Annotated in this window: 53 protein-coding genes (1 of these 53 only partly in view); 21 read left to right on the forward strand and 32 right to left on the reverse strand. The window is 64.9% G+C overall.

Going from position 1 to position 56161, the window contains the following annotated elements:
• Positions 1-57: 57 nt before the first annotated feature.
• From D4Q52_RS18665 to D4Q52_RS18675, 3 genes are read right to left on the reverse strand one after another with little or no spacing between them, the layout of a single operon-like run.
• Positions 58-1098: a DNA polymerase III subunit delta' gene (locus D4Q52_RS18665; RefSeq protein WP_119858081.1), complete on the reverse strand. Its 1041-nt coding sequence runs from the start codon at positions 1096-1098 to the stop codon at positions 58-60.
• Positions 1095-1862 (reverse strand): dTMP kinase, encoded by a 768-nt coding sequence (gene tmk / locus D4Q52_RS18670; RefSeq protein ID WP_119858082.1) that lies wholly within the window; start codon positions 1860-1862, stop codon positions 1095-1097. The genes D4Q52_RS18665 and tmk overlap by 4 nt, the downstream gene beginning before the upstream one ends.
• A 2-nt stretch (positions 1863-1864) precedes the next feature.
• On the reverse strand, positions 1865-3121 hold the full coding sequence (locus tag D4Q52_RS18675) for a D-alanyl-D-alanine carboxypeptidase family protein (protein WP_119858083.1): 1257 nt from the start codon (positions 3119-3121) through the stop codon (positions 1865-1867).
• Positions 3122-3288: 167 nt separating this feature from the next.
• On the opposite strand from D4Q52_RS18675, the gene D4Q52_RS18680 reads away from it, so the two are divergent.
• Complete coding sequence (locus D4Q52_RS18680; RefSeq protein WP_119858084.1) at positions 3289-4236, forward strand: alpha/beta fold hydrolase; 948 nt, start codon at positions 3289-3291, stop codon at positions 4234-4236.
• 199 nt (positions 4237-4435) lie between these two features.
• Here D4Q52_RS18680 and D4Q52_RS18690 read toward each other — a convergent pair whose 3' ends face one another.
• The gene (locus D4Q52_RS18690) at positions 4436-5380 is read right to left on the reverse strand and encodes a septal ring lytic transglycosylase RlpA family protein (RefSeq protein ID WP_119858086.1); all 945 of its coding nucleotides are present in this window, start codon (positions 5378-5380) and stop codon (positions 4436-4438) included.
• Positions 5381-5624: 244 nt separating this feature from the next.
• Here D4Q52_RS18690 and D4Q52_RS18695 point away from each other — a divergent pair, with 244 nt between their 5' ends.
• Positions 5625-6803 (forward strand): AI-2E family transporter, encoded by a 1179-nt coding sequence (locus tag D4Q52_RS18695; protein WP_119858087.1) that lies wholly within the window; start codon positions 5625-5627, stop codon positions 6801-6803.
• Here the strand turns inward: D4Q52_RS18695 and D4Q52_RS18700 are convergent.
• The 5 genes from D4Q52_RS18700 to D4Q52_RS18720 form a co-directional block, all read right to left on the reverse strand.
• Positions 6787-7089, reverse strand: coding sequence for an antibiotic biosynthesis monooxygenase family protein (locus tag D4Q52_RS18700; protein WP_119858088.1), 303 nt, complete (start codon positions 7087-7089; stop codon positions 6787-6789). The two genes, D4Q52_RS18695 and D4Q52_RS18700, sit on opposite strands and share 17 nt — an antisense overlap.
• 167 nt (positions 7090-7256) lie before the next feature.
• On the reverse strand, positions 7257-8492 hold the full coding sequence (locus D4Q52_RS18705; protein ID WP_119858089.1) for a GGDEF domain-containing protein: 1236 nt from the start codon (positions 8490-8492) through the stop codon (positions 7257-7259).
• Between the two features lie 243 nt (positions 8493-8735).
• A complete protein-coding gene (gene rpsI / locus D4Q52_RS18710; protein ID WP_119858090.1) occupies positions 8736-9212 on the reverse strand; it encodes a 30S ribosomal protein S9 in 477 nt (158 codons plus the stop codon).
• Between the two features lies 1 nt (position 9213).
• Positions 9214-9678, reverse strand: coding sequence for a 50S ribosomal protein L13 (gene rplM, locus D4Q52_RS18715; protein WP_054162655.1), 465 nt, complete (start codon positions 9676-9678; stop codon positions 9214-9216).
• Between the two features lie 153 nt (positions 9679-9831).
• On the reverse strand, positions 9832-10260 hold the full coding sequence (locus D4Q52_RS18720) for a PaaI family thioesterase (protein ID WP_119858091.1): 429 nt from the start codon (positions 10258-10260) through the stop codon (positions 9832-9834).
• Positions 10261-10349: 89 nt separating this feature from the next.
• Here D4Q52_RS18720 and D4Q52_RS18725 point away from each other — a divergent pair, with 89 nt between their 5' ends.
• From D4Q52_RS18725 to D4Q52_RS18740, 4 genes are all read left to right on the forward strand, one after another.
• Positions 10350-11177 (forward strand): enoyl-CoA hydratase, encoded by an 828-nt coding sequence (locus tag D4Q52_RS18725; protein WP_119858092.1) that lies wholly within the window; start codon positions 10350-10352, stop codon positions 11175-11177.
• A 113-nt stretch (positions 11178-11290) separates the two neighbouring features.
• Positions 11291-11875 (forward strand): CoA-binding protein, encoded by a 585-nt coding sequence (locus D4Q52_RS18730; RefSeq protein ID WP_119858093.1) that lies wholly within the window; start codon positions 11291-11293, stop codon positions 11873-11875.
• 98 nt (positions 11876-11973) lie between these two features.
• Positions 11974-13254, forward strand: a complete 1281-nt coding sequence (locus D4Q52_RS18735) for an O-acetylhomoserine aminocarboxypropyltransferase (RefSeq protein WP_119858094.1) — start codon at positions 11974-11976, stop codon at positions 13252-13254.
• Between the two features lie 38 nt (positions 13255-13292).
• The gene (locus D4Q52_RS18740; RefSeq protein WP_119858095.1) at positions 13293-13874 is read left to right on the forward strand and encodes a TMEM175 family protein; all 582 of its coding nucleotides are present in this window, start codon (positions 13293-13295) and stop codon (positions 13872-13874) included.
• Here the strand turns inward: D4Q52_RS18740 and D4Q52_RS18745 are convergent.
• The gene (locus tag D4Q52_RS18745) at positions 13871-14959 is read right to left on the reverse strand and encodes a COX15/CtaA family protein (protein ID WP_119858096.1); all 1089 of its coding nucleotides are present in this window, start codon (positions 14957-14959) and stop codon (positions 13871-13873) included. The genes D4Q52_RS18740 and D4Q52_RS18745 overlap by 4 nt on opposite strands.
• 124 nt (positions 14960-15083) lie before the next feature.
• On the opposite strand from D4Q52_RS18745, the gene D4Q52_RS18750 reads away from it, so the two are divergent.
• Positions 15084-15293: a DUF2842 domain-containing protein gene (locus tag D4Q52_RS18750; RefSeq protein ID WP_119858143.1), complete on the forward strand. Its 210-nt coding sequence runs from the start codon at positions 15084-15086 to the stop codon at positions 15291-15293.
• On the opposite strand, the gene D4Q52_RS18755 is transcribed toward D4Q52_RS18750, so the two are convergent.
• The gene (locus D4Q52_RS18755) at positions 15287-16327 is read right to left on the reverse strand and encodes a polysaccharide deacetylase family protein (protein WP_119858097.1); all 1041 of its coding nucleotides are present in this window, start codon (positions 16325-16327) and stop codon (positions 15287-15289) included. The genes D4Q52_RS18750 and D4Q52_RS18755 overlap by 7 nt on opposite strands.
• A gap of 127 nt (positions 16328-16454) precedes the next feature.
• Here D4Q52_RS18755 and D4Q52_RS18760 point away from each other — a divergent pair, with 127 nt between their 5' ends.
• Positions 16455-17699, forward strand: a complete 1245-nt coding sequence (locus tag D4Q52_RS18760; RefSeq protein ID WP_119858098.1) for a GNAT family N-acetyltransferase — start codon at positions 16455-16457, stop codon at positions 17697-17699.
• A 140-nt stretch (positions 17700-17839) separates the two neighbouring features.
• On the opposite strand, the gene D4Q52_RS18770 is transcribed toward D4Q52_RS18760, so the two are convergent.
• Entirely contained in the window at positions 17840-20146 is a 2307-nt protein-coding gene (locus D4Q52_RS18770; protein WP_119858100.1) for a GumC family protein, read from the reverse strand.
• Between the two features lie 297 nt (positions 20147-20443).
• On the opposite strand from D4Q52_RS18770, the gene D4Q52_RS18775 reads away from it, so the two are divergent.
• Both D4Q52_RS18775 and D4Q52_RS18780 read left to right on the forward strand, forming a co-directional pair.
• The gene (locus D4Q52_RS18775) at positions 20444-21580 is read left to right on the forward strand and encodes a glycosyltransferase family 4 protein (RefSeq protein ID WP_119858101.1); all 1137 of its coding nucleotides are present in this window, start codon (positions 20444-20446) and stop codon (positions 21578-21580) included.
• 102 nt (positions 21581-21682) lie between these two features.
• Positions 21683-23236, forward strand: coding sequence for an undecaprenyl-phosphate glucose phosphotransferase (locus D4Q52_RS18780; RefSeq protein WP_182915354.1), 1554 nt, complete (start codon positions 21683-21685; stop codon positions 23234-23236).
• 185 nt (positions 23237-23421) lie between these two features.
• Here the strand turns inward: D4Q52_RS18780 and D4Q52_RS18785 are convergent, their stop codons facing one another.
• From D4Q52_RS18785 to D4Q52_RS18795, 3 genes are all read right to left on the reverse strand, one after another.
• Positions 23422-24216, reverse strand: coding sequence for a DUF169 domain-containing protein (locus tag D4Q52_RS18785; protein ID WP_425328498.1), 795 nt, complete (start codon positions 24214-24216; stop codon positions 23422-23424).
• Positions 24209-26110: a potassium transporter Kup gene (locus D4Q52_RS18790; protein ID WP_119858104.1), complete on the reverse strand. Its 1902-nt coding sequence runs from the start codon at positions 26108-26110 to the stop codon at positions 24209-24211. The genes D4Q52_RS18785 and D4Q52_RS18790 overlap by 8 nt, the downstream gene beginning before the upstream one ends.
• A gap of 151 nt (positions 26111-26261) precedes the next feature.
• Entirely contained in the window at positions 26262-27230 is a 969-nt protein-coding gene (locus tag D4Q52_RS18795) for an SDR family oxidoreductase (protein ID WP_119858105.1), read from the reverse strand.
• Between the two features lie 220 nt (positions 27231-27450).
• Between D4Q52_RS18795 and D4Q52_RS18800 the strand changes: the two genes are divergently transcribed.
• Positions 27451-27768, forward strand: a complete 318-nt coding sequence (locus D4Q52_RS18800) for a hypothetical protein (protein ID WP_119858106.1) — start codon at positions 27451-27453, stop codon at positions 27766-27768.
• 233 nt (positions 27769-28001) lie between these two features.
• On the opposite strand, the gene D4Q52_RS18805 is transcribed toward D4Q52_RS18800, so the two are convergent.
• The 5 genes from D4Q52_RS18805 to D4Q52_RS18825 form a co-directional block, all read right to left on the reverse strand.
• Complete coding sequence (locus tag D4Q52_RS18805; protein ID WP_119858107.1) at positions 28002-28433, reverse strand: hypothetical protein; 432 nt, start codon at positions 28431-28433, stop codon at positions 28002-28004.
• Between the two features lie 230 nt (positions 28434-28663).
• Complete coding sequence (locus tag D4Q52_RS18810; RefSeq protein WP_119858108.1) at positions 28664-30937, reverse strand: TonB-dependent receptor; 2274 nt, start codon at positions 30935-30937, stop codon at positions 28664-28666.
• 512 nt (positions 30938-31449) lie between these two features.
• On the reverse strand, positions 31450-33717 hold the full coding sequence (locus D4Q52_RS18815; RefSeq protein WP_119858109.1) for a TonB-dependent siderophore receptor: 2268 nt from the start codon (positions 33715-33717) through the stop codon (positions 31450-31452).
• A gap of 231 nt (positions 33718-33948) precedes the next feature.
• Positions 33949-37191 (reverse strand): efflux RND transporter permease subunit, encoded by a 3243-nt coding sequence (locus D4Q52_RS18820; RefSeq protein ID WP_234831247.1) that lies wholly within the window; start codon positions 37189-37191, stop codon positions 33949-33951.
• Positions 37192-37316: 125 nt separating this feature from the next.
• Positions 37317-38519 carry an efflux RND transporter periplasmic adaptor subunit gene (locus tag D4Q52_RS18825; protein ID WP_119858110.1) on the reverse strand — a complete coding sequence of 401 codons (1203 nt, stop codon included), beginning with the start codon at positions 38517-38519 and terminating at the stop codon, positions 37317-37319.
• A gap of 201 nt (positions 38520-38720) precedes the next feature.
• Between D4Q52_RS18825 and D4Q52_RS18830 the strand changes: the two genes are divergently transcribed.
• From D4Q52_RS18830 to yghU, 3 genes are all read left to right on the forward strand, one after another.
• Positions 38721-39308 carry a TetR/AcrR family transcriptional regulator gene (locus D4Q52_RS18830; protein WP_119858111.1) on the forward strand — a complete coding sequence of 196 codons (588 nt, stop codon included), beginning with the start codon at positions 38721-38723 and terminating at the stop codon, positions 39306-39308.
• Positions 39309-39798: 490 nt separating this feature from the next.
• Positions 39799-40971, forward strand: coding sequence for a GGDEF domain-containing protein (locus D4Q52_RS18835; RefSeq protein ID WP_119858112.1), 1173 nt, complete (start codon positions 39799-39801; stop codon positions 40969-40971).
• Between the two features lie 116 nt (positions 40972-41087).
• Positions 41088-41960: a glutathione-dependent disulfide-bond oxidoreductase gene (gene yghU / locus D4Q52_RS18840; RefSeq protein ID WP_119858113.1), complete on the forward strand. Its 873-nt coding sequence runs from the start codon at positions 41088-41090 to the stop codon at positions 41958-41960.
• Between the two features lie 244 nt (positions 41961-42204).
• On the opposite strand, the gene D4Q52_RS18845 is transcribed toward yghU, so the two are convergent.
• From D4Q52_RS18845 to D4Q52_RS18860, 4 genes are all read right to left on the reverse strand, one after another.
• On the reverse strand, positions 42205-42591 hold the full coding sequence (locus D4Q52_RS18845; RefSeq protein ID WP_119858114.1) for a group III truncated hemoglobin: 387 nt from the start codon (positions 42589-42591) through the stop codon (positions 42205-42207).
• A gap of 31 nt (positions 42592-42622) precedes the next feature.
• Positions 42623-43213, reverse strand: coding sequence for an NADPH-dependent FMN reductase (locus D4Q52_RS18850; RefSeq protein WP_119858115.1), 591 nt, complete (start codon positions 43211-43213; stop codon positions 42623-42625).
• 44 nt (positions 43214-43257) lie between these two features.
• Positions 43258-43755 carry an MOSC domain-containing protein gene (locus D4Q52_RS18855; protein WP_119858116.1) on the reverse strand — a complete coding sequence of 166 codons (498 nt, stop codon included), beginning with the start codon at positions 43753-43755 and terminating at the stop codon, positions 43258-43260.
• Positions 43756-43981: 226 nt separating this feature from the next.
• On the reverse strand, positions 43982-44377 hold the full coding sequence (locus D4Q52_RS18860) for a hypothetical protein (RefSeq protein WP_119858117.1): 396 nt from the start codon (positions 44375-44377) through the stop codon (positions 43982-43984).
• A 240-nt stretch (positions 44378-44617) separates the two neighbouring features.
• Here D4Q52_RS18860 and D4Q52_RS18865 point away from each other — a divergent pair, with 240 nt between their 5' ends.
• Both D4Q52_RS18865 and D4Q52_RS18870 read left to right on the forward strand, forming a co-directional pair.
• Positions 44618-44827: a hypothetical protein gene (locus tag D4Q52_RS18865; RefSeq protein ID WP_147407822.1), complete on the forward strand. Its 210-nt coding sequence runs from the start codon at positions 44618-44620 to the stop codon at positions 44825-44827.
• Between the two features lie 85 nt (positions 44828-44912).
• Positions 44913-45554: a CPBP family intramembrane glutamic endopeptidase gene (locus tag D4Q52_RS18870; RefSeq protein WP_119858119.1), complete on the forward strand. Its 642-nt coding sequence runs from the start codon at positions 44913-44915 to the stop codon at positions 45552-45554.
• 12 nt (positions 45555-45566) lie between these two features.
• Here D4Q52_RS18870 and D4Q52_RS18875 read toward each other — a convergent pair whose 3' ends face one another.
• Complete coding sequence (locus D4Q52_RS18875) at positions 45567-47429, reverse strand: potassium transporter Kup (protein WP_119858120.1); 1863 nt, start codon at positions 47427-47429, stop codon at positions 45567-45569.
• A gap of 282 nt (positions 47430-47711) precedes the next feature.
• Positions 47712-48506: a tetratricopeptide repeat protein gene (locus D4Q52_RS18880; protein ID WP_119858121.1), complete on the reverse strand. Its 795-nt coding sequence runs from the start codon at positions 48504-48506 to the stop codon at positions 47712-47714.
• Positions 48507-48733: 227 nt separating this feature from the next.
• Here D4Q52_RS18880 and D4Q52_RS18885 point away from each other — a divergent pair, with 227 nt between their 5' ends.
• Together D4Q52_RS18885 and D4Q52_RS18890 are read left to right on the forward strand one after the other, a co-directional pair.
• The gene (locus tag D4Q52_RS18885) at positions 48734-48907 is read left to right on the forward strand and encodes a DUF1328 domain-containing protein (protein ID WP_119858122.1); all 174 of its coding nucleotides are present in this window, start codon (positions 48734-48736) and stop codon (positions 48905-48907) included.
• Positions 48908-49133: 226 nt separating this feature from the next.
• A complete protein-coding gene (locus D4Q52_RS18890) occupies positions 49134-49433 on the forward strand; it encodes a hypothetical protein (protein WP_119858123.1) in 300 nt (99 codons plus the stop codon).
• 127 nt (positions 49434-49560) lie between these two features.
• On the opposite strand, the gene D4Q52_RS18895 is transcribed toward D4Q52_RS18890, so the two are convergent.
• The 3 genes from D4Q52_RS18895 to D4Q52_RS18905 form a co-directional block, all read right to left on the reverse strand.
• On the reverse strand, positions 49561-50181 hold the full coding sequence (locus tag D4Q52_RS18895; RefSeq protein WP_119858124.1) for a GNAT family N-acetyltransferase: 621 nt from the start codon (positions 50179-50181) through the stop codon (positions 49561-49563).
• 263 nt (positions 50182-50444) lie between these two features.
• On the reverse strand, positions 50445-50843 hold the full coding sequence (locus D4Q52_RS18900) for a PaaI family thioesterase (RefSeq protein WP_119858144.1): 399 nt from the start codon (positions 50841-50843) through the stop codon (positions 50445-50447).
• 99 nt (positions 50844-50942) lie between these two features.
• Positions 50943-52226, reverse strand: a complete 1284-nt coding sequence (locus tag D4Q52_RS18905) for an ArgE/DapE family deacylase (RefSeq protein WP_119858125.1) — start codon at positions 52224-52226, stop codon at positions 50943-50945.
• A gap of 128 nt (positions 52227-52354) precedes the next feature.
• Here D4Q52_RS18905 and D4Q52_RS18910 point away from each other — a divergent pair, with 128 nt between their 5' ends.
• A complete protein-coding gene (locus D4Q52_RS18910; protein ID WP_119858126.1) occupies positions 52355-52606 on the forward strand; it encodes a DUF6719 family protein in 252 nt (83 codons plus the stop codon).
• A gap of 34 nt (positions 52607-52640) precedes the next feature.
• Here D4Q52_RS18910 and D4Q52_RS18915 read toward each other — a convergent pair whose 3' ends face one another.
• Positions 52641-53024 (reverse strand): hypothetical protein, encoded by a 384-nt coding sequence (locus D4Q52_RS18915; RefSeq protein ID WP_425328499.1) that lies wholly within the window; start codon positions 53022-53024, stop codon positions 52641-52643.
• Between the two features lie 55 nt (positions 53025-53079).
• Positions 53080-53253, reverse strand: a complete 174-nt coding sequence (locus D4Q52_RS26545) for a hypothetical protein (protein ID WP_182915357.1) — start codon at positions 53251-53253, stop codon at positions 53080-53082.
• Positions 53254-53800: 547 nt separating this feature from the next.
• Here D4Q52_RS26545 and D4Q52_RS18925 point away from each other — a divergent pair.
• On the forward strand, positions 53801-54022 hold the full coding sequence (locus D4Q52_RS18925) for a hypothetical protein (protein ID WP_119858129.1): 222 nt from the start codon (positions 53801-53803) through the stop codon (positions 54020-54022).
• 69 nt (positions 54023-54091) lie between these two features.
• Here D4Q52_RS18925 and D4Q52_RS18930 read toward each other — a convergent pair whose 3' ends face one another.
• On the reverse strand, positions 54092-54640 hold the full coding sequence (locus D4Q52_RS18930) for a CreA family protein (protein WP_182915356.1): 549 nt from the start codon (positions 54638-54640) through the stop codon (positions 54092-54094).
• A gap of 208 nt (positions 54641-54848) precedes the next feature.
• Here D4Q52_RS18930 and D4Q52_RS18935 point away from each other — a divergent pair, with 208 nt between their 5' ends.
• Positions 54849-56161: the 5' portion of a L,D-transpeptidase gene (locus D4Q52_RS18935; protein WP_349627416.1), read on the forward strand. Its footprint extends 328 nt past the window's final position; only the first 1313 of its 1641 coding nucleotides appear in the window; it begins with the start codon at positions 54849-54851; the stop codon falls past the right edge of the window.

Consider the following 56161-nt stretch of genomic DNA (forward strand, 5'->3'; position numbering starts at 1 on the left):
GATCGTTTGAAAGCGGCGGCGAAGACCATCAGCCGGCAAATCGCGGCCGAAACGGCGTCAGCGCACCGCCTCCGCGAGCTGCCCGAACACCGAGAAAACCAGCGGCTTGCGCTCGAGATTATAGGCTTCGGTGTCGCGCGCGGCGCGGCCGATCTTTTCCCACACCTCCGCCAGCCGTGCAAGGCGCGGCAGTTCCGCGTTGGCGTCGGGTGTGCGCAGCCGGCCGGCGACCCAGCGGTCGACGCTGTCGACGAAGGCCTGCAGCGTGGCGCGGTCGGTGCCGCCGATCGCCTCGCCGAGCGCATGCAGCGCGCGCGGATCGACGTTCGGCAGGCTGTCGAGCAGCGCTGTGGTTTTCTGGTGCAGCGTCAGCGCGTCGCCGCCAAGCAGCGCCAGCGCGCGTGACACGCTGCCTTCGGATGCGGCTGCGGCGTCGGCGAGTTTGGGATCGTCCGCCTCGAGGTCGGTCGCAGCGACCGCGGCGCTGATCACGTCGTCGGTCGCCAGCGGCCGCAGCATCAGTTTGCGACAGCGCGACAGGATGGTCGGCAGCACCCGCGCCGGCGAATTGCTGATCAACAGAAACAGCGAGCGCTGCGGCGGCTCCTCGATCACCTTCAAGAGCGCGTTGGCCGAGGAGGCGTTGAGGTCGTCGACGGTATCGACGATGCAGACGCGCCAGCCTTCCACTGCCGCGGTCGAGCCGAAGAAGCCAATGGTCTCGCGCGACTCGTCGACCGTGATGACGTTGCGCAGCACGCCCTTGTCGTTGAGCGAGCGCTCCAGCGTCAGCAGTCCGCCATGCGCCTCGGCTGCAACGAGACGGACGATCGGATGCTCGGGGTCAAGACCAAGCGTGGCCGCGCCCTGCACCGCGTCGTCCTGTGGATCGCGATGCGCGAGCACGAAGCGCGCCATCCGATAGGCCAGCGTTGCCTTGCCGATGCCCTGAGCGCCGCCGAGCAGCCAGGCATGGGCGATGCGGCCACTGCGATAGGCGTCGAGCAGCGCCTGCTCGGCGGCGGTATGGCCGAACAACGCCGTGGTCTCGCGCGGCGGGCGGGCGACGATGTCAGTGGCGACCTTGCGAGCACTCATACCGGCCGCACCTTGGTTTTAACTTTGGCTTTGGCTTTGGTCTTGGCCCTATTCGGAGTGGACTTCGCCTTCGCAGCGTCATTCGGTGTTGCCTGCGGCCAGCCAAGCAGCCGCTCTTGCACGGCCAGCCAGATCCGATCGGCGACCACCTTCGGTTCGCCTTGCGCATCGACCAGCACGCATCGCTCCGGCTCGGCGGTCGCGATCTGCCGATAGGCGTCGCGTAGCCGGCGATGGAAATCGGCATTCTCGCCCTCGAACCGGTCCGGCGCCGCGGTGCCGCGGCGGACAGCGGCACGCTGCAGCCCGATCTCGACCGGAATATCGAGGATCACAGTAAGGTCTGGCTTCATCGCGCCGATGGTGACGTCCTGCAGCGCGTTGAGCAGCGACGGGCTGACGTCGCCGAGTTTGCCTTGGTACACGCGCGTGGAGTCGTAGAAGCGGTCGCACAGCACCCAGACGCCGCTCGCCAGCGCCGGCTCGATCAGCGTGCGGACGTGATCGTCGCGCGCCGCGGCGAACAGCAGTGCTTCGGCCTCCGACCCGCCGATCAGCCTGCCGATGCCGGCCAGCAGCAAGTGCCGGATGATCTCCGCGCCGGGCGAGCCGCCCGGCTCACGCGTCACCAGCGTTTCGAGCCCGGCCTTCTGCAGCCGTTCCGCCAGCAGCCTGATCTGGGTCGATTTGCCGGCGCCCTCGCCGCCTTCGAATGTAATAAAGCGGCCGCGAGTCGAGGCGGTTCTAAAGGTTTGTTCCACCATTCTCAGAGCTTCGCTATGCCGGCGCGAAACACTCCGATGACCAGCTCGCTGGCGCCATCCATCGCGCGCCGCATCGTCGAGCCGACCGGGTTGGCCTCGGCGGCCTGCAGCGGAATCTCCACCGCCAGCGCCTGACCGCGCCACACCCGCACCACGCCGATCCGGCGGCCCGCTTCGACCGGCGCGGCCACCGGGCCGGTATAAACGACCCGGGCGATCAGCTTGTCGCTGCCGTTCTTGCGCACCATCACCCGCACCGGCTCGGCCGGCGTCAGCGGCACGTAGCGCTTCTCGCCGCCGAAGACGCGCGCATAGCCGACAGTCGCGTCGGAGGCGAACAGCGGGCGCGATTCGAAGTTGCGAAAACCCCATTCCAGCAGCTTCTTGGCTTCAGTGGCGCGATCGTCGATGTCGTCGACACCGTTGACCACCACGATCAGCCGCATACCGCTCTGCACCGCGGAGCCGACCAGGCCATAGCCGCCGTCCTTGGTATAGCCGGTCTTCAGGCCGTCAGCGCCGGGCATCAGATTGAGCAGAGGATTGCGGTTGGTCTGGCGGATCTTGTTCCAGGTGAATTCCTTTTCGCCGAACAGCTTGTAGTAGTCCGGGTAGGTCAGAATAATGTGGCGCGCGAGCCGGCCGAGCTCGCGCACGGTCATCCTGTTGGCCGGGTCCGGCAGGCCGTTGGAGTTGGCGAAAGTCGACTGCGTCAGGCCGATCTCGCGCGCCCGCTTGTTCATCCGTTCGACGAAAGCCTGCTCGGTGCCGGCGATGCCTTCGGCAAGCGCGATACAGCTGTCATTGCCGCTCTGGATGATGGCGCCCTTCAGGAGATCCTCGACCGCGACCCTGCTGTGGATCTCGGCGAACATCGTCGAGTTGCCGGCAGGGGCGCCGCCGCGCCGCCAGGCATATTCGCTGATCTTGTATTCGTCGCTGAGTTTGATCTCGCCCTTGGTCAACAGGTTGAACACCAGCTCGACCGTCATCAGCTTCATCATGCTGGACGGCGGCCTCAGCTCGTCGGCGTTCTTTTCGAACAGCACGCTGCCGCTCTCGGCGTCGAGCAGGATCGCGCTCGGCACGTCGGTGTCGTAGCCGCCGACAACCTCTTCCTTCTTGGCGCCCTGCACGCTTTGATTGGCTGCCAGCACCGGGCCGGTGCCGATCGCCATCGCCAGCACGCCGGCCAGCAGCGCGCGCCACGGCGCGGCGGGGCGCGAGCGAAAACGAATCGGCGACGTCAGCAAAGCCATCGAGCAACTTCCGGAAGTGGCGCTTCGGACCAGGGTGCGGGCGTTGCCACGGCAGGTTCGGACAGCATGTCGCGGGCCGTTTTCGTTTGTGGTGACGCAGCATCGATCCTATCGTGAGCGCCGCTGCGCTTCCAGATAAACTCCAATCAATTCAGGGCGGGAACGACATGGAATTGACCAAGACCGTCGCGGTCAACGGCATCGAACTGTTCGTGCGCGAGCGCGGCGAAGGTCCGCTGGTGCTGCTGTGCCATGGCTGGCCGGAGCTGTCGTATTCGTGGCGCCACCAGATCGGTGCGATCGCGGAAGCAGGCTTCCGCGTCGTCGCCCCCGACATGCGCGGCTTCGGCCGTTCCAGCGCGCCGCAGCCGATCGAGGCCTACAGCATCTTCGATCTGGTCGGCGACATGGTCGCGCTGGTCGCCGCCATGAACGAAACCAAGGCCATCATTATCGGGCACGATTGGGGCGCGCCGGTCGCCTGGCACGCGGCGCAGTTCCGGCCCGATCTGTTCACCGCGGTCGCCGGCCTCAGCGTACCGCCGCCATGGCGCGGAAAGGGCCGGCCGCTCGATCTGCTGCAGGCCGCCGGCATCTCGAACTTCTATTGGCAGTATTTTCAGAAGCCGGGCGTCGCCGAGGCGGAGTTCGAGCGCGATGTGGCGGCGACGATTCGCGGTATGCTGTGCGGTGGGTTTGCCGATCCGGCGCGGTCGCTGTTCGTCCCGGAAGGCCGCGGCTTCATCGGCCGCTCCGCGGCGACGCTGCCCCTGCCCCCTTGGCTGAACGAGACCGAGCTGGCCTACTTCATTGAACAATATAAGAAGAGCGGCTTCCGCGGCGGGCTGAACTGGTATCGCAATATCGATCGAAACTGGGATCTCACCGCGCCCTGGCAAGGCGCGCAGATTCTTCAGCCAGCGCTGTTCATCGCCGGCGCCACCGACCCGGTGATCTCCGACAAGATGAACGGCAAGCACGTCGCCGCGATGGAGAAGGTACTGCCCAATCTCAAGAACAAGCTGATCATCCCCGGAGCCGGCCATTGGATCCAGCAGGAGAAGCCCGCCGAGGTGAACGCGGCGCTGATCGAATTCTTGGAGCAGGTGAGCTGAGCGCTCTCCGACACGCGGCTGACGCGACGAAGCACAATCCTCTCCCCGTCATGCCCGGGCTCGTCCCGGGCATCCACGCCTTGCGGCCTACGCAAGAAAAGGCGTGGATGGCCGGGACGAGCCCGGCCATGACGAAAACTGCAATGATCTACAATGTCTAAGGAGTTGCCTCGGACGCGACCGGAGTCGTCGACGAGGCTTAGTACAAGCCGCGGGCCGACAGCAGGCTGCCGATCTCGTCCTTGGCGCGTGGGGCGCTTTCGACGGGGGCTGGCTCGGCCGACGCGTAGTTGCCGTCCTGGTCGTAGGACACGGCGCGCATGTTGCGGGCGAGCGGTCGACCGCTGCTGCGCGCGCGCGAGGCAGAAATTTCCGAGGTGGCGCTGACCGAGGCGACGTCGACCGCGGTGTTGCCGAGGGAATACGGGCGCCCCTCCGGCATCGGCACGTCGCCGCGGATCGCACGGCTGGCGATGCCGCCGCCCTGCATGTCAGGTACAAAGGCGCGGGCCGAAGCGATCCGCACCGACGATGGCGCAGGCGCCGGCTCGTTCATCCGGAGCGTCGCCAGCAATTGACGGTCGTCGGAGCCTTCGAGTGGTGCGCGGCCGACATATTCGACCCGCACGCGCGCCGTGCCTTTATGTTTGAATTCAAGTAGTTCGGCGGCCTTGTTCGAAACGTCGATGAGCCGATTGCCATGGTACGGACCGCGGTCGTTGATACGGACGACCAACGACCGGCCATTGCTCAGATTGGTGACGCGCGCGTAAGACGGGATCGGCAAGGTTGGATGCGCGGCCGATAGCGAGGCCATATCGAACACTTCGCCATTGGCCGTCAGCCGGCCATGGAAGTCGTTGCCATACCAGGACGCCAAACCTTCGGCGCGGTAGCTGGGGTCTTCCTGGGGGACATAGACACGGCCAGCGACCGTATAGGGCTTTCCGACTCGATAGGTGCCGCCACCTTTTGGCACCGGCTCGCCGGGGCCGACAACGCGAGGGCTGGAGGAAACCCCGTATTTCGGATCGACGCGGCTGAACGTGCCGTTCTGGGCGCAATTGGCAAGAGCCAGGCACGCCCCCGCCGCAGCCACCACACGTGCGGCGCGGCCCAACGATTCTCGCTCGCGAATCCCCATAGATCCCCAAATATCATGATCATGGTCAGCCGCCCGTTTCGGACCTGCGCGAGCCATGATATCGCCACCACCCCACAACGGCAGCGAAGCGTGACCATATCGCAGAGCGATCAAGGCGAAAATGGGGAGACGCGCTTCATGGTTAACGGATGCTCTGGTCGGCAGCGCGGCGGAGTTCACCGCTCCGCTTGCGTCGCACGTCATTTGACGGAATGCTCGGCTGACCGTGTCAGAGGAATCGTCCGTGACCATCCCCGTTTTCGATCGCGTGCAGAACCGCAATGACCTCGCATGGGCGATCGCCGTCGGCGGCATCAGTACGGTGGCGTTCGGCGCCCTGCTCTACGCGTCGTGGCATTTTGCCGGCACGCTGTTTCTGATCTTTGCCGGCATTCTGTTCGGCGTCTTTCTGAACGCGCTGACCGATCTGCTCGGAAAGGTCGTCGGAGGCCCGCACGGTGCACGGCTGACGCTGGTGTGTATCCTGCTGGCGGCGGTGTTCGTCGGCATTGCGGCGCTCGGTGGCAGCACCATCGCTCAGCAGGCGACGGCGCTGTCCGGCACGATCAAGACTCAGATCGTCAACGTCAAAAACTTCCTCGAGCGCCAAGGCGTCGATACCAGCTTCATGGAGCTTAGTGCGGTCACCAACGCCGCCAACACCGCCAGTGCCGGCAGCACCGCCGCCGAGCCGCAGCCAGCGCCGCAGCCGCGTAATTTGCCGAGCGCCGGAGAGATCGCGTCCGGCGGCGGCGCGATCGTCAGCCAGACGCTGAAACTGATCCTCGGCACCATCGGGGCGGTCGGCAACTTCTTCATCGTGCTGTTTCTCGGTCTCGCCTTCGCGGCGCAGCCGGACGTCTATCGCCGCGGCCTCGAACGGGTCGCGCCGCTGCGCTACCGCTCGCAGGCCAGCGCCATCGTTACCGATACCGGCGACATGCTGAAGCGCTGGCTGCTGGCGCAGCTGATCACCATGACGGCGGTGTTTGCGGTGACGGCGACCGGGCTCACATTGATCGGAATTCCCGGTGCCTTCATCCTCGGCATCCAGGCCGGGCTGCTCGCCTTCATCCCGACGGTCGGCGCCATCCTCGGTGGGCTGATCATCGTACTGGCGGCGATTGCCTCTGGCTGGTTTGCCGTGGTCAGCGCCATCGTGCTGTTTCTCGGCGTGCACGCGCTGGAGAGCTACATCCTGACGCCGCTGATCCAGCGCCAGGCAATCGACATCCCGCCCGCGACACTGTTCGCGATGCAGATCCTGCTCGGCATCATCTTCGGCCTGTGGGGGCTGGCGATGGCGCTGCCGCTGATGGCCATCGGCAAGGTGGTGATCAATCACCTCCGTGCCGAAGGTCCCGGTCAGGACGTGGTCACCGCCACGCCGCCGATCGTGCTGGCACCTAGCCCGGAATCGTGACCACCGTGTTGGTGTGCTCGACCTCGGGCGGCGCCGCGAAGTAATCGCTGACCAGCCCGCGCCATTCGGTGAAGTTCTCCGAGCCGCGGAAGTCCACGGTGTGGTTCTCCAACGTCTCCCACTTCACCATCAGCCGGTAGCGCTGCGGCTTCTCGATCGAGCGGTGCAGTTCGAAGCCGTGAAACCCCTTGGAGCGGCCGAACGCGGCGCCGGCCTTGGCCACGGCGGCTTCGAAGTCGGATTCGCTGCCCGGCTTGATGTCGATCTGGGCGATTTCGGTGATCATGAGCGCTCCCTCGCGGTGTGTGAGGCCACGAGCCTTATCGCAGAGCGTGCCGCAAATGAAGCGGGTCCGTCATTGCGAGCGAAGCGAAGCAATCCAGCTTTGTGCAAGGAGCTGGATTGCTTCGTCGCTGCGCTCCTCGCAATGACGGAAAGGCTTGCTGCCTGCCCTCACGCCCCGACGCTGATCGCGTTGCGGACGATGATCTGCTGGCGCGGTTCGGGGCGCTGTGCGGCTTGGCGGCGGCCCTGCTCCAGCGACAGTGGCTCCTCGACCGCCGCCACCACGCGGTTACGTCCGCCGCGCTTGGCCTGATATAGCGCGGTGTCGGCGGCTGCGAGCAGGACCTCGAGTTCGACATGGGGCGGTCCGCCGGCCAGCCCGATGCTGACCGTGGTGGCGATCGGCGTGCCGTCGATCTCCATGCCGCAATTCTGGAAGGCTTCGCGCACCCGCTCCGCCGCCGTCATCGCTTCATCGATGGAGCACGGCAGCAGCGCGGCGAATTCCTCGCCGCCGATCCGGCCGCACAGATCCGAGATTCGCAGCGAGCCCGACACGATACTAGCGAACAGCTTGATGACTTCGTCGCCGGCCGGATGCCCGAACCGGTCGTTGATCGATTTGAAGTGGTCGAGATCGAAAATCATCACCGTGACCGGCCGCCCTGCAGCGCCCTCGCGCTCGATCATCCGCGCGGTGGCTTCCGAGAAGCCGCGGCGATTGAACAGCCCGGTCAGCGGATCCTGCGATGCAGCGGTCTTGTGCGCCCGCACCGCGCGTTCCGACACCAGCATGAAGATCACGAACACCGTGCCGACGGCATACAGCACGAGTTCGATGGCGAAGATCAGCACCCAAATGTTGTTGCTGCTGTCGCTGTTCGGCGCCGGTAGCAGCTCGTCCAGCACGATCGGCAGCATCAGCACCGCGCCGTGCAGCAGCGGCACCAGCATGGCAGCCCATTGCCGCTTCATCGTGCTGCGACGCTCGGCAAACAGCTGCGCGGCGGTCAGCGCCGCATACAGCGCGACAATGCTGGCACCGATAGCGACGCGCAGCGATTCCGATCCTGGCGGAAGGCTGAACACGGTGGTCAGCCAAGCCACCGCGCCGATCACCAGACCCGGCCAGGTCGGCTTCAGCCCGTGGAACACCCGGGCGGCATTCCACATCATGCCGCAGGCAATGAAGCCGATGCTGGCGAGCGACAGCACCACGACGTCCGGCAGCAGCAGCCTGAGAAACTGCCATTGCGCGACCGCTGCGGCCCCCAGCAGATACGCGACCCCCCACCAATTCAGCGCGGCGATTTTCTCCTGACGTCCAAAGTAGAGAAGCATTCCTCCGAGGAGCGTGCAGATCAGCGTCGCAACCAGGAACAACGTCGAGAAATCAAGCAACATGATGCGGTATTTCCAGGCCAGTCCAGTCGAGAACTCATCAACGCGACAGCAGCGTCAAGGTGCCCCGTATCGCCCGCAATCTCACCGCTGCGCATTGAAATCGCGTGTCCGCAACGCGTTGCTTTTGATGCCGTTGTTTCCGCAAATCTGATGCAAATTGCAGCGGCCGCGCGACTCGCCGAGCGCACAAATAAAAAGGGCGCCCCGAAGGACGCCCTTTTCGCATAATCGGATAAAGCCAGATCAGCGCTTCGAGAACTGGAAGGAGCGGCGGGCCTTGGCCTTGCCGTACTTCTTACGCTCGACGACGCGGCTGTCGCGGGTCAGGAAGCCGCCCTTCTTCAGCACGCCGCGCAGCTCCGGCTCGAAATTGGTGAGCGCCTTGGAGATGCCGTGGCGAACCGCACCGGCCTGGCCGGACAGACCGCCGCCGGCGACGGTGCAGATCACGTCGTACTGGCCGGCACGGGCCGCGGCGACCAGCGGCTGCTGGATCATCATGCGCAGCACCGGGCGGGCGAAGTACACTTCGACCTCACGCGAGTTGACCGTGACCTTGCCGGCGCCCGGCTTGATCCAGACGCGGGCGACCGCGTCCTTGCGCTTGCCAGTGGCGTAGGCGCGGCCCTGCTTGTCGACCTTCTTGGTGTAGGTCGGGGCGTCGGGGGCCGACACCTTCAGCGACGAGAGCTGATCGAGAGACTGCATGGTTTCGGACATCTTATGCGGCCCTCATGTTCTTGCGATTCATCGCGGCGATGTCGACCTTCTCCGGCTGCTGAGCTTCGTGCGGGTGCTCGGCGCCCGGGTAGACGCGCAGATTGCCCATCTGGACACGGCCGAGCGGGCCGCGCGGGATCATGCGCTCGATCGCCTTCTCGACGACGCGCTCCGGGAAACGACCTTCGAGGATCGCCTTCGCGGTGCGCTCCTTGATGCCACCGATGAAGCCGGTGTGGTGGTAGTAGACCTTGTTGTCGCGCTTGCGACCGGTCAGCACCACCTTGGCGGCGTTGATGATGATGACATTGTCGCCGCAATCGACATGCGGCGTATAGGTCGGGAGGTGCTTGCCGCGCAGCCGCATCGCGACCAGCGTGGCGAGCCGGCCAACCACGAGGCCAGTGGCATCAATAATGACCCACTTCTTCGTGACTTCGGCGGGCTTGGCCGAAAACGTCTTCATGAGACTAAATCCATGACAGGGGGAAATTCGGCGCGGACGCCGGACTTGCGCGCTTGTAAATAAGCGTCGCGGTGGCGTCAATCCCTCGGCGCCACAATTAGGTGAGCGATGTCAGTCGCTTACAAATATGGTGCTATATTACCGCTGAAAAGATCAAGCCATTGGAATGGAATAGGTCGACGTGACATGGGCGATCGGATCGGGGGACGTGCCGGACAGCAGCGACACCTCACCGACCGCAAGCCGCTTGCCGAGCTTGAGCAGCCGCGCCACCGCGACCACGTCTTGGCCGGGCTGGCCCTTGCGCAGGAAATTGATGTTGAGATTGGTGGTGACGGCGAGCGCCACCGGGCCGATCGCCGACAGCAGCACCACGTACATGGCGAAATCCGCCAGCGCCATCAGGGTCGGTCCCGATACGGTTCCGCCTGGCCGCAGCATCCGGTCGTTATAGCGCTGCCGTAACAGAGACGTGCGACCGTCCGCTGATTCGATCGAGATGTCGCCGTGACTGAACGCCTGCGGGAACTCGCGCTGCAGAAATTCTTCGAGTTCGGCTACGCTCATTCTCGCATGTGTCATGTCGTTCCGCCCCCTGCTCTCGCTTCGACGGGTTTGTTACAATAAGGTGACGCTCGTTCCCAGCGCTGGATTTCCCTTCGGATAATTTCATGACAGCCCTGCCGGTTATCGCGACAACCAACTCGTCGCCCATTCTGCTGCGCGAAACGATCGACGGCGGTGTCGCGGTGCTGACCCTGAATCGTCCCGCTGCGCGCAACAGCCTGTCGCTCGAACTGATCGCCGATCTGCAGGCCGCGCTCGATCTGATCGCGCGTGACGACGGCGTCCGCGCCGTGGTGATCGCCGCCAACGGCCCGGCGTTCTGCGCCGGCCACGACCTGAAAGAACTGACCGCGCACCGCAACGATGCCGACCGCGGCCGCGCCAGCTTCAGCCGCATCATGACGGCGTGCAGCGCGATGATGCAGGCCATCGTGTTGTTGCCGAAGCCGGTCGTCGCCGCCGTGCACGGCATTGCCACGGCCGCCGGCTGCCAGCTGGTTGCGAGTTGCGATCTCGCGGTCGCCTCCGAGCAGGCCAGCTTCGCCACGCCGGGTGTCGATATCGGGCTGTTCTGTTCGACGCCGATGGTCGCGCTCTCGCGCAACGTGCCGCGCAAGCAGGCGATGCACATGTTGCTGACCGGCGAGCCCGTCCGAGCCGACGAGGCGCGCGCAATCGGCCTGGTCAACAACGTGGTACCGCACGGCACCGAGCGCGACGCCGCGATCGCGCTGGCGCAGCGCATCGCCCGCAAATCGTCGCACACCATCAAGATCGGCAAGGAAGCGTTCTACAAGCAGGCTGAGCTCAGCCTCGCCGACGCCTATCAATACGCCGCGCAGGTGATGACCGAGAATATGATGGCGCAAGACGCCGAAGAAGGCATCGGTGCGTTTCTGGAGAAGCGCGAGCCGGAGTGGAAAGACCGCTGATCAGCGTCATTGATCTTGCCCCGTCATTGCGAGCGAAGCGAAGCAATCCAGGGCCACGCACCGGAAGCTGGATTGCTTCGTCGCTTCGCTCCTCGCAATGACGGCAGACTGAAATGAACCACGACAGCTACCCGGACAACTACATCCGCGAGATCCTGAGCGGCGTGAAGACGATCGCGATGGTCGGGGCGTCGCCGCAGAATGTGCGACCGAGTTACTTCGCATTCAAGTATTTGGCCGAGCGTGGCTATGACATGATCCCGATCAACCCGGGCCAGGTCGGCAAATCGCTGCTCGGTAAGCCGTTCGTGGCCAGCCTGCGCGACATCGATCGGCCGATCGACATGGTCGACATCTTCCGCGGCTCGGCGCATGTGCTGCCGATCGTCGAGGAGGCGCTGGCGCTCACGCCGAAGCCGAAAGTGATCTGGATGCAGCTCGGCGTTCGCAACGACGAAGCCGCGGCGCTGGCGGAAGCTGCGGGTTTGCAGGTGGTGATGAACCGCTGCCCGAAGATCGAATACGGCCGGCTGACCTCCGAGATCTCGTGGATGGGCGTCAACTCGCGCACGCTGAGCTCGAAGCGCGCGCCCGCCCCCGTCAAGGGCATGCGGCTGTCGCTCGATCGTGCCAGCGTCGCCGGTGCGGATACTGCCGCGTCCGATCGAGCCGTCCGCGAGCGCGGCGAAGGCAGTTGATCGCGGGCCGCCCTGCCGGCCGCCCAGTTTGCTTGACCTTGCGCCGGGTTGCGCTCAGATAGCGGCAAGCCAGCAGTCCACCGATGGAGGGATCGACCATGACCGAACGCAGCCCGGGATTTGCCACGCTCGCGATTCACGCGGGCGCGCAGCCTGATCCCACCACCGGGGCGCGGGCGACGCCGATCTATCAGACCACCTCCTTCGTCTTCAACGACGCCGACCACGCCGCCTCGCTGTTCGGGCTGCAGGCCTTCGGCAACATCTACACCCGCATCACCAACCCGACGACCTCGGTGCTCGAAGAGCGTGTCGCCGCGCTCGAAGGCGGCACCGCGGCGCTCGCGACCGCATCCGGCCACGCCGCCCAGTTGGTCGCCTTGCAGCAACTGCTGCAGCCCGGCGACGAATTCATCGCCGCGCGAAAACTGTATGGCGGGTCGATCAATCAGTTCACCCACGCCTTCAAGAGCTTTGGCTGGAACGTGGTGTGGGCCGATCCGGACGATCTGCCGAGCTTCCAGCGCGCGGTCAGCCCGAAGACCAAGGCGATCTTTATCGAGTCGATCGCCAACCCGGCCGGCAGCATTACCGACATCGAGGCGATCGCCGAGGTGGCGCGCAATGCCCACGTGCCGTTGATCGTCGACAATACGCTGGCGACGCCCTACCTGATCCGCCCGATCGACCACGGCGCCGATATCGTGGTGCATTCGCTGACCAAGTTTCTCGGCGGTCACGGCAATTCGCTCGGCGGCATCATCGTCGACGCCGGCACCTTCGACTGGTCGAAGGACGGCAAATATCCGATGCTGAGCGAGCCGCGCCCCGAATATCATGGCCTGAAGATCCAGGAGACGTTCGGCAACTTCGCCTTCGCGATCGCCTGCCGCGTGCTTGGCCTGCGCGACCTCGGCCCGGCGCTGTCGCCGTTCAACGCCTTCCTGCTGATGACCGGCATCGAAACGCTGCCGCTGCGGATGCAGAAGCATTGCGAGAACGCCAAGGCGATTGCCGAATTCCTGTCGACCCACAAGGCGGTGTCGGCGGTGAACTACTCGGGGTTGGCCTCGAGCAAGTACAACGCGCTTGCCCGCAAATATGCGCCGAAAGGCGCCGGCGCGGTGTTCACCTTCAGCCTCAAGGGCGGCTATCAGGCCGGCGTCGATCTGGTCTCCAACGTCAAGCTGTTCTCGCATCTGGCCAATGTCGGCGACACCCGCTCGCTGATCATCCATCCTGCCTCCACCACCCACAGCCAGCTCGATGACGCGCAGAAGACGGCGGCCGGCGCCGCGCCCGACATGGTCCGTGTCTCGATCGGCATCGAAGACAAGGAAGACCTGATCGCCGACCTCGACGAGGCGCTCGGCGGCTGATCGCCGGGCTCACTGAGGCGTCGTCGAGGGGGGCGGCGATGAGCAGCGGACATTTCGAAGTGCGGCGGCTGGAAGCGCTGAGCAACACCGTGTTCGGTGTGGCGATGACGCTGCTCGCCTACCAGGCGCCGCGTGAGAAATTCGCTGGCGGCGATCCGCAATGGCGCGAGATCTGGCACGCCTACGGCGCCTTCATCGCCACGCTGCTGCTCAGTTTCATCGTTGCCGGCATGTTCTGGTACAGCCATCAGCAGCGGCTGGCTTACGCCACCCACGTCAGTCGTCCGGGAGTGATCGTCAATCTGTTCTTCCTGCTGTCGATCATCCTGCTGCCGGTGACGTGCGGCCTGTACGGCAACAACTACGATTCCTCGACGGTGATCGTGCTGTACGGGGGCAACCTGTTGCTGATCGCGACGTTCAACTTCACGCTGTGGGCGATGGCGGTCGCGCCCAAGCGGGACTGGCTGCGCCTGCCGACGCCGCTGGTGCCGCTGGTGGTGTTCATGGCGGCGATGGTGGCAGGCCTGATCGATCCGCACTGGCCGAAATTCGTCTGGCCGGCGGCTTTCCTGTCGCCGATCGTGGCGGCTTATCTCGACCGCAGGAAGACCACTTAGCCGACCTGCTTGGCCAAGGTGGCCGAACTGCCCCTCGCGGTCACGATCTCGGGTGCCGTCAGTCGCTCGACCTGCAACACCGCCAGCGTCAGCACTACGATGCCCATGGCCTGATGCGACAGCGCCAGATCGATCGGCACGTCGTGCAGCAGCGTCAGGACGCCGAGCAGCGCCTGCAGTGACAGCGCAGCGAACAGCCATAGCGCGCCGGAGGCCGCGCGTCCCGCCCTCGCCCGCAGCGCGTCGATCGCGTGCCACGCTGCCAGCGCCCAGAGCGCATAGGCCATCATCCGGTGATCGAACTGCACCGTGAGATGATTGTCGAACAGGTTTTTCCACCACGGCGTCTCGAACCACAGCCGGTCCGCCGAAGGGATCAGCGCGCCGTCGATCAGCGGCCAGGTGTTGTACGATCGCCCTGCCCGCAGCCCCGCGACCAGCGCGCCGAGAAACAGCTGGACGAATGTCATCGCCAGCAGCGCGATCGCGGTGATCTTCAACCGCCCCGGCGCCGGCACAGGCGGCCGGTGCGACAGCCGGCGCAGCGTCCAGACGATCGACGCGAAGATGATCAGCGCCAACGTCAAATGGATCGCGAGCCGCACCTGGGACACTTCGGTGCGCTGCGACAACCCGGAGGCCACCATCCACCAGCCGATTGCGCCCTGCACCGCGCCGAGCGCGAAAATTCCCCACAGCGCCCGCTTCCACTCCGGCGCGATCGCGCCGCGCCACAGAAACCACAGAAACGGCAGCAGATAGGCAATTCCGATGACGCGGCCGAGCACCCGGTGGCTCCATTCCCACCAGAAGATGGTCTTGAACTCGTGCAGCGTCATGCCGGCATTGAGTTCGCGATATTGCGGGATCTGCTTGTAGCCGTCGAACGCGGCGTGCCATTGCGCGTCGGTGAGTGGCGGCAGCGTGCCGGTGATCGGCTTCCACTCCACGATCGACAGCCCGGATTCGGTCAGCCGCGTCGCGCCGCCGACCAGCACCATCACGGCGATCAGCATCGCCACCAGCGTCAGCCAGATTCGGACGGCGCGCATACCAGGTGGACGAGGTGCCGCGGTTGCGGTCATAAAGCATACCTTGATCGGATTTCGGCGCCCCTTATAGTCCGGCTGCCATCGCGCGCAAAGCGCCGCGAGGCCGCATCAAGCGCGTGTGACCCAAGCGCGAGAGACTTTGGACCTGCTTTCGCCCATGCATATCCGCACCCGCAAACTGATCGGAACCATCGTGCTGCTGGTGATCGCAATCGTGTGGTCGCTCACCGCAATGGCGATTGCGCAGGCGCCAGTGATCGCCGACTCCAAATGGCTGCAAGCGATCTATTACGTGGTTGCCGGCCTCGGCTGGGTGCTGCCGGCGATGCCGGTCGTCACCTGGATGTCGCGCCCGGATCCTCAGTAGCGCCGGGCGAGCTGGGCCGCGGTGCCCGACATCACTCCCGACAACAGCACGCGCAACCCGCGCAGTGACCGACGCCTTCCGTCCCAGGCGATCCGCGGCAGCATCAGCGGCGCTGCGCCCGGACCGATCATCCCCGGGATCGACGTCATGGCGCTGACATAGCCGGCTTGTGCCACCAACTGCTCGTCGCGCCGGGTGAAGCTGCCGCGCTCGCCGTAGGGATACGCGAAGTGAGAGGCCTCGTGGCCGAGCGCCGCGTGCAGCACGGCCCGGCTCATCGCGATCTCACGCTGCGCGGCGGCATCGCCGACATTGGCGAGCCGCGGATAGTTCACCGTCGCGCTGCCGATTGTGACCTTGGGATCGGCCGCGAGCCGCGACAGTTCTTCCCAGGTCATCACCGCCTCGCGCGTCAGTCCGGCGACGTCGACGCCGTAGCGCTTGCACAGATCATGGATCGCAGCGCCAAGATCCGGCGGCGGCAAGGCGCGCAGCCAGGTCCCGAGGAATCGGAACACGCGATATTTGTCCTCGGTGCTGGCGGTGTCGAAATGGCGTTCGGCGTAGTCGATCACCAGCGCGATACGATCGTGGTTTGCGATGACTTGCTCGAGCGCGACCCACCAGGCCTCGCCGAGACCGTCCGGATAGGCGGTCGGCACATACACCGCGAACGACGCCTTGTGCCGCGCCAGAATCGGATGGCCGTAAGTTATCAGGTCACGCGAGCCGCCATCGAAGGTCAGACAGACGAACCGCCCCGTTCCGTCAGGAGAGGCAATGCGGTCCAGCACCTCGTCTGGCGAAATCACATCGCAGTTCCACCGGCGCAGCGAGCGCAGTAGACGGTCGAGAAATTGCGGCGTGATCTCACGGCTGCGCAGCGGCTGAAACTTGTCCTTTCGGGTCGGCCGCACCCGGTCGAACCGCAGGATTGCGCCCCGGCCGCGACCGCGGGTTTCTGCGAAGCGCGCAAATCCACTGAAATAGGCGAGTTCCAATCCTGTCGACGCAAACCACCCACTCGCTGACAAGATCCGCCTCCGCGTGACGGCGCCTCCTGCCCCGTTTCATCATGGCGCATTACTGTTTGTTGATGTTTATTTGTAAAGGTCCGGCGGCTGCGAAAGTTAGAAAACGTTAACCTCAGGAATTGTCCGGATGGCGACGACGGCCGTGCTGAGCAAAGGCCGATCCGCAAACGAGGCCGCCCCGACCGTGCAGCCCGGCCGGATTGCGAGGGTCGATGTGCTCCGCGACTTGGCGGTGGCTGAGCCGATCTGGCGCGCGCTCGAGCAGCCGGATCAGGTTTCAACACCATATCAACGGTTCGATTTGCTCGCCGCCTGGCAGCAACATATCGGCTCGGCCGAAGGCATCGAGCCGTTCATCGTGGTGGCGAGTGACGCCGACCGCCGTCCGATGCTGCTGATGCCGCTCGGACTGCAGCGCCGCTTCGGCGTCCGCGTCGCCAGCTTTCTCGGCGGCAAGTATCCGACCTTCAACATGCCGCTGTGGCGCCGCGACGTCGCATCGATGGCCGATGCCCGCGATGTCGAAGCGCTGATCGCGGGCCTGCGTGCCGTTCCAGGCGGCGCCGATGTGCTGGCCCTGTGTCAGCAGCCGCTGCACTGGCGCGATCTCGCCAATCCGCTGGCGCTGCTGCCGCATCAGCCTTCGGTCAATGACTGCCCTGTGCTGCGGCTCGAAGCCGGCGCGCCGGCGGCTAACCGGATCAGCAACTCGTTTCGCCGCCGCCTCAAAACCAAGGAAAAGAAGCTGCAGGCACTGCCCGGCTATCGCTACGCCCAGGCGACGACCGACGCCGACATCGATGGCGTGCTCGACGCGTTCTTCCGGATCAAGCCGATCCGCATGGCCGCGCAGAAGCTGCCCAACGTTTTCGCAGAACCCGGCGTCGAGGATTTCGTCCGGCAGGCCTGCCATGCCGCGCTGCCCGGTGGCGGCCGCGCCATCGACATTCACGCCCTGCAGAGCGACGACGAGATGATCGCGATGTTCGCCGGCGTCGCCGACGGTCATCGCTACTCGATGATGTTCAACACCTATACCTTGTCGGACGCGGCGCGCTACAGTCCCGGCCTGATCCTGATGCGGTCGATCATCGATCACTACGCCGATCAAGGCTACCGCCGGATTGATCTCGGCATCGGCTCGGACGACTACAAGAAGATGTTCTGCAAGGATCTCGAGCCGATCTTCGACAGCTACGTCGCGCTATCCTCCCGCGGCCGCCTCGCCGCCCCCGCGATGGCCGCCCTGGCGCGCGCCAAGCGAACCGTCAAGCAGAGCCCGGCCTTGAAGCAGATGGCGCAACGCCTCCGCGGCGCCCTGCAACGCAAGGCCCCCGCTCCGGCCACTGCAGCGGAAGACTCGGAAAACTAACAACTCACCACCACGCCTCGTCATGCCCGGCCTTGTGCCGGGCATCCACGCCTGTCTGCGCCAACTCCAGCACAAAGGCGTGGATGGCCGGGACAAGCCCGGCCATGACGGCGGAACTCATCAGTGGACCGTACCAGCGCTCACGCCGCGACCGTGTGCTCGCCCGCCTCGGCCACATCGGCCGGGCGCGGGGCGGCGGCGACCATGGTGACTTCGGAGAAGCCGACGGCCTTCAGTTGCTCGGCCATCCTGGCGCGGGCGTCGGCCGGCATGGTCGGGGCCGGCACCACCACGGCCTGCGCCTGTGCGGTGAGCAATTCGGCCGGCAAATCCGCCGCGGTGCCGGCATCGAGCAGCACGTGGTCGTAGACGCGCAGCAGCGCGTTCAGCGCCACGATCAGTCGTGGCGACTGCAGTAGCGCGCGGTCGAAGCCGGGCCGGCCGGCGCTGACCAGGTGCAGACCGCTGCTGCGGTCGCGGGTGATGACCTGGCCGAACGAGGCGTCGCCCTGCATCAGTTCGGCCAGCCCCGGCGCTGCGGAGTCGGCCGACGCCGCCTTCAGCATCGCCGAGGATTCCGACAGGTCGATCAGCACGACCTTGGCGTCCTGAGCCAGTCGACGCGCCAGCGTCAATGCGGTCGCGGTGACGTGGTCGCTGACGCCGGTGCCGAGCACGGTGACCTTGCGGGCCGCCTCGCCGCCTGCACGCAGCCGACGCGCCAGTGCATCGAGATCATCCGCGCCGGCTTGCTCCGCGACGCTCACGCGCGGAGGCTCGGGCGTGAGCGTCGGCGCAGCCGGCACACTCACCGGAGCCGCAGCTGCCACGGGCGCAGTGGCAAGCACCGGCTCGATCGGCGCACTGGTGGCCACGGCGCGCGGCTGCGTCATGCGCAGCAATTCGCCGGTGGCGATGCTGCCGGCGCTCAGCACCAGCGCCGCCAGTGTGGCGATCAGCACGATCGGCAGCTTCTTCGGATAGGCCGGCGTGTTGGACACGATCGCCCGCGAGATGATGCGGCCATCGGCCGGCGCCTGGTCGATGGTTTCGCGGGTGGTCGCCTCGCGATACTTGGCCAGATAGGATTCCAGCAGATCGCGCTGCGCCTTGGCCTCGCGCTCGAGCGCGCGCAGCTGGACGTCCTGGCCGTTGGTCGAGGACGCCTGTTTCTTCAGTTGTTCGAGGCTTGCGGTCAGGCTGTCGACCCGGCCGCTGGCGATCCGGGCGTCGTTCTCGAATGAGCGCGACAGCTTCATGGCTTCGTCACGGAGCTGACGATCGAGGTCGCTCAGCTGCGCGCGCAATTCCTTGATGCGCGGGTGATTGTCGAGCAACGTCGACGACTGCTCGGCGAGCTGCGCGCGCAGCATCACACGCTGCTCCGCCAGCCGGCGGATCAGATCCGAGTTGAGCACTTCGGAAGCTTCGATCGGTCGGCCGCCCTGAAGCATCTCCTTGATCAGTTTTGCCTTGGATTCGGCATCCGATTTCAGCGCACGTGCGTTGCCGAGCTGCGTGTTGAGCTCACCGAGCTGCTGATTCGACAGGGTGGTGTTGTTGGTGCCGACGAACAGGCTCGATTTCGAGCGAAAATCCTCGGCCTTGGACTCGGCTTCGGCGACCTTCTGGCGCAGCGATTCGATCTCGCCGGACAGCCACTGCCCCGCCGACCGCGCCTGCGTCTGGCGGGCATTCTGCTGCAACACCAGGTAGCCGTCGGCAATCGAATTGGCGACGCGCGCGGCAAGCTCCGGATCGCGCGACTGGAATTCGACCACGATGACGCGGGACTTGTCGACCGCGTAGGCGGTCAACCGCTCGTAGTAAGCGTCGAGCACGCGTTCTTCCGGGGTCATCGAGAACGGATCGCGGACGATGCCGAACAGCGCCAGCATCGTTTTCAGCGGGTTGATCCCCTGCAGCACCGGATCGAATTCGGGCCGTTCGGCCAGGTTGTTCTTCTTGATCACGTCGAGCGCGAGTTCGCGCGACAGCAACAGCTGCACCTGGCTGGTGACGGCCTCCGGATCGACCACGTTGCGTTGCTCGTCGCGTTCGCCGCTCGGCCGCAGGAACACGTTCTCGCGCCCGTCGATCAGGATGCGGGCCTCGGACTTGTAGCGCGGCGTGATCAGGTTGACGACCGCGAGCGACAGCACCAGCGCCAGCAGCGTCGGACCGATGATCAGGTGCTTCTTGCGGGCCAGCGCCTGCCCGATCAGCCGCAGATCGATGTCGCCATTGATTGGAGGTACGATGGCCTGAGCCTGCTGCGCGGTTCGGTTGATGATCAGCTCTTGCGCGACGGCTCGGTTGAACACCGGTTCCTTCGCCGCCACCTTGATGCGCTCGGCTCTCGACGGCGCTGCAGCGGTGCGGGCGGACGGCATGTCACCACTCTGCGTCGCCTTGTCCTTCGTCCGACGCCAAAACGCGAACCGCATCTTCCACTCCTACCCGACGCGACGAGCCAGTCTTATGGCGCCCGATTACAATCGATTAAGGTTGCCGGGGCGTTAAAATCCGGTTCCTGCGTTAGCAAATCGCAGCGCAACCCTGTACCGGCTCACTGATTGTTAACCACGAAAGCCCTTAATCTGAATCGACAATTTCTCTCTGGACCGTGCTGATGCCCTGCCTCACCCCCGCTGCCGTCCGCCTGCTCGGCGCGCCTGCTTGCGGCTGCCCGATGCGCCGCGGTGCATGCGCGCAGCCGGCCAGCGGCGGCTGGCTCTTCTGACATGGCTTCTGACCCGGAGCAGCCGCTGCGCATCGTCCATGCCGTCCGTGCGCCGGTCGGCGGCATCATCCGCCATATCCTCGATCTGGCCAATGGCCAGGCGGATCGTGGTCATCACATCGCGCTGATCACCGACAGCCTGACCGGCGGTGAGCGCGCCACCGCGGCGCTGGCCGAGATCGCGCCGCGGCTGAAACTCGGCGTTTTCCGGATGCCGATCCGGCGCGAGCCGTCGCCGAGCGATCTGTGGATTTGGGGCCGGTTCGCCCGGCTGATCGCGCAGCTGAGGCCCGACGTGCTGCACGGCCACGGCGCCAAGGCCGGCGTGTTCATGCGCATCGTGCCGCGGCCCGCCCACGCCATCCGTGTCTACACGCCGCATGGCGGCTCGCTGCACTACCCGGTCTCGACCGCGAAGGGCCAGCTCTATGGCTGGATGGAGCGGCTGCTGATGAATCGCACCGAGCTGTTTTTGTTTGAAAGCGAGTTCGCGCGCCGCACGTACGAGCGGATGATCGGGCAGCCAGAAGGATTGGTACGCTGCGTGTTCAACGGCGTCACCGCGGGCGAGTTCGACCCGATCCGGCTGGCGCCGAACGCCAGCGATGTCGCCTATGTGGGTGAATTTCGTCGCATCAAGGGCGCCGATCTGCTGATCGACGCGGTTGCCCGGCTGCGCGCCGATGGTCGCCCCGTCACCCTGACGCTGGGCGGCGACGGCGAAGAATCCGAGGCGCTGCGCGCGCAGGTGAGCCGACTCGGACTCGATCAGGCGGTCCGCTTCAGCGGCCACGTCAAGGCCCGCGACGGCTTTGCCCGCGGCCGCGTTCTGGTGGTGCCGTCGCGCGGCGATTCCATGCCCTATGTGGTGATCGAGGCGGCGGCGGCCGGTGTGCCGATGGTCGCCGCGAATGTCGGCGGCATCCCGGAGATATTCGGCCCGGACCACACCGGCGCGCTGTTTGCGCCAAGCGACCCGGCCGCCATGGCCGCCGCGATCCGCGCCGCGCTCGACGATCTGCCTGCCGCGCAGGAACGCGCCCGGCAGCTCCGCGAGCGGATATTCCTGCACTTTTCGCAGAAGGCGATGGTCGAGGGTGTGCTGGCCGGCTACCGCGACGCCTTCAAGCGCGGGTGAGTCCACAATTGCGCTAACGTTTTCTTGCCACTTTCGGACTAAACGCGTCGTGGGGCTGGCTGCGCGCGACGTCGTCGCGCGCCAAGACAATGGACCTGCGACGTGGAACCGATCAGCGCACGCGCCATGATCGAAGCCGCCGCCGTGAGTGCGGCACTTCCTGATCCGAACCGTCCGATGGTGGAGCGACGCAAGCGTCTGTCGCCCGCCGCACTGGCCGTCGCCAATCTGAAAGTGCCGCGCGCGTATTCGCCGGTGGTGATCACCGGTCTCGTCCGGCTGGCCGATTTCGTGTTGATCGCCGGCGTCGGCATTGCGCTGTATCTCGGCTACGTCGCCCGGCGTGACGGCGTGCAGTGGGAGTACATCGCGGCGATCCTGGCGATGACGCTCACCACGCTGATCAGCTTCCAGGCTGCGGACCTCTACGAAGTCCAGGTGTTTCGCCGCTCGCTGAAGCAGATGACGCGGATGATATCGGCGTGGACCTTCGTGTTCCTGCTGTTCATCGGCGCATCGTTCTTCGCCAAGCTCGGCGGTGAAGTCTCGCGGGTGTGGCTATTGTCGTTCTTCCTTCTGGGCCTCGCCGTGCTGGTCGTCGAACGCCTGATCCTGCGCAATCTGGTGCGGCATTGGGCGCGCCAAGGCCGGCTCGATCGCCGCACCATCATCGTCGGCGCCGACGAGAACGGCGAAAAGCTGATCCGCGCGCTGAACGAGCAGCAGGACGACGACTCCGATATCCGCGTCCTCGGCGTGTTCGACGACCGTAACGACTCGCGCTCGCTCGATACTTGTGCGGGCAGTCCGAAGCTCGGCAAGATCGACGACATTCTCGAATTCGCCCGCCGCACCCGGGTTGACTTAGTGCTGTTCGCTCTGCCGATCTCGGCCGAGACCCGCATCCTGCAGATGCTCAACAAGCTGTGGGTGCTGCCGGTCGACATCCGGCTGTCGGCGCATACCAATAAGCTCCGCTTCCGTCCCCGCGCCTATTCCTATGTCGGCAACGTCCCGACCCTCGACGTTTTCGAAGCGCCGATCACCGACTGGGATCAGGTGATGAAGCAGCTGTTCGACCGCGTGGTCGGCGGGCTGATCCTGCTCGCGGTGGCGCCGATCATGGCGCTGGTCGCCCTAGCGGTGAAGCTCGATAGTCCTGGCCCGGTGCTGTTCCGGCAGAAGCGGTTCGGCTTCAATAATGAGCGCATCGACGTGTTCAAGTTCCGCTCGATGTATCACCACCAGGCCGACCCGACCGCCTCGAAGGTGGTGACCAAGAACGACCCGCGCGTCACCCGCGTCGGCAAGTTCATCCGCCGCACCAGCCTCGACGAACTGCCGCAGCTGTTCAATGTGGTGTTCAAGGGTAATCTGTCGCTGGTCGGCCCGCGCCCGCACGCGGTGCAGATGAAGCTGCAGAGCCGGCTGTTCGACGAAGCCGTCGACGGCTATTTCGCGCGCCACCGCGTCAAGCCCGGCATCACCGGCTGGGCCCAGATCAACGGCTGGCGCGGCGAGATCGACAACGAGGAAAAGATCCAGAAGCGCGTCGAGTTCGACCTGTACTATATCGAGAACTGGTCGGTGCTGTTCGACCTCTACATCCTGCTGAAGACGCCGTGGGCGCTGCTGAAAGGCGAGAACGCGTACTAGAGTCCCCTTTTTCCACCGCTCTCTCCACGAGTCTTTCCGGGGCGCGAGCGTAGCTCGCGAACCCGGAATCCCGAGATTGTTACAAAGACCGTGCCCAATAACGTCGGGATTCCGGGTTCGCGCTTCGCGCGCCCCGGAATGACGGGGAGAGGTGGTACAACGCGGCTTGGCGCCTCGACGCTCAGCTACGTCTTCCCATACGACACCCCCATCCCCGCCCGCACATCGGCCTGAATGCCGTACGGCGCGATCGGGTAGCGCAGGCCGTTCTTGGCGAGCTGCTTCATGCCGTCGATCGCCTTGGCGAGATGCGCCGGCTTGAGCGCCATCAGCATCTCCTCGTCCGGCACGCCGCCATAGCGGCGCTCGGCGAAGCACGGCAGCGACAGGCTCGGCTCGCCGGTCTTGAGCGCCCTGCCCCAGCTGTCAGCGCAGGCGGTCTCGCCGACCACGCCCCAGTCGAACTTCTTGTAGCCGACATATTGCAGGCCGTTGATCAGGATGATCATCTGCCCCGGCGTCGCGTAGACCAGGCAGATGTCTGGCGGATCGAGCCGGCCGCTCGCCAGCGGCGACACCGCCATCGCCTGATAGGTGCCGAACGGCACCACGTCGAGCGCGTGCTGGCGCGCGGCGGCGTCCTCGGCCGTGCCGTGCCAGACACCGACATAGGATTGCCCCGACAGCCATTGCTCGTCCTGAGGCGACAGCCCGATCACCGCGCGGCACTGAGCGCCGACCAGATCGGCGGCGGTGATGCCGACCGTCCAGCCGAGACGCGACGCCATGCTGACGATCTGGTCGGTGGTATGGATCGCATTCGGCCGCCGGACTTTCGGGATCGCTTCCATTTCGGCGGCAGTCGCGAACATCTTCATGCCGATCACCGTCGTCTTCAGCCGCAGCAGCGCGTTGAGATCGGCGACCATCGCGGCGAAGTCGAACGACTGCGCCGGCTCCGGCATCATCCCATCAGGCATTGATCTGCATCCCCACTTCGACCGCGCGTCCGGTCGGAATCCGGAAATAGAGGCTGGCATCGTCGGCCCATTTCGCCATGTTGGCAAACAGCAGACTCTGCCAGCGCGGCATCTCCGACGGCGTCGCCGGACGGATGACGCGGCGCGACAGGAAGAACGACGTGTTCATGATGTCGAACTTGAAGTCGCGGCCGGGGCACCCGGCGATCCCTTTCGGCACGTTCGGGCTTTCCATGTAGCCGAACCGCAGCGTCATCCGCGAGAACCGGTCGTTGACGATCTCCGTGCTGGCACGCTCGTGTTCCGGCACCCGCGGCACGTCCTCGGTGATCACGCTCAGGATCACGTTCTTCTCGTGCAGCACCTTGTTGTGCTTGAGATTGTGCATCAGGGAGGTCGGCGTCGAGTTCGGCGTGCCGGTGAGGAACACCGCGACGCCGCGCACCCGGCTGATCGACGATGAACCGGAGATCGAGGCGATGAAGTCGTTAAGATCAACCTCGTCGCGAACGGTCTTGCGCGCCACGATCCTGCTGCCGCGCCGCCACGTCATCATGACGCCCATCAGGCCACCGCCGATCAGCAGCGGAATCCAGCCGCCCTCGAAGATCTTCAACATATTGGCCATCAGGAAGATCAGATCGACCGCGAGGAACGGCGCGATGATGGTGGCGGCGGCCGCGGCCGACCACTCCCAGCACTTCCGCATCACGAAATACGCCATGATACTGGTGATCACCATCGTGCCGGTCACCGCGATGCCGTAGGCCGACGCCAGCGCGCTGGAGGATTTGAACGCGAACACCAGATACAGCACCGCGATCAGCAGCAGCCAGTTGACCCGCGGAATGTAGATCTGTCCCTTTTCGGTCTCGGAGGTGCGGCGAATTTCCATGCGCGGCAGCAGGCCGAGCTGGATCGCCTGCTGTGTCAGCGAATAGGCGCCGGAGATCACCGCTTGGCTGGCGATGATCGTCGCCGCGGTGGCGAGGGCCACCATCGGCAGCAGCGCCCATTCCGGGAACAGGAAGAAGAACGGATTCTCCAGCCGCTCCGGATGATGCAGCAGCATGGCGCCTTGGCCCAGGTAGCACAGCGCCAGCGCCGGAAACACCACGACGAACCACGCCACCCGGATCGGCCTGCGGCCGAAATGGCCCATGTCGGCGTAAAGCGCTTCGGCGCCGGTGACGGTGAGAAACACGGCGCCGAGCGCGATCAGTCCGGCGCGGCCATGGTGGAGCAGGAAGTCGATGCCGTAGACCGGATTCACCGCGTTGAGCACGCTGAGATCGCCGGCCAGATTGACGATGCCGCCCACTGCAATCACGACGAACCACAGCAGCATGATCGGGCCGAACCAGGCGGCGACAGCGGCTGTGCCGCGGAACTGCACCACGAACAGCCCGACCAGGATCGCCATCGCCAGCGGCAGGATGTACGGATCAAAGGCCGGAGTCACCAGCTTCAGACCCTCGACTGCGGACAGCACCGAGATCGCCGGAGTGATGATAGCGTCGCCGTAAAACAGCGCCGCGCCGGCCATGCCGAGCAGCGAGATCGCCGCGAAGCGGCGGTGCATCACATGCTGCAGCAGCGCCATCAGCGTCAACGTGCCGCCCTCGCCGTGGTTGTCGGCGCGCATGATCAGCAGCACGTATTTCAACGTCACGATCACGATCAGCGTCCACAGCACCAGCGACATCACGCCGAGGATCATCGCTTGTGTCAGTTCGCCGCCGGCAGAGGCCGCCGTCAGGCTCTCTTTCAGCGCGTAGAGTGGGCTGGTTCCGATGTCGCCATAGACGATCCCGATCGAGCCCAGCGACAGCGTCAGAAACGAACTCGGCCGCTGCGCGGCTTCGATCTGCTGGGTGGTGATGGCATCGCTCATGAGCAGTCCTCGAACATTCGCCGTGTTTCTGCGCCGGCTATATTGGAAGATGTGAAGCTTGAGTATCACCTCGCGCGCTTACTTGGCCGAAAATCGTGGAAGATGAATGGATCTTTATGTGGCCTTTACGAGCGGTCCGACGGCCTAAAATCTAACCCAGCTTCCAGCCGACTTCGGCGGCAAAGCTCTGGTAGAAATCGAGCTCGTAGGCGCTCTCCGGTGCCGCTCGCACGCGCTGGTCGAGCAGATGCGCGTCGTCGCCGACCAGAATGCGCCAGCGCTCCGCCCGCACTCCATCCAGAATGATCCGCGCCGCCGTGGCGGCGGTGGTGGGCGCGTCTTCGCGAAAACTGCGCGCACGTTCTCGCGCCATCGCGCGAATATCGTCATCGGTCAGCTCGGCTTCGGCAATGCCGCCAGCGCGCATCCGTGTGCGCGCCGCCGCGATCTCCTCGGCACACAGCTCCTCGCCGGCATCGGCGATCTGGATCCTGCGCGAATTCGCGACGATCGAGGTGCCGATATGGCCGGGCATCACCACCGAGCATTTGATGTGGGGCGCATTCAGCCGCAGGTCGGCCATCAGCGCTTCGGAGAATCCCTTCACGGCAAACTTCGCGGCGCTGTAGGCGGTGTGCGGCGTGGTGGGGCCGATCGAGGCCCAGAAGCCGTTGACGCTCGAGGTGTTGACGATGTGGCCTTCGTCGGCGGCGATCAGCATGGGCAGGAAAATCCGCGTGCCGAGATACACCCCGCCCCAGCAGATGTTGAAGGTGCGCTCCCATTGCTCGCGGCTGTTGGTGATCATGCTGCCGCCACCGCCGATGCCGGCGTTGTTGAACAGCAAATGGATATGATCGGTGCGGTGTTGCTCTGCGACCTCGTCGCGAAAGCGCGACAACTGATCTTCGACCGCAACATCGGCGAGGTGGGTCGTGACACGGAGCCCCTGCGGCAGTCCGTCGGCTTCGCACAGTGCCCTGGTCTCGGCCATCGCCTCGGCCGAAACGTCGCACAGCGCGACGTGGCAGCCCTCGGCAGCGAGCTGCCGGGCGAGTTCGCGACCCATCCCGGTGCCGCCGCCGGTGATCACGGCAATCCTGCCGGCAAAGTCCCTCATACGGCGCCCCCCATCCCTTGTCTCAGCGCGCCGCGGTTCGAGCCGCGGCTGCGGTAACGCAGCATAGAGGGCGCTTCGTGGGGAAGTCCATCGCCGGCGACCTGCAATCGTGCCCGGCCGGCCGTTCGTCGTCAGGCGCGATCCTGACATCGCCGCTGCTTCCGCGTTCCGCGGAATCGGCCTAGTCTTGCGCCTTCATCGGTGTTCGAGGAGCGTGACGATGCTGGCAGCCACCTTTCAGACCGCGGCCTTCCTGTTCCTGCTGCTGATCGCGCTGCTGGTCGTGGCCCTGGTGATCGCCTTCACGGTGCCGCCGGTCGCCAAGCTGACGCGTCCGGGGCTCACCACCGTGTTGCTGTATCTGGCCGCCGAACTTGCGGCGCTGTTCGTTGCGATCTGGCTGGTGGCGCAGGTGAGCGAACTTGAACTTCTGCCGGTGCTGATCGCGCTGGCGATCGCCGCCGTGGTATTCGCGCCGCAACTGGTCGCCAAAATTCCGCTGCCAGCCGCGGTCACCGGCTTCCTCGGCAAGCGCTGATCGAAGAGATAGCCAACGCCACAGTCCGCAGCCACCGAGCGGACACTCCCCGGCCAAGGCTCTGACAGCCGCCCTCCTCGCGAGGGCGGTTCGTTGTCAGGCGTCGAGGGCGCTTCAATCGATGATTGAAACGATCGGCCATTTCCGAGACGCTGAATCCTCATCCTGACGTTTTCTTCACGCGAACCGGAATCCACTTCGCTCGAAAACGCTGTAGAGGGAAAGCCTTCGGCTCAACGCCGCGCTCGGCCGATCGCGCCGGCGACGATCTGCATCGACACGCCGATCAGCCAGCCGGCGAGGATCATGCTGGTCCAGACGAGATGCGGCGACAGATGCAGCACCACCAATGTGACCGAGGCGAACGCGGCCAGCGTCGCGCAGAACGTTCCGACCGCGCTGAGAAACTCCGCCGCATCGATGCCTCCGCGGACCTCGTGCTCGGCATCGGTCTCGCCGGCGTGGAAAGGCAGCGGCGGAATATCGATGCCGAGATAAAATCCCACGCATCCAACCGCCATCATCGCCAGCAGGAATGCAATCGTCGTCAGCGCCCCGATGCTGGTGCCGACATGGGCGCCGACGAACAGTCCACAGGCGGCGCCCGCCATCGCCAGACCAAAACGTTCCAGCAGATGGGCGGCTTTTCGCACACGCAAGCGCATCGATTGCAATCTCCTGACGGTGCGAACGCGATGACGAATCCTATGACATTTCGATGAAACCGAAAAGCCACGCTGCGCCGACTGGTGAAACACCCAGGGACACAGGCAACGGTCCATCAGGCTGACGGTATCTTAACCCCCCTGCTGCTGCCGTTCCAGCGGCACCGTGCCGCAGTCAGTCCAGCAGCACGAGCCGCTGACGCGATGTCAGCGGCTCGTGCCCGGAATGGTCAGAAGTTGAACGTCGTCGACACCAGATAGGTGCGCGGCGCGCCGAGGCCGATCGCGCTGCCGCTATAGGACGACGCGTAGTAGGCGACGTTCTCGACGTTCTCGACCGCGGCCCGCAGCACGATCGGCTTGCCGTTCCACGGCGACAGGAAGGTGTAGCGGGCGCCGAGGTCGAACCGTGTCCACGCCGGCAGCACCTGCGTGTTGGCGGCATTGGCGTAGGTCCAGCCGGTGTGCACCACCCGGCCCGTCAGCGTCAGCCCGTTCACACCGGGCATGTCGACTTCGGCGCCGAGATTGACGTTGACCTGCGCTACGCCGGGCGCACGGTTTCCATCGTTCAGTCCGCGGTCGGTTTTCTCCAGCACGCCATCGATGAAGGCCGCGCCGCCGAGCAGCCGCAGCCCCGGCGTCAATTCGCCGAACACGTTGAGTTCGGCGCCGCGATTGCGCTGCTCTCCGTCGACCGACAGGCTCAACAACCCGTTGGATGCTGTGGTGATCGCACTCGGCTGCTTGATTTCGAACAGACTGCCGGTGACGCTGATCCTTCCGAAGTCGACCTTCACGCCGGTTTCCACCTGCTTGGTCTGAAACGGCGCAAAGACCTGGCCCGAATTGATGAAGCCAGCGCCCACCGTCGTGCCAGGCTGCAGCCCCTCGATGTAGTTGGCGTACAGCGTCACGTTGGACAGCGGACGGAGCAACAGCGCATAGGCCGGACTCCACGCGGCGCCGTCCTGCCCGGTGGTGACGCCGGTGAGCAGGTCGGTCGAACTGTTGCTGACATGCTGACGCCGGACGCCGACCACGGCCTGCACGCCGCCATTGAGGATCGACATCGTATCCGCGGCGCCGACGCTCCACTGGTTCAGGCCGACCGTATTGCGGATCGGAACTGGAAACGCCGGCTCGGGGATCGGCGTGTAGTTGTAGATGTTCGAGCCGACGAGGCCGGCTGCGGCCTGATAGGAATTCTCGTTGGGCCGATCGAACGCGCCGTAATTGACCACGAATTTGTGGTTGACCGGTCCGGTATCGACCTCGCCGCGCAACCCGACCTCGCCGGTCTTGGCCGTAAAGGTCTGCTCGCCGCCGAACGGTCGCGAGCCGTAGTCGCCGGCCTGGTTGATGATGGTCGGCGACAGGAATTTGAAGTCGATCTTGGCCTGGTGATAGCCGGCGGCGCCGTACACCGTCAGCCCCGGGGTGACGTCGACTTCGGCGCGCACCGTCGCGAACGTGTCCTTCGGCTTCCAATACGCCCAGTCCGGAATGGCGTTGGAACTCGCGGACGGCGCAGGCGGCAACGGCACGACGTTCGGCTGGAAGCTGAAGAACCGGATCGGCGGCGTCAGGTTGTTGGCCTGGTAGCCGACGTCGGCCGAGACGCGGACGTTCTCGCCGCGATAATCGAGGCCGAGCACGGCGTTGCCGAACTCACTGGTCTGGCGGTCGAACGGCGTCTTGCCATCGCTGTAGCTGCCGTTGAAGCGGACGCCCCACTCCTTGTGCTCGCCATAGCGCCGCGCCACGTCGGCCTGCAGGCCGAACTGCGAGCGTGACACGTAGGTCGCGGTGAGCTGGGTGATGTCGTAATCCGGCGCCTTCTTGGTGACGAGATTAATGCTGCCGCCGACCGCGCCGAGCGGCGAGATGCCGTTGAGCAGCGCGGTCGGGCCCTTGAGGATCTCGACGCGCTCGACGAAGTTCGCGCCCACGCTCCAGAACGGCGCCATGCCGTATAGGCCGTTCAGCGCCAGATCGCCGACGTCGTAATAGAAGCCACGGATGAAATAGCCGTCCTGGCCGCCGCCCGCCGAGGTGACAGCGCGGACCGACGGATCGTTGGCGATGACGTCTCGGATGGTGCGCGCCTGCTGATCCTGCATCAGCTGCGCCGTGTAGCTGGTCTGGCTGAACGGCGTGTCGAGGATGCCGCGATTGCCGAGTAAGCCAACCTGGCCGCCGCTCGCCACCTGCCCGCCCGCATAGCTCGCCGGCAGCGCGCCGAGCGTGCCGGTGGACGGCGTCACATACGGCACTGGCGCGACGGCGGCCGGCGGTTGCGTGTTGCGACGTGCCACGACGCGGCGGGTGGTGCCTGCGCGGTTGCTGGCGGCGGGCCGCGCTGGCCGCGCGCGCTCGGTGCGCGGTGCCTCGACGGTGACCGCTGGCAAGCCGGTCTGCGCGAGCGCGATGCTGGAGAGGAGATGCAGCGAGATCGCCGCGAGAAAACCGGCGCCGCTGGTGAGGTGAAGTGTTCTTGTCATTCTTGAGCCCCCGCTACATGACGGATCTCGCCTAGCGCATCGGCGGTGGAGTTTCATCGTCAGGGCTGTTAGAACATCTCAAAGTCTGACGATCGCGACTCCCGCTGCGCTGCTATCAGCTACGAGGCAATCGCCACCGACAACGTTTAGATCGTTCGCTATTGCCGGCGCTTAGTCCATACGGTCGCAGCTTCGGCAAGCGTCGTCGGCACAGCACTATCAACTCCACTGGAATCTCTCTAAGGCTCGGCGAAGCCGTGAGGACAGGTCACGATCGCCAGTCTGAGCGTCTCGCGCATCGCTGCTCCTTTCTTGGTCGCACGATGGAGCAATCGGCAAGCAGCGTGCCGACCAAATGGTCAAGACGGGCGCGTTCGCGTTTCGCAAGTGAGGAAGCGCGGCGGGCTTGCCGCCACGCCTTTTTGTGGTCCTGCTTGCCAGTCCGTCGTGCGGCCCGCATCTTGGGTGCGCGGTGTCAGGCGTGCCAAATGAAGCGAACGAAGGTCGTTATGCTACCACCGGTAGCGTAGCGTCCCGATCACTGTTCGGCCTTGGCTGAGGTAGCAAAAGCCGGCGTTGCACACCGCGATCTGCTCGTCGGCGACATTGTTGGCGTTCACCGAAGCCTGGAAGCCCGCGAACTGCCGTGACAGCTTTTCAAGATCGTAGCGCAGTGCCAGATCGACCAGCGTGTAGCCGCTGTTGCGCGAGGTGTTGGCGTTCGACGTCCAGGTCGCGTCGATGTAGCGGACCCCTGCTCCCATCCCCAGACCATCCAGCGCACCGTTGAGGAAACTATAGTTCAGCCAGCTCGACGCGGTGTGCCGCGGCGTGACGGCCGGCACCTTGCCCAGTTCGGTGGCGATGGTGGTCTTGGTGATCTCGGCATCCGCGTAAGTGTAGGCCGTCACCGTTTCCAGTTCCGGCGTCAGCCGGGCACGGGCCTCGATCTCGAGCCCTCGCACGTGAATCTCTCCGACGGACGCATAATATGCGATGCCGTTGACATAGCCGGCGAGCTTGGCGGCATTCTTTTCGGTGAGATCGTAAGCCGACGCCGTCAGCAGCACGTCCGCGCGCGGCTGATATTTCACGCCGGCTTCAAACTGTTCACCCTCCGACGGCGCCAGCACGCTGCCGTCGATCGCCATCGAGGTCGTCGGCTGGAACGACGTCGCATAGCTGACATAGGGCGCGACGCCGTTGTCGAAATGATACAGCAGGCCGGCGCTGTAGGAGAACGCGGCATCATTGCGCTGACCCGTCACCGCGTTGGTATAGGTGTTGATCCGCGTCTGATCGGCCCAATCGTGCCGGCCCGCGAGCGACAGGTGCCAGCCGCCCATCTGCATCTGGTCCTGGACGTAGACCCCGACCTGCTGCTGGTTGGCGCGCGAGCCCGAGCTGTAAGCGGGCGTGACGCCGGCAATGCCGTAAGTAGGATTTCGGATGTCGAGCGCATAGGCCGGCAACACCGCGCTGGAGCCGAGCTTGAAGTCCCAGACGTTTTGGTCGTAATTGACGCCGGTCAGCACCTTGTGAGTGATCGGGCCGGTGACGAAATCGGCCTGCAGTGCGTTGTCGGTCTGCCAGCTGGTCTGATCGTCACCGACCGCGACGGCCGACCGGTTGTAGATTGGGGTCGTCGCGTTGGCGAAGCTGCCGCTGAGATAGCGCGATTCGGTGTGCAGCGATCCGAACCGGGTGTGCTGGCGGAAGGTGAACACCTCGTCGAAGCGATGCTCGATCTTATAGCCGACCTGAGCCTGGGTCAGCTTGAGATAGTCGTAGGACGGATCGCTCGAGCGCAGATACTGACCGTTGACGGTGAGCAATTTGCCGCCGCGATTGATCGCGGCAACGCTGGCGTCGGTCTCGTCCTTCTGCCCCAGCGCATAGGCGGTGATCGTGGTGTCCACGGTCGGACGCCAGGTGATCGACGGCGCGAGCAACAGCCGCTGATCGGCAACATCGAAGTTGGTGTTGCCCGACCGGGCGACGCCGACCAACCGATACAGCAGCGACTTGTCTGGATTGGCTGCACCACCGATGTCGAACGCGGTCTGGAATCTGTCGAAGGTGCCGGCCTGAACGGCGATCTCGTTGACCTGGTTGTCGACGGGGAATTTCGAGCGGCGATCGACCAGGCCGCCCGGCACCGACTGGCCGTACAACACCGCGGCCGGTCCCTTGATGATCTCGACGCTGCCGAGCTGATAGGGCTCGGTGCGGAAGGTGGAGAAGCCCGCCGGATATTGCTTGAGCCCGTCGCGAAAGTCGCCGAGCGTGGTGGTGGCGAAGCCGCGGATGTAGATCTGATCGAAGCGCGGATCGTAGCCGAAGCCGCCGGTGGTGACGCCGGCCGAGTAGCGCACCGCTTCGGGAATGCTGGTGACGCCGCGATCGTCGAGCTCCTTGCGATCGATCACGCTGACCGAGCGCGGCGTATCGATCAGCGGCGTGTCCGTCTTGGACGCCGAGTTCGACGTCCCGGCGACGTAACTCTGGCTGCCCGCGTAGAGTCGTTCGTTGACCGACAGCGAGGGCGTCGGCGCAGCCTGCGCGATCGGCCTTGTCGGCCGAGCGGTTCGTGCGGCGGCCCGCGTGGGTCGGGGAGATGCATTGCGCGCCCGCTGTTGCGGCTGCGGAGCTTCGACGGTGACCGCCGGCAGGTTCGATTGCGCGGCTGCGCCGCCTGCAAGGTCGGTCGTCAGGGCGAGCAGGCTGACGGTGCAGAGCAGAGCTGCCTGCCTCGCCGCTGGTCTTGTTGGTACGGTCATGGACACATCCCCAATGTGGCTGGTCTCCCAGCGTCATTGGTCGTGTATCCTCCCGAACATCATCGCGCACGATGTCGGGCGGTAGAATAGATCGAGAGAAACCGCTGTCCCACAGCGGGATCTGGAATCATTATAATGACGATCGCCAGCGCGACGAATGATGAGAATTATTCCGGTCAAGGCTGCGATCAGCATCCGATGCTGATCATGAGCTGATCGCAGGCCTCTGTTTTACTCGTGCGGCATCAGCACGCGCTCCGAGCGAGGCTCGGGCTCGGGCGCGTGCGATGCGTGCGGCTGTGTCGGGGCATCGACGACAGTCGCCTCCCCGTGCTGGGTCAGCGGCCGGTTGCCGGCGAGCGCACGAAGCAGCACGTAGAACATCGGGGTGAAGAAGATGCCGAACGCGGTGACGCCGATCATGCCGGCGAACACCGCGACGCCCATGGCGTGGCGCATCTCCGAGCCGGCGCCGGTCGAGGTCACCAGCGGCACCACGCCCATGATGAACGCCATCGACGTCATCAGGATCGGCCGCAGCCGCAGCCGGCTCGCCTCGATCGCCGCCTGGATCGGCTTGCGCCCGGCGAATTCCAGTTCGCGCGCGAACTCGACGATCAGGATGGCGTTCTTCGCCGACAGGCCGACCAGAACGATCAGGCCGATCTGGGTGAAGACGTTGTTGTCGCCCTTGCTGATCCAGACGCCGAACATCGCCGCGAGCAGCCCCATCGGCACGATCATGATGATCGACAGCGGCAGCGTCAGGCTCTCGTACTGCGCGGCCAGCACCAGGAAGACGAGCAGCAGCGCCACCGGGAACACGATCAGCGACGAATTGCCGGCGATGATCTCCTGATAGGTCAGCTCGGTCCATTCATAGGACACGCCCTTCGGCAACGTCTCCTTGGCGACGCGTTCGATCGCGTCCTGCGCCTGCCCGGTCGAGAAGCCAGGCGCGGCGCCGCCACTGACGTCGGCGGTGAGGAAGCCGTTGTAGCGCATCGCCCGCTCCGGCCCTGCGCTCTCCTTGACGCGCAGCAGCGTCGCCAGCGGGATCATCTCGTTGCTGTCGGAGCGCACCTTGAGTTGGCCGATGTCGTCGGCGCGCGCCCGATATTTGGCGTCGGCCTGCACCCGCACCGAATAGGTGCGGCCGAAGCGGTTGAAGTCGTTGACGTACAGCGAGCCGAGATAGATCTGCATGGTGTCGAAGATCGACGTCACCGGCACGTTGAGCTGGCGCGCCTTGGTGCGATCGACGTCGGCATAGAGCTGCGGCACGTTGATCTGATAGCTGGTGAACAGCCCGGCCAGTTCCTTTTGCTGAGAGGCCTTGCCGACGAACGCCTTGGTGGCGTCGCTCAGCGCCTCGTAGCCGAGGCCGGCGCGGTCCTCGATCTGCAACTTGAAGCCGCCGATGGTGCCGAGGCCTGCGACCGGCGGCGGCGGGAACATCGCGATGAAGGCGTCCTGGATGCCGGCGAACTTCTTGTTCAGCTCCATCGCAATGGCGTTGCCGCTCAGCGCCGCGCCCTTGCGGTCTTCGAAGTCCTTCAGGCCGATGAAGACGATGCCGGAGTTCGACGAGTTGGTGAAGCCGTTGATCGACAGGCCGGGAAACTGGATCGAGTTCTCGACGCCCGGCTCCTTCTGGGCGATCTCGCCCATGCGGCGGATCACCTCCTCGGTGCGGTCGAGCGTGGCGCCGTCTGGCAGCTGCGCGAAGCCGACCAGATATTGCTTGTCCTGGCCCGGCACGAAGCCGCCCGGCACGGCGTGGAACAGCCAGCCGGTGACGCCGACCAGCACGAGATACACGGCCATGCCGATCGCGCGGCGCGAGATCACCCGCTTGACGCCGCCGCCATAGGCCTCGGAGCTCTTCGTGAAGAAGCGGTTGAAGCGCACGAAGAACCAGCCGAGCGTCTTGTCCATGAACCGCGTCAGCGCATCCTTCGGAGCGTCGTGGCCCTTCAGCAGCAGCGCAGCCAGCGCCGGCGACAACGTCAGCGAGTTGAACGCGGAGATGACGGTCGAGATCGCAACGGTCAGCGCGAACTGCTTGTAGAACTGACCGGTCAAGCCGCTAATGAAGGCGAGCGGCACGAACACCGCGACCAGCACCAGCGCGATCGCGATGATCGGACCGGTGACTTCGCGCATTGCCTGATAGGCGGCGTCTTTCGGATTGAGCCCGCGCTCGATGTTGCGCTCGACGTTCTCGACCACGACGATGGCGTCGTCGACCACGACGCCGATCGCCAGCACCAGGCCGAACAGCGTCAGCGCGTTGATCGAAAATCCGAACACATGCATCACCGCGAAGGTGCCGATCACCGACACCGGCACCGCGATCAGCGGAATGATCGAGGCCCGCCACGTCTGCAGGAACAGGATCACGACCAGCACCACCAGCGCGATCGCTTCCAGCAGCGTGTGGATCACCGCTTCGATCGAGGCGCGGACGAACTGCGTCGGGTCGTAGACGATGTCGTAGGAGACGCCGTCCGGCATGTTCTCCTTCAGCTCCTTCATCGTTTTGCGGACGTTGTCGGAGATCTGGATGGCGTTGGAGCCCGGCGACTGGAAGATCGGCACCGCGACAGCGGACTTGTTGTTGAGCAGCGAACGAAGCGCATAGTCAGCGGCGCCGAGTTCGATGCGGGCGACGTCGCGCAGCCGCACCACCTCACCGTTGTCGCCATTCTTGACGATGATGTCGCCGAATTCGTCTTCGGTCTGCAGTCTGCCCTGGGCGTTGATCGACAGCTGCAGATCGAGCCCCGGCTCACCCGGCGAACTGCCGACCTGCCCGGCCGCGGCCTGCACGTTCTGGGCGCGGATCTCGCGCACCACGTCGCTCGGCGACAGGCCGCGCTCGGCGACCTTCTGCGGGTCGAGCCAGATCCGCATCGAGTAATCACCCGAACCGAACAGCTGGACCTGGCCGACGCCCTCGATCCGCGCCAGCCGGTCCTTGACGTTGAGCACCGCGTAGTTGCGCAAGTAAGTCATGTCGTAGCGGTCGTTCGGCGACATCAGATGCACGACCATGGTGAGGTCGGGCGAGCTCTTGATGGTGGTGATGCCGAGCGCGCGCACTTCGGCCGGCAGCCGCGGCTCGGCCTGCGACACGCGGTTCTGCACCAGCTGCTGCGCCTTGTCGGGATCGGTGCCGAGCCGGAACGTGACGTTGAGTGTCATCCGGCCGTCGGTGGTCGCCTGGCTGCTCATGTAGAGCATGTTCTCGACGCCGTTGATCTGCTCTTCGATCGGCGTCGACACCGTCTCGGCGATCACCTTGGGATTCGCGCCCGGATAGTTGGCGGTGACCACGATGGTCGGCGGCGCGACCTCCGGATATTCGGAGATCGGCAGCACCGGCAGCGACAGCAGACCGGCGAGAAAAATCACCGCCGACAGCACGCCGGCGAAGATCGGACGATCGATGAAAAATTTCGAGAAATTCATGACATTGGCCCGTATCGATCCGCCCACGCGCGGGCGCAGAAATCCTGGCGCGGCCGAGCTTCGGCCGCGCGGCTACGCAATGCGAGGTAAGAGATCCGATACCGCCGCGGCGGGATCGCTCATGCTTAGTTCTGTGCGAGCGCCTTGCCGGTAGTTTCGGCGGAGCCGTCCATCGCCACCGTTTCCGGCTTGATGGTCGCGCCGGGCCGCACCCGCTGCAGGCCGTTGACGACGATGCGCTCTCCGGCCTTCAAGCCGGACGCGACGATGCGCATGCCCTCGACCGAGGCGCCGAGCGTCACTTCGCGATACTCGGCGTGGTTCTGCGGATCGACCACCATCACGAACTTCTTGTTCTGGTCGGTGCCGACCGCGCGTTCCGAAACCAGCAGCGCCGGCTCGGGCTTGGGCTGGCCCATCGACAGCCGCGCAAACTGGCCCGGCATCAGCCGACCATCGGCGTTATCGAACACCGCCCGCACCCGCACCGTGCCGGAGCGCGGATCGACCTGGTTGTCGACGAACTGCATCTTGCCCTTGACCGGCGCGGTGTCGGTGCCGGTCGTCATCTGCACCGGGATGCGATCGATCGCACCTGGCGTCTTCTCGTCAGACAACGTCTTCAGCGCACGGGCGACGACCTGCTCGTCGGCATTGAAGCTGGCGTAGATCGGGTTGACCGACACCAGCGTCGTCAGCAGCGGCGAGCTCGGCCCGGCGGCGATCAGATTGCCGACGGTGATCTCGATCTTGCCGACGCGGCCGGACACCGGGGCGCGGACTTCGGTGTAGCTGAGGTTCAGCTCCGCAGTGCGTAGCGCGGCCTCGGCGGTCTTCACATTCGCCTCGGCCTCGCGATAGGCGTTGAGGCGGTTCTCCACCTCGCGCTGGGTGATGGCGGAGCTGGAGAGCTGCTGGCTGCGCTCGACATCGGCCTTGGTGAACACCACGCGGGCGCGCGCCGCGGCAAGCTGGGCCTGCGCCCGGTCGACCTCGGCGGCGTACAACGCCGGATCGATGATCACCAGCAGGTCACCCTTTTTGACCAGAGTGCCCTCGTGGAACTTGATCTCCTGCACGGCGCCGGCGACCCGCGAGCGGATCTCGACCCGCTCGATCGCCTCGAGCCGGCCGGAGAACTCGTCGGACGGCGTCGTCGCCTTGGATTCCACCAGCGCGACCGACGCGGCCACCGCCGGCGGCGGCGCTGCCGCTGTCTCGGCCTGCGCCGCGGTGCGATCGATCAGCGCAGCGCCACCCGCCAAGGCGGCCGAGATTGCCACAATCCCCGCGCCGAGCGTTACGTATCCAGCGAAAGTCTTGGCCATGGTGATTCCTATTCAACCTGAGTGAGCTTGCAAAAAGCCCAGCAAATTCAGTAACTCGTGTGCGTGCTGCGGCGTCCGAATGGGAACATCATACCACGCTGCAGTGCACATATCCATACCGTCCGGTATAAATGGACGCTCGACATCTGCTGTCAAGACACTTATCTACCGGTTGGTAGAAAACTGTGGAGGTGTTTCGAAATGGCCATGGGCCGACCCCGCGAATTCGATGTCGACAGCGCGCTCGACCTCGCTTTGCATGTCTTCTGGCGCAAGGGGTATGAAGGCACCTCGATGTCCGACCTGACCGAGGCCATGGGCATCACCAAGCCGAGCCTGTATGCGGCGTTCGGCAACAAGGAAGATCTGTTCCGCAAGGCGCTCGATCGCTACGTCGACGGCCCCGGCGGCTATTATCAGGCCGGGCTCGACAAGCCGACGGCGCGCGAGGTGGTCGAGCACATCCTGCTCGGCGCCGTCGATGCGATGAGCGATCCCAGCAACCCCGGCTGCCTTGCCGTGCAAGGCGCGCTCTGCTGCGGCGAGACCGCGGAGACCATCAAGCAGGAGCTGGCGGCGCGCCGCGCCAAGACCGAGCAGCAGCTGCGCGACCGCCTGGCGCGGTCGATCGTCGACGGCGACCTGCCGGCCACCGCCGACGCCGACGACCTCGCCCGCTACGTCTCGACCATTCTGCAAGGCATGGCCGTCCAAGCCGCCGGTGGCGCCTCCCGCGACCAACTCGGCAAACTCGCCGACATGGCTCTGCGCAGCTGGCCACCGGTCTAGGCCCGGCCTGCCCCCACCCCTCCAAGCCCTACACACCGTCATTCCGGGGCGCGCCGCGCAGCGGCGCGAACCCGGAATCCCGATGTTGGTACGCACCTTTTCGCCGAGCCACAGAGATTCCGGGTTCGCACCACCGGCTGGCCAAGCCGGCCCGGTGGTCCGCCCCGGAATGACATGGGGAGAGGCTGTGCCGCCAAGCCCCAAAGCACGGTCATTCCGGGGCGCGCCGCGCAGCGGCGCGAACCCGGAATCCCGATGTTGGTACGCACCCTCTTCACCGCTCCGCAGAGATTCCGGGTTCGCACCACCCGGCCGACCGAGCCGGCGCGGCGGTGCGCCCCGGAATGACTTCGGGAGAGGCTATCCGCTGTTGCGGGAAACTGTGGGGTTCTGGCCTCCTGCCTTGTTCATTGACGCGCCGTTAACACTGCCGCGACGATAGTGCCGCGCGGCGCCCTTGTTGCCATCGGTTATTAGGAAATCGCGACGAATGGTGCCGCGTATGCCGCTCTCGTTGTTTAAAAGGTTCTTGCACCCCGATCCGCGCATTCGCCGCGAACTGGTCGAACTGCTCTACACCTCGTTGCCACAGGTCGCAGCGATCGGCGTCACCTCCGTCACCGGCGCCGTGGCGCTGACGCTGATCAGCGGCGACGTCGGCTACGCGATCACCTCGGCATTCATCGCGATCTTCGCCACCACGCGAGTCATCTCGTTGCTGCGCTACAAAGCGCGCGCCGCGAACTTCAACGATGCCGACGTCGTGCGGTGGGAATTCCTCTATGCGGCCGGCGCCTCGGCGTTCAGCCTCGCGCTCGGCGCGCTGTCCTTTCGAGCGCTGTGGCTCGGCGACGCCGCCGGTGCCTGGATCGCGTTCGGTCTGGCGATGTCGTACTGCGTCGGCATGGTGTCGCGCGCGGCGATCCGGCCGTGGATCATCCTCACCGCGTCGGCGATGCTGCTGATCCCGATTGCCACGGCCGGACTGATGCGCCCCGAACTCGCCTACAAGATCGGCGCCGCCATGCTGGTGTTGTTCTGGCTGACGTTGCGCGAGGCATCCAAGCATCTCAGCGCCGCGTTCATCGAGCGGCTCGAAGCCAAGCATCGGCTGTCGCGCCAGGCGACACACGATTTCCTCACCGACCTGCCGAACCGCGCCGGCTTCCTCGAGGCCCTGGCAGATGTCCGCGGCGGCTTCACGCTGATTGCCGTCGACCTCGACGGCTTCAAGCCGATCAACGATCGGCACGGCCATCAGGCCGGGGACGATCTGCTGCGCCAGGTCGCCACGCGGCTCAAGGCGTGCGCCGGGCTGGGCGGCATTGCAGCGCGGATCGGCGGCGACGAATTCATGCTGCTGAAGCCGGTTTCGCTGGGCGATCTCGGCCGCGAGGAAGCGCTGCACCTCGCACGCGCCGTGGTGTTCGATCTGTCGACGCCGTTCCTGCTGTCGGATCTGCCGGTGCGGATCGGCGCCAGCGCCGGCCTCGTGGTCAGCGACGGCACATCGACCCATTCCACCGCGCAACTGCTCGAGCGTGTCGATCGCGCGCTCTACGCAGCCAAGCGCGCCGGCGGCGGCTGCGCGCGGCTGGAAGCGGACGCCGATCATTCGATCACCGCAGCTTCTGCACCGCACGGCGGACTCTCGGCCGCGTAGCTATGCTGCGAACTCACGCAGCTTTGCACGGTGCCGATCACGCCGCACCCTTGCAAAGCATCGCGGCTTCGCCATTGTTTCCCCACCCGCAACAACAAGAGCAACCGGAGCTGCTGATGACCGACGCCCCCTACACGCCGCCGAAAGTCTGGACCTGGGACAAGGAAAACGGCGGCAAGTTCGCGTCGATCAATCGTCCGATCGCCGGACCAACTCACGACAAGGAACTTCCGGTCGGCAAGCATCCGCTACAGCTTTATTCGCTGGCGACGCCGAACGGTCAGAAGGTCACCATCATGCTCGAGGAGTTGCTCGCGCTCGGCCACAGCGGCGCTGAGTACGACGCCTGGCTGATCAAGATCGGCGACGGCGATCAGTTCTCGTCGGGCTTCGTGGAGGTCAATCCGAACTCCAAGATTCCGGCGCTGCTCGACCGCTCGGCGAACCCGCCGATCCGCGTGTTCGAGTCGGGCTCGATCCTACTGTATCTCGCCGAGAAGTTCGGCGCGTTGCTGCCGACCACGCCGGCGGGTCGTACCGAATGCCTGAACTGGCTGTTCTGGCAGATGGGCAGCGCGCCGTATCTCGGCGGCGGCTTCGGCCACTTCTACGCCTATGCGCCGGAGAAGTGGGAGTATCCGATCAACCGTTTCGCCATGGAGGTGAAGCGGCAGATGGACGTGCTCGACCGCCGCCTCGGTGAATCGGTCTATCTCGCCGGCAGCGAATACAGCATCGCCGACATCGCGGTGTGGCCGTGGTACGGCGGCTTGGCCAGCGGCCTGCTTTACGGCGACAGCGCCACGTTCCTGGACGTCGCCAGCTACAGCAACGTGCAGCGCTGGACCAAAGCAATCGGCGAGCGCCCGGCCGTCAAGCGCGGCCGCATGGTCAACCGCGTCTCCGGCGACCCCTCGACGCAGCTCCACGAACGCCACGACGCCAGCGACTTCGACACCAAGACGCAGGACAAAGTCGCGGCGAAGTAAGCGGCGCGAAGTAACAGGTGAATGCGGGGAGTGGTAACGTCGAAGCCCGTTAGGTCAGGCACCGCCTCTCCCCATCATTCCGGGATGCGCTGCGCAGCAGCGCAGACCCGGAATCCATAGCCCCTGGACTCACGTTGAAACTATAGCGGCCGGCGAGGTACTCAACAGCTGGTGCTGCGGCGTATGGATTCCGGGCTCGCGCTACGCGCGCCCCGGAATGACGAGAGGCTGGTGAGCAACCTAACTACACGCTATGCCGCGGCCCTGCGACCCGACCCTGCGTGGTCGCGATGCCCATCTCAAAGCTGTCGGCGATGCGGCGGGCGCGGAGGATGAAGGCGGCGGCGATATCCGGGGCGAACAGTTCGGTCGCGGTCGCCTCGAACAAACGCAGCCAGCGGTCGAAATGCGCGGGCTCGAGGCCGAGCATCAGATGCGGCCGCATCGGCCGTCCTTCGTAGCGGCCTGTCTTGAGCAGCATCGACGACCAGAAATCGCTGATCTGCGCGATGTGGTGATCCCAATCGGCGACTGCGCGATTGAAGATCGGACCGATCTGATCGTCGTCGCGGGCCCGCGCGTAGAAGGTGCGGACGAGTTCGGCGATCTGCGCTTCGGTGATGGCGTGCATGGTGTAGATGTAGGATGCGACAAGGCCGCGCTCAATATGGCGGTTTGACCTTGGCGCGCTGCGCCTTGGCGGCTTCGGCCCACCACGCGAGATCCTCGGCGAAGCGCGGGAACGCGCGCGACAGCGATTTGCCGCCGTCGCCGATCGGCGTGCCGGCCTCGTCCAGCGTCTGCGCGATCGGCCCGACGCCGAGCGTCGACGAAACCACCACCATGCCCATCTCGCTCAACGTGCCGTGCCATGCGGTCGCCGCGCGCACGCCGGAAAACCGCCCGGCCGAATAACTTGCGATCGCAGCCGGCCGCCAGAACCACTCCTCGAGAAAATGGTCGGTGAGGTTCTTCAGTCCAGGCTGAACGCCCCAATTGTACTCGCCGGTGACAAATACGAAACCGTCCGCGCTGCGGATCTTGTCGGCGAGCGATTCCATTGCAGCCGGCGCCTGGCCCTTGGGATGCTCCTTGTACATCCGGTCGAGCATCGGCAGGCCGATCGCCTTGGCGTCGATCAGTTCGGCATCGTCGCCACGGTCGCGCAGGCCCGCGACGACGTAATTGGCAAGCCGGATTCCCATCCGGTCAGAGCGATACGAGCCGTACAGCACGAGCAGGCGAAGCGACATCGGCGAACTCCCTTCATAGCGCCGCCGCTGTGGCGCGCCTGATCCTAAACGCGCTCCACCGGGTCGCCGATCCGCACGGTGCCGCTCTCGAGGATACGGGCCGTGATGCCGCCGCGACCGCGCACGGCGTTGTAGCCGCCGAGCCCGAACGTCTCTTCCATCTTGCTACACGGTGCACAGTCGCCTGAGGCTTCCAGTGTTGCGTTTCCGATCCGAAAACGTTGGGCTTTGAGCGCAGCCAGATTGATCCCGCTGGTCACCAGATTGCGCCGCAGCAACTCCGGCGCCACGCTGTCGCGGCCGAGAAACGCCGCAATGGCGGCGAGGTCCTCGACAGCAATCAGCGTCACCTGACGAGCGCCATTGCGGGTGGTGCGATAACGATCGCCGGCGACACCGGTCTGCGCGATCAGTTGGGCTTCATCCGGCGTGGTCATCTCGGCATGGCGGGCCGGACGCAGGCCGATCCAGGTCAGACGGCCCGGCCGCATCGGCGCGGCGATCAGCCGGCCAAGCGGTGCATCAGGGGGAAACGCAGTCATGCGAGCGCGTTCGACGAGAGCACGGTGTCTCGGTTGAGCCCAGCCCAACATTCAGCCATCGCCTCACTCCTCGCTGGCATCGCCGGCTCGTCCGGGCGACCCAGAAACGGAGTGAGGCCGCGATAAAGTAACAACCACTCTGGAATACTTGGTCACCCGCATTCGCGGGTGATGACCACGCGAACGAGGGCTACGCCGCCGGATCAAAGCTCCGAGAGACAACCGCTCAGGTCTTCGGCGGCTTCGGCAGGGCCTCGGCAAAGCCGTTGTAGCAGGCCAGCCGCTCATCCTGCTCTTTGGTGAAACGGCAGTCGGCGACGGCCTTTGCGGGGGCCTGCTTGGCGCCCTTCTTCGGCGTCTTCGGCTTCGGCGGGAAGATCGCGTCGAAGCAATCAAGCCGCTCCTTGCTGCCGTCCTCGATTTCGAGACAGGCCTGCAACTGCTCCGCGATCGGCGGCTTGCCCGATTTGTCCTGCTTGGCGCCATCGGACTTGGCCATCTTGTCGCCGCGCGGCTTGACCTGCACCAACGGCCGATCACCAACCATCGGCGGAGCGCTCGCGTTTTGCGCCAGCGCCGCGCTCGAGGCCAACAGCGCCACCATGACCAACATTTTCTTCATCGAGACCCCCGTCGAATGCGCTCAGCCGTGCGAGACCGCAACCAGCGTTTGCTCAAAAGCGTCAGCTACCTCAAATCCGAGCGCCGCGGCGGCGTCAAGCGCGTTGCCGGACCTTCCCTGCGGTTTCCCACCGCACCCAAATGTCAGCTGTGCGATTGCGGCGGCTTTGCGGCGACGGAACCGCCGCCGCGGGCGGTAGAATGCGAGCCTGATCTGAGGTAATCACGCCCTATGAGACTCATGCTGATTGCCCTTGTGTTCGCCGCCTCGTCCGCTCAGGCCGCCGAGGACAAGCGCGCCGCGCCCAAACCGATGCCGTCGCCGAAGCAGTCGAGCGGCAACCCTTGCGCCGCCTATGGGCCGGGCTTCGTCCAAGTCGAGGGTGGCAGCACCTGCGTCAGGGTTGGCGGCGGGATCGGAGTCGGGGTCGGCACCAGTAGCCGTCGCTGAGCCGTCATTCCCCTCCCACGTCTGATAGAGCCGCGCTGGCGCGCTTGTGACTGGCATCAGCGGCCGAAATGCCGATGATCGGCCGATGACAGATTTGCGACAAGCCGCGCCTGCCTCGGCCGATATACCCAGCATCGTGACCCGCCCGCTCCTGCCGCTGGCCGGGCTGGCGCTCCTGCTCGCTGCTCCGGGCCTGGCGATCCAGTTCGGAGTTCTGCCCTTCGCCTATCGCATGCACGCGCTGATGCTGGTATCGGGCCTGTGCGTCGGGCTCTGCGTCTGGGCCGGCGTGTCGTTCGCGGAGCTTGGCTTCGGTAAGCCGCATCAATGGCGCCATTGGCTCGGCTGCGCGGTGGTCACGGCCGCAATCGCGGCGGTCATGCTGCTGCAGACCCAGTTGTTCGAGTTCGACGCCAAACCGCCGGCGTGGCTGAGCTTCGCGCCGTTCTATGTGCTGGTGTCGAGCCCGTGCCAGGAAGTGGTGTGCCGCTCGATCCCGAAGCTGATCACCGACCGGCTGTCGCGCGGCGGCTGGGCTTATGTGTTGTATTCGGCGGCGATGTTTTCGCTGATCCATCTCTGCTACGGCGACCCGGCGCTGTTGCTCAACACTTTCCTGCTCGGGCTGGTGTGGGGCGCGGCCTATCTGTGGATGCGCAACATCTGGCCGTTGATCGTCTCGCACGCAGCCATCGGCACCCTCGCCTTCGCGCTCGGCCTCGCCTGAGCACGGTTCCGATCAGATCTCGAGCTGGGTGCCGAGTTCGACGACGCGGTCGGTCGGAATCTTGAAGAACGTCGTCGCCCGGGTGGCATTCAGTGTCATGAAGGTGAACAGCCGCTCGCGCCACAGCGCCATGCCGGGATTGAGGCTCGGCACGAAGGTTTCGCGGCTGAGGAAGAACGAGGTCGACATCATGTTGAACTCGTGCCCGAACTGCTTGCACAGCGACAGCGCCGCCGGAACGTCGGGCGTCTGCATGAAACCGTAGCGGATGATCAGGCGATGGAAGCCGTCGCCGATATCGGTCATCAGCACCCGCTCGCTGTCGGGCACGTAGGGCGTTTCGGCGGTCATCACCGTCGTCAGCACGACGCGCTGATGGACGGTCTGATTGTGCTTGAGGTTGTGCAGCAGCGCCGGCGGTACGCCGTCCGTCGCGGCGGTCAGGAACACAGCCGTACCGCGGGCGCGCGACACGTTCGGGCCGAGCGCGCGGATCACGACGTCGAGCGGCACCGCCTGCTTCTTCAGTTGCTTACGCACCAACGCGCGGCCGCGGCGCCAGGTGGTCAGCACCGTGAACGAGATGAAGCCGATGAACAGCGGAAACCAGCCGCCCTGCGCCACCTTGATGATGTTGGCGGCGAAGAACGCGAAGTCGACAGCGAGCAGCGTGCCCGCGACGACGATCACCAGCGCCATGTTCCAGCGCCACAGCAGCGCCATCACGAACGACACCAGAATGGTGTCGATCATCATCGTGCCGGTCACGGCGATGCCATAGGCCGCGGCAAGATTGCTCGACGACTGGAAGCCGATCACCAGCGCCATCACCGCGATGTACAGGGTCCAGTTGGTGAACGGCACATAGATCTGGCCTGCCTCCTCACCTGAGGTATGCACGATGGTCATCCGCGGCAGCAGGCCGAGTTGGATCGCCTGCCGCGCCACGGAAAAGGCGCCGGAGATCACCGCCTGCGATGCGATCACGGTGGCCAGCGTCGCCAGCGCGACCATGGGCATCACCATCCATTCCGGGCCCATCCGGAAGAACGGGTTTTGAATCGCGGTCGGATGGGCGATCAGCAGCGCGCCCTGGCCGAAATAGTTCAGCATCAACGCTGGCAGCACCAGGCCGAACCACGCCAGCCGGATCGGAAATCGGCCGAAATGCCCCATGTCGGTATACAGCGCCTCACCGCCGGTCACTGCCAGAACCACCGAGCCGAGCGCGTAGAAGCTCATCAGGGGATGGCGGATCACGAATTCGATGGCGTAGACCGGATTGATCGCCACCAGCACATCCGGCGAGCGGACGATGTGGGCGACGCCGAGCACCGCGAGCGTGACGAACCAAATCGTCATCACCGGCCCGAACAATCGCCCAACCAGGCCGGTGCCGCGGGACTGGATCGCAAACAGCGCCGTCAGCACCACGGCGGTGATGGGCACGACATAAAGCTTGAGATCCGGCGTCACGACCTCCAGGCCCTCGACGGCGCTGAGCACCGAGATCGCCGGGGTGATCATGCTGTCGCCGTAGAACAGCGCCGCGGCGATCACGCCCAGCATCATCAGCGGATAGTGCACCCGTCGGCCGCGTGTCAGTTCGGTGACCAGTGCCAGCAACGCCAGGCTGCCGCCCTCGCCGTGGTTGTCGGCCCGCATGATGATGATCACGTATTTCACCGTGACCAGCAACATGACCGTCCAGAACACCAGCGACAGCACGCCGAAGATGTTCTCAGGTGTCACCGGGATCGGATGATGGCCGGCGAAGGTTTCCTTCAAAGCGTAAAGCGGGCTGGTGCCGATGTCGCCGAACACCACGCCGATCGTGCTGATCAGCAGGCCGGCGCGGGTCTTTTGCTGGCTCATGACTCGCCCTCTGGCACGATCAGCCGTTCGGCGGGGGCGCAGGACGCGGGCCGGACGTTTTCGGCACCGCAATCCGAATAGCGCGCCGGCCAAGCCAGTCGGCCGGCGTGCGATACCGATCCCGCGTTTTTATTCATAGCGGCCGCGCTCTGTTGTTGACCTGGATCAGACGGTGCCGGCTCGTCAGGCGGCTCTGCCGACTGCCAAGGCGGTCATCCCGATGCCTCGCTCGTAGATTTTCAAGTCAGGACGGAATGCCCCGGAGAGGTCGCCCCCAACGTCCTAGAAGCACAGATTGGTCACAAGCTTCCCCTGCTTGTCCTTGATCGCATAGGGGCAATCGGCCCGCTTCAACGCCGCCGCCGCATCGGCGTTGCCGAGGGCGGCAGCCTTTTCGTAAAAACCTTTGGCGGCGCCGGCATCCTTCGGCCCGCCGCGTCCGGCCTGAGCGAACGCGCCCATCCGCTCCAGTGCGCCGGGATGCCCTTGCGCCGCCGCTTTGTCAAACAGCGCCCGTGCGGCAACGTCGTCCTTCGGGCCCCCGATGCCTTCTGCCAGCATCATGCCGAGCTGATACTGGGCCTCGGCATTGGTTTCTGCCCCTTTGGCCAGCAATGCCCGAGTTTTGGCCGGGTCGGACGCCCCTCCGCCGAGCGCAGCGAGATTGCTGACACCGCGCGGATTGCCCGCTTCCGCCGCTTTCGCGAACAGTTGCCGCGCCTGCGCCTCGTCTTTGGCAACCCCCACGCCGGTTGCATAGGCGACGCCGAGTTCGACCATCGCCGAGGTGCTGCCCTTCGCGGACGCCTTGCGGAACGCCGCGATCGCCTCTGCCTGCTGTTGGTTCGCAGCAAAGGCGCGTCCGAGAGCATACATCGCGCGACGGGATCCGGCTGATGCCGTGCGGCAATATTTGATTGCGGTCTCGACGTCGCCGGCCGCGATCTCTGCCACGCCTTTGATGCTCGCCGGCTTGTCGGGGTCGGCCGGATCGGCGGCGATCCGGTCGCACAGCACCAGATCTGCGGATTGTGCCAGCACCGCGGAAGCCGAGACCGCCAGCACCAGGGTCGGCATCGCCAAGCATCGCGCCAACGCGCGCCATATCGTCATCGTCGTCCCACCGTCCCTCGGCACCCCTGTCGCCGCCGCGGCAATCTAGCCGGATCGCCGACAGGCTTCAAACCGGACGCCCGCTGCAATGCATTTTGAATGCAAAGCTTCGAACGATCTCCACTACGAATTGCGGGAACCATGGACGACGCTCCCCGTTCAAGCAGCATAATTTGACGAGGAACACATCGATGACGATCTTGAAATGGGCCCTGATCTTCCTGGTGATCTCGGTCATAGCCGGAATCTTCGGCTTCACCGGAATCTCGGCCGCGTCCGCTGATGTCGCGCGGATCCTTTTTTATATCTTTGTGGTGATCTTCATCGTGCTGCTCATTTTGGGCTTCACGATTTTCAGGGCCTAGCGCATCAAATCGTAGTGCACACCATATCGACCTCATGCTCCGCCCCGGCTTGCGTGGCGGAGCATCGCTAAGGACGGACACCTTCGATCACTCGAGCTACCACAGTTTGATCTGCCGCAACCACGACTGATCAATTTCGACCAAGGTAATAGGCGCAAGCGCCGATTCCATATTGCATTGCAGCATCGGCTCAACTACGTATCGCAGCAAGCAATCGGGGCGTGTCATGAGCGGCGAAGACTGGAATACGAAGTATGGGGTGCGGCGGGTGCGACGCGATCCTCCGACCTTGGAGGAAGCGATCTTCGCCGCCATGGGCATCACCGACGACGTCGAGTCGCAGGCCGAGATCGCTGCTTCGCTGATGGGCTTGCCGATTGAACAGGTGCAGGGCGAAGTGCGCAAGGCCAGTCGCGCCGCCGCGCGCACGACCCGCGTGATCACCGGCGAGCAAGGCAGCCAGCGCTCGGTCGTGGTCGAGCGCCGCGTCTCCCGCCGCATCGTCGGTAACGACAAGCGAATCTGAGCGCGAAGTCGCGCGCGCCGATCGCTGCGCCGACGAACTGCCTTATCATCGACCAGACGAAAACAACGCCGCGGGCTGCGAGCCGCGGCGGCACTGTTTTTGGAAACTGCTCAGGTCGGCCGTCGGCTTATGCCGCGCGGCCGAGCCCCGACATTCTCAGGAACAGGTTCCAGCACGCCTGATTGAAATCGATCAGCGCGCTCGCGGCCCCGGCCGGAATCTCGATCGTCGGCGCGTTGGCCGTCGATGCGTCCTGGTTGAGGTCGATCGTGCCGGTCGACTCGCCCTGACGGAAGGTCAGATGAGCGCCGAACTTGTTGGCCAGCGCGCGCATCGCCTGGTTCTGCGCGCCCGTCGTGATGCGCAGGTTTTCGTAGCCGAGCGACCGAGCAACTTCCATCAGCTGCCTGAACAGGATGCTGCCGATCCCCTTGCGGCGCAGATGCGCTTCGACGCTGAATGCGATTTCGGGCAGCCGGTCGGTCGACGAATCCGGCTGATGCAGTTCGGCCGCCGCGTGCACCGCGCCGTCCTCGCCGAAAAACGCGATGATGATGGTGCCGTCGCCACCGCACTTCCTGGCATAGCGATCGATGAAGCCCTCATCTGCATAGCCATTGAAGCGATCGCGCCGGCTCTCCGCATCCAGCCGCAGCAGATGGTCTCTCAGCAACGGCAGCTCCTGGTTGATCAGCGACCTGATCGTCCCTTTGGACCCGGTGAGATCGGCGATGAGAGCGTCGTACATAGTTCATCTCCTTTGGGGGGACGACCCTCAAGGAGGCGTTCGATTCCCTAGACCAAAGATATATTGTGCAGCGCACAATAATATTCAAGATCAAATGGCGTCGCACCAGCGGACGACTGGCCTTCGGCCACCCAAACGTTGCTAAATCCTCTTAAATTCAAGCTGCTTAACAAACTTTGAGCGAGCGCAAACATGCGCCCGGATGGGTGTCGTTGCACCGCACTCTAGGGATGTTACGGAGGTCGAGATCGGCGCTGGCGGTATCAAAGAACCATTTGCGTCTGCATCACCAGAGCGACCAGACGCCCGTCCTCTGTTTCGATGCGGGTCTGCCAGACCTGAGTCCGCTTGCCGCGGTGCACCGGCGTCGCGATCGCCCGAACTGTGCTGCCAACCTTCGCCGCCGCCACGAAATTGGTCTTGCTCTCCAGCGTGGTCGTGCCCTTGGCGTCGGGTGGCAGGTTGATGAAGGTCGCGGTCGCGCCCACCGTGTCGGCCAGCGCCATCACGGCGCCGCCATGGATCGCATCGCCGAGCGTACACAGATCCGGACGCACCAGCATGCTGGCCACCACCCGCTCCGGCTCCGCCTCGATGAACTCCACGCCCATCAGCACCGCAAACGGCAGCGGCCGCGACTTGATCATCTCGAGCGGCGTCATCATACCTCCTGTCGGCCCGCGTCTGGCGCGCGGGCTCTTGAGCGTTGCGGCCGGCCGCCAGCCTAGCCGCCGGCCGGCGATCGGCAATGACCTCGCAGGTTATTGCGCCGGCTCGACGCCGCACCATTCGGCGATGAACAGTGCGGTCGCCTTGGTCGACTGCCGCAGCGAGTCGAGATCGATATATTCGTTGAAGCCGTGCATCGCTGCGCCGCTGGCGCCGAAGCACAGGCTAGGGATATTGTAGTTCAGCCCGTAGAAGCGGGTGTCGGTGAGCGCGGTGAACACCAGGTCGGGGGTCGTTCCGCCATACACCGCGTCGTAGGCCTTGCCGAACGCCGCCTCCGGCTCCGCCGAGTTGGTGAGCTCATAGCCTTCCGATAGAAAGCCCGACCATTCCACCTGCGGCGGGTTGTTGGACAGGAAGCGGTGATCGCGCGATGCCGCCGCGACGCACGCCAGGATCTCGGCTTGATGATCGGCGATCGACCAGCCCGGCAGCACCGCGATCCGGCAATCGACGTCACACCAGGCCGGCACGCTCGACGCCCAATCACCACCCTTGATGATTCCCGGATTGAAGTTGATCGGATGCGTCAGCGTCTTGAAATGGGTGTCGCTGGCGGCGCGGCGATTCCATTCTTCCTCGAGTTTGCCGAGCGCTTCGATCAGGTGATAGGCGGCGGTGATGGCGTTGGAGCCGGAGCCAGCGGTCGCGACATGCACCGGATGGCCGCGCACCTTCAGCCGAAACCAGATCACGCCGACCTGCGAGCGCACCATCTTGGCGCCGGTCGGCTCGGGGATGAAGCACGCATCGGCGCGGTAGCCGCGCTGCAGCGTCGACAGCGCGCCGACGCCGGTGCTTTCCTCCTCGATCACCGACTGGAAGTGAATGCGTCCGGTCGGCCGCAGCCCCGCGGCCTTGATGGCGTCGAGCGCATAGAGGGCCCCGATCGTGCCCGACTTCATGTCGCAGGCGCCGCGGCCGTACATCTTGCCGTCCTTCACCACCGGATCGAACGGCGGCGTGTCCCACATGTCGAGCGGTCCGGCCGGCACCACGTCGCAATGCCCTTGCAGGATCAGCGAGCGGCCGCTGGCATTTGCCGGCCGATAGGTGCCGACGACGGTGCGGGCCTTGGAGAAATCGTGCTCGATCGGACCGAAGCCGCGCAGATCCTTGAGCTCATCGACGTCGATATGCCAATCGTCGACTTCGTAGCCGCGTTGCCGAAGCAAGTCGCCGATCATGTCCTGGCAAGGCCCCTCGGCGCCGCGCGTGCTCGGGATCGCGACGAAGTCTCGGGTGGTGGCCAGCTGGGCATCGAAGCCGGCATCGACGGCGTCAAGGATTCGGCGTTGGAGTTCATTGACGCTCATTCGACGACGGCTCCGTTGCTGGTGTCTGGTCTTGCGGTGTGATCAAACCACAGATCGCCAGAATTGCCAGACAGTTTGACGGCCTCGCGAATCAGGCCACGTTGTGCGCGGCGTATGAAGGAGCTCACATGACCGACGTTCGTGCTGGCTGGCCATGGCTGGTGGTCGGCGTATTGGCCGCAACGTCGCTGGCGACGGCGGCGGTTGCGCAGCAGCAGACGGTGTCGCGCGAGCAGGACATCGCCGAGTTGCGGTTGGGTCAGAAGATCCTGGTCGATGACGGGTCCTGCCCGACCGGCCAGGTCCTGGAAGTGACCGGCGCCAATCTTACGGCCAACGGCGTGACCCGCGTCCGCAAATGCGTGCCGCGGCGGCGCTGAGCCATCTAGCCGATCGGAAGCAGGCCGTGCCGATCTAGCGTTGCAAGTCGGTGCGGTCGCCGACCGGTTGCTCGGCCGGGTCGAACATGCATTGCAGCGCCGGCTTGGCGATCTGGCTGAAGGTGGCGCTGATCTGCGCCTGCTTGGCCGGCGGGATCCATTCGACTTCGATAGTCGGTACGCCGCGCTCGCGCATTCCGCGCAGCAAGGCTTCGCGCAAATCGCTGTCCTGCACCGCCGCGGCGGCGTGATCATGCAGGCAGCCGCAGACCGCGACGGGATGCGCCCAACGTCCGGACATATGCGAAGTGCATTGGCGGATGAAGTCCATCCGCGCATCCGGAAGATTCCACAGCGAACGCGCCTGCGCCTGAGCGCCGCTTTCGGCGGCGAGCAGCAGACCGACGGCAATAAGCAAAAGACGGTACAATGTCGGCAACCGACCGATCAGAGAGTGGCTCACCTCAACGCGCTCACTTCGCCGCGCAAGTGAACGAGATTGCGTCCGGCATGCTGTGCGCATCGGCAAGCGTCGTGTCCAAATAGGTGAACGTTCCAATCCCCGGCAGGCTTCCTTCCGACGACCCCGCAACCGAGGCGCCCGCAAACAGAAAGGCGCAGGCAAGGATCAGGCTCTTGGCTCGCATGGAGTGCGTCTCCGACTCAGTCCCGGCAGCTCGGCTGCCCTGTTGCTGGACTGATAGACGCCCGATGTTTCGCTGCCGCTGCACGCGCGCGGAAAATGGTTTCTTTGGAACCGAAATGTTTCGTCGCTTCGCTCGTCAACGAAACACGGACGAAACATCGAGAGGCCAATGTGGCTCGCTGACTGATAGCGCTGTGCCGTCCAAGGAACGAGAGCGATGACATCAATTTGTCATTCCCTCGCGCTAATCGAGGCGGGGTGAGCGGATTTCCACTATCAGGTCCGCCTCGCGTCGACCTTGGACCGGACATGCAAGATTATATTAAACTTGTTGGCATCAAAGGCTTGGTCTGAGCAAGCATCGGCCGCTACAGAGCTGCATCAGGATGCGGACGGCACATCAGCGCTGAGTGCGCAGCTTGGGTGAAGCTCATCTGCCGAGCGGATGCGAGCCCCCAGTGTCCGGGCGTCCTGGCTACCCAGCATCGGCTTAATGCAACGATTTCATGTGCTGTGCGTTTTTATTGATATCGTGGAGGAACAAAAGAATGAGCAGCGAGGCACGCGTGTCGGCCTCAACGGCGGATCGTCAGAAGGTCGCCACAATTATTGCTTCAAGGCCGGTGCGGCAGGCCGGCGTGACCGGCGAAATGGCTCTGCAGAACCTGTTCGGTCATCCCGCCACACAGTCGTTCCAGCAGGGGCTGGTGCGGCTGGTCGGCCACCGGGCGCCCATAGGTCCCGGCACCCCCGGCCGCGCATCGACCTGATCTCCAATAGATGAAACCAAAGGAGCGACCGGCTGGTCGCTCCTTTTTTGCCGCGGCGGTCGCGAGCTGTTACTTGAAGAAGTCGCCGCACTTCTGCACAGCCTGATCGGCGGCGCCCCACGGCATGATCGGGACCGACGAGGTCGAGTTCTTTGGCGAACCTTCGATCAGCCGGTCCGAGTACACCATGTAGACCAGCACGTTGCGCTTGGCGTCGCAGCCGCGGACGATCTGCATCTTCTTGAAGAACATCGACCGTCGCTTGCTGAACATGTCGTCGGCTTGCGTAAGCTTCTCCTTGAATCGGATCGGTCCGATCTGCCGGCAAGCCAGCGAGATGTCCGAGACTTCTTCCGCAAGTCCCAGCCATCCCTTGAAGCCGCCCTTTTCCGGCACCGTGAAGTGGCAGGCAACGCCCTCGATTTCGGGGTCGTCTATGCCGTAGGTGGCGAGCTTGTCGTTAGGGCTGAGCAGCTTGAACACCGTCGAGCGGCGGAACACCAGATCCGGGTCCTCCGCAGCCTGGGCCGAAGCGCAGGCAAGACCTGTCAGCACGAGACCAGCGAGAACGACGGACTTCAGGCGATTGGAAAGCGTAGGGGTGTGACGACGTGTCATCCGAATCTCCGTAAGAATCTGCCAGCCATGTGGGGATCAACAAACGTTGTGAAAGATGCCAGCGCACTTCGACTCTCGTTTAACTCGCCGTGAAGCTTTTTTGTTAGGCTTTCCGCGAGCGCGCGAGCACTACCGCGCCGGCGATGGTGAACGCATCTTAGGCTTGCGACACTAAATCTGAAATTCGTTCGAGAGTTGGGGACCCCGCGTGCGCCTGGAACAGTCATCGCCTTCATCACCATCGGTCTCACGTCTTCCTGCGCACGAATTCACGACCGGGACGATCCTCAAGTCGGCATCCGTGACGGCGATGCGAGCGGGTTTGCTGACAGCCGCGGGTGTGTTGGCCTTCACCTCCGATGCGAGCGCGTCAACCTGGTGGTGGCCGGAAAACGATACCACGGTGTACGATACTCCAGCTCCGCCGCCCCCGCGTCGCGCACCGCGCAAGCCGTTGCATCTCGACACGCGCCAGGAGAAGCTGATCGAGAAGCAGACCGCCAAGCCGCGCGGGCCGATCCTGATCTCGGTGTCGATCGATCAGCAGAAGCTGCGGGTCTACGACGCCAATGGCTTCTTCGCCGAGTCGCCGATTTCAACCGGGATGCAAGGTCACGCCACTCCGATGGGAGTGTTCAGCGTCATCCAGAAGAACAAATGGCATCGCTCCAACATCTATAGCGGCGCGCCGATGCCCTACATGCAGCGCATCACCTGGTCGGGAATTGCGCTGCATGCCGGCGTCGTGCCCGGTTACCCGGCGTCACATGGCTGCATCCGGATGCCGAATACGTTCGCGATAAAGATGTGGGGGTGGACCCGGATGGGTGCCCGCGTGATCATCACGCCCGGCGACATCACGCCCACTAATTTCAGCCATGCGCTGCTGATTAACAAACGGGTGCCGCTGCCGGAGACGGCACCGATGGCATCGGATCCGCAGAAGCCGGCGACCGGCTCCAAGTCCGACAAGGCAGCCGGCGCCGGGCCGGGCTCCGATACCTCCGCTGAACTGCGGGCCAGCATCCTGCACGACGAATCACTGAGCGCGGTGAAAACGGCGGATGCGAGCGGTGCCAGTTCAGGCGGTGCTGTCGTCGTGTCGGATACCGGGGCGCGCGTGGCACCCACCACGGATGGGTCCACAGAAGCCAAGCTCACCGCTGCAGCAGCCGCGTTCGACGAGACCGAGCCGTTGATCACCGCGTCGGTCAGCACGCCCGACACGGCCAAGGCCGATGTCGCCAGACCCGATGCAGCAACCGCTTCGGCCGAAAACGCACAGCCGATCAATGAGAAGGCGCCGCCTGCTCAGGTCCCGGATCAAGCCGGGGGTGACGCAGCGGCGAAGGATCAATCCCGTCCCACCGAGCCCACCACTGCAGCGGCGCCAGAGCTCCCGGCCGCCAAGCGTGGCGCCGGCCAGATTGCGGTGTTCGTCAGCGCCAAGGATCAGAAGCTCTACGTTCGGCAGAACATGACGCCGCTGTTCGATGTGCCGGTCACGATCGCCGCCGGCGA

Source organism: Rhodopseudomonas palustris (assembly GCF_003591005.1).
Classification (GTDB): domain Bacteria; phylum Pseudomonadota; class Alphaproteobacteria; order Rhizobiales; family Xanthobacteraceae; genus Rhodopseudomonas; species Rhodopseudomonas palustris_K.

Excerpts from the sequence above, each read along its gene's own strand:
- D4Q52_RS18735 (WP_119858094.1), top strand. The coding sequence starts at position 11,974 with ATGACCGAACGCAGCCCGGGATTTGCCACGCTCGCGATTCACGCGGGC.
- D4Q52_RS18895 (WP_119858124.1), bottom strand. The coding sequence starts at position 50,181 with ATGTACGACGCTCTCATCGCCGATCTCACCGGGTCCAAAGGGACGATC.
- D4Q52_RS18825 (WP_119858110.1), bottom strand. The coding sequence starts at position 38,519 with ATGGCCAAGACTTTCGCTGGATACGTAACGCTCGGCGCGGGGATTGTG.
- D4Q52_RS18870 (WP_119858119.1), top strand. The coding sequence starts at position 44,913 with ATGACAGATTTGCGACAAGCCGCGCCTGCCTCGGCCGATATACCCAGC.
- D4Q52_RS18910 (WP_119858126.1), top strand. The coding sequence starts at position 52,355 with ATGACCGACGTTCGTGCTGGCTGGCCATGGCTGGTGGTCGGCGTATTG.
- D4Q52_RS18860 (WP_119858117.1), bottom strand. The coding sequence starts at position 44,377 with ATGAAGAAAATGTTGGTCATGGTGGCGCTGTTGGCCTCGAGCGCGGCG.
- D4Q52_RS18820 (WP_234831247.1), bottom strand. The coding sequence starts at position 37,191 with ATGAATTTCTCGAAATTTTTCATCGATCGTCCGATCTTCGCCGGCGTG.
- D4Q52_RS18835 (WP_119858112.1), top strand. The coding sequence starts at position 39,799 with ATGGTGCCGCGTATGCCGCTCTCGTTGTTTAAAAGGTTCTTGCACCCC.
- D4Q52_RS18665 (WP_119858081.1), bottom strand. The coding sequence starts at position 1,098 with ATGAGTGCTCGCAAGGTCGCCACTGACATCGTCGCCCGCCCGCCGCGC.
- D4Q52_RS18690 (WP_119858086.1), bottom strand. The coding sequence starts at position 5,380 with ATGGGGATTCGCGAGCGAGAATCGTTGGGCCGCGCCGCACGTGTGGTG.
- D4Q52_RS18875 (WP_119858120.1), bottom strand. The coding sequence starts at position 47,429 with ATGAGCCAGCAAAAGACCCGCGCCGGCCTGCTGATCAGCACGATCGGC.
- D4Q52_RS18810 (WP_119858108.1), bottom strand. The coding sequence starts at position 30,937 with ATGACAAGAACACTTCACCTCACCAGCGGCGCCGGTTTTCTCGCGGCG.
- D4Q52_RS18905 (WP_119858125.1), bottom strand. The coding sequence starts at position 52,226 with ATGAGCGTCAATGAACTCCAACGCCGAATCCTTGACGCCGTCGATGCC.
- D4Q52_RS18785 (WP_425328498.1), bottom strand. The coding sequence starts at position 24,216 with ATGCCTGATGGGATGATGCCGGAGCCGGCGCAGTCGTTCGACTTCGCC.
- yghU (WP_119858113.1), top strand. The coding sequence starts at position 41,088 with ATGACCGACGCCCCCTACACGCCGCCGAAAGTCTGGACCTGGGACAAG.
- D4Q52_RS18750 (WP_119858143.1), top strand. The coding sequence starts at position 15,084 with ATGCATATCCGCACCCGCAAACTGATCGGAACCATCGTGCTGCTGGTG.
- D4Q52_RS18890 (WP_119858123.1), top strand. The coding sequence starts at position 49,134 with ATGAGCGGCGAAGACTGGAATACGAAGTATGGGGTGCGGCGGGTGCGA.
- D4Q52_RS18720 (WP_119858091.1), bottom strand. The coding sequence starts at position 10,260 with ATGACACATGCGAGAATGAGCGTAGCCGAACTCGAAGAATTTCTGCAG.
- D4Q52_RS18725 (WP_119858092.1), top strand. The coding sequence starts at position 10,350 with ATGACAGCCCTGCCGGTTATCGCGACAACCAACTCGTCGCCCATTCTG.
- D4Q52_RS18680 (WP_119858084.1), top strand. The coding sequence starts at position 3,289 with ATGGAATTGACCAAGACCGTCGCGGTCAACGGCATCGAACTGTTCGTG.
- rpsI (WP_119858090.1), bottom strand. The coding sequence starts at position 9,212 with ATGTCCGAAACCATGCAGTCTCTCGATCAGCTCTCGTCGCTGAAGGTG.
- D4Q52_RS18675 (WP_119858083.1), bottom strand. The coding sequence starts at position 3,121 with ATGGCTTTGCTGACGTCGCCGATTCGTTTTCGCTCGCGCCCCGCCGCG.
- D4Q52_RS18700 (WP_119858088.1), bottom strand. The coding sequence starts at position 7,089 with ATGATCACCGAAATCGCCCAGATCGACATCAAGCCGGGCAGCGAATCC.
- D4Q52_RS18770 (WP_119858100.1), bottom strand. The coding sequence starts at position 20,146 with ATGCGGTTCGCGTTTTGGCGTCGGACGAAGGACAAGGCGACGCAGAGT.
- D4Q52_RS18805 (WP_119858107.1), bottom strand. The coding sequence starts at position 28,433 with ATGCGCTTGCGTGTGCGAAAAGCCGCCCATCTGCTGGAACGTTTTGGT.
- rplM (WP_054162655.1), bottom strand. The coding sequence starts at position 9,678 with ATGAAGACGTTTTCGGCCAAGCCCGCCGAAGTCACGAAGAAGTGGGTC.
- D4Q52_RS18815 (WP_119858109.1), bottom strand. The coding sequence starts at position 33,717 with ATGACCGTACCAACAAGACCAGCGGCGAGGCAGGCAGCTCTGCTCTGC.
- D4Q52_RS18930 (WP_182915356.1), bottom strand. The coding sequence starts at position 54,640 with ATGACACGTCGTCACACCCCTACGCTTTCCAATCGCCTGAAGTCCGTC.
- D4Q52_RS18800 (WP_119858106.1), top strand. The coding sequence starts at position 27,451 with ATGCTGGCAGCCACCTTTCAGACCGCGGCCTTCCTGTTCCTGCTGCTG.
- D4Q52_RS18760 (WP_119858098.1), top strand. The coding sequence starts at position 16,455 with ATGGCGACGACGGCCGTGCTGAGCAAAGGCCGATCCGCAAACGAGGCC.
- D4Q52_RS18745 (WP_119858096.1), bottom strand. The coding sequence starts at position 14,959 with ATGACCGCAACCGCGGCACCTCGTCCACCTGGTATGCGCGCCGTCCGA.
- D4Q52_RS18845 (WP_119858114.1), bottom strand. The coding sequence starts at position 42,591 with ATGCACGCCATCACCGAAGCGCAGATCGCCGAACTCGTCCGCACCTTC.
- D4Q52_RS26545 (WP_182915357.1), bottom strand. The coding sequence starts at position 53,253 with ATGCGAGCCAAGAGCCTGATCCTTGCCTGCGCCTTTCTGTTTGCGGGC.
- D4Q52_RS18795 (WP_119858105.1), bottom strand. The coding sequence starts at position 27,230 with ATGAGGGACTTTGCCGGCAGGATTGCCGTGATCACCGGCGGCGGCACC.
- D4Q52_RS18880 (WP_119858121.1), bottom strand. The coding sequence starts at position 48,506 with ATGCCGACCCTGGTGCTGGCGGTCTCGGCTTCCGCGGTGCTGGCACAA.
- D4Q52_RS18775 (WP_119858101.1), top strand. The coding sequence starts at position 20,444 with ATGGCTTCTGACCCGGAGCAGCCGCTGCGCATCGTCCATGCCGTCCGT.
- tmk (WP_119858082.1), bottom strand. The coding sequence starts at position 1,862 with ATGGTGGAACAAACCTTTAGAACCGCCTCGACTCGCGGCCGCTTTATT.
- D4Q52_RS18900 (WP_119858144.1), bottom strand. The coding sequence starts at position 50,843 with ATGACGCCGCTCGAGATGATCAAGTCGCGGCCGCTGCCGTTTGCGGTG.
- D4Q52_RS18790 (WP_119858104.1), bottom strand. The coding sequence starts at position 26,110 with ATGAGCGATGCCATCACCACCCAGCAGATCGAAGCCGCGCAGCGGCCG.
- D4Q52_RS18730 (WP_119858093.1), top strand. The coding sequence starts at position 11,291 with ATGAACCACGACAGCTACCCGGACAACTACATCCGCGAGATCCTGAGC.
- D4Q52_RS18855 (WP_119858116.1), bottom strand. The coding sequence starts at position 43,755 with ATGACTGCGTTTCCCCCTGATGCACCGCTTGGCCGGCTGATCGCCGCG.
- D4Q52_RS18850 (WP_119858115.1), bottom strand. The coding sequence starts at position 43,213 with ATGTCGCTTCGCCTGCTCGTGCTGTACGGCTCGTATCGCTCTGACCGG.
- D4Q52_RS18740 (WP_119858095.1), top strand. The coding sequence starts at position 13,293 with ATGAGCAGCGGACATTTCGAAGTGCGGCGGCTGGAAGCGCTGAGCAAC.
- D4Q52_RS18830 (WP_119858111.1), top strand. The coding sequence starts at position 38,721 with ATGGCCATGGGCCGACCCCGCGAATTCGATGTCGACAGCGCGCTCGAC.
- D4Q52_RS18925 (WP_119858129.1), top strand. The coding sequence starts at position 53,801 with ATGAGCAGCGAGGCACGCGTGTCGGCCTCAACGGCGGATCGTCAGAAG.
- D4Q52_RS18885 (WP_119858122.1), top strand. The coding sequence starts at position 48,734 with ATGACGATCTTGAAATGGGCCCTGATCTTCCTGGTGATCTCGGTCATA.
- D4Q52_RS18865 (WP_147407822.1), top strand. The coding sequence starts at position 44,618 with ATGCTGATTGCCCTTGTGTTCGCCGCCTCGTCCGCTCAGGCCGCCGAG.
- D4Q52_RS18705 (WP_119858089.1), bottom strand. The coding sequence starts at position 8,492 with ATGTTGCTTGATTTCTCGACGTTGTTCCTGGTTGCGACGCTGATCTGC.